General features: G+C 40.2%; 48 protein-coding genes and 1 riboswitch (1 of these 49 cut by a window edge). Of the genes, 39 read left to right on the top strand and 9 right to left on the bottom strand.

Annotated elements, in window-relative coordinates:
- Nucleotides 1-150: 150 nt before the first annotated feature.
- The 10 genes from OMU_RS05685 (at nt 151) to OMU_RS05730 (ending at nt 9399) form a co-directional block, all read left to right on the top strand.
- Nucleotides 151-1395, top strand: a complete 1245-nt coding sequence (locus OMU_RS05685; RefSeq protein WP_016179015.1) for an NAD(P)H-dependent oxidoreductase — start codon at nt 151-153, stop codon at nt 1393-1395.
- Nucleotides 1396-1465: 70 nt separating this feature from the next.
- A complete protein-coding gene (locus OMU_RS05690) occupies nt 1466-1855 on the top strand; it encodes a transcriptional regulator GutM (RefSeq protein ID WP_016179016.1) in 390 nt (129 codons plus the stop codon).
- Between the two features lie 18 nt (nt 1856-1873).
- Nucleotides 1874-2407, top strand: a complete 534-nt coding sequence (srlA, locus tag OMU_RS05695; protein ID WP_016179017.1) for a PTS glucitol/sorbitol transporter subunit IIC — start codon at nt 1874-1876, stop codon at nt 2405-2407.
- A gap of 33 nt (nt 2408-2440) precedes the next feature.
- The gene (gene srlE, locus OMU_RS05700; RefSeq protein WP_016179018.1) at nt 2441-3460 is read left to right on the top strand and encodes a PTS glucitol/sorbitol transporter subunit IIB; all 1020 of its coding nucleotides are present in this window, start codon (nt 2441-2443) and stop codon (nt 3458-3460) included.
- A gap of 24 nt (nt 3461-3484) precedes the next feature.
- Nucleotides 3485-3838 carry a PTS glucitol/sorbitol transporter subunit IIA gene (locus OMU_RS05705; protein ID WP_016179019.1) on the top strand — a complete coding sequence of 118 codons (354 nt, stop codon included), beginning with the start codon at nt 3485-3487 and terminating at the stop codon, nt 3836-3838.
- Nucleotides 3839-3891: 53 nt separating this feature from the next.
- Nucleotides 3892-4848 carry a sugar-binding transcriptional regulator gene (locus OMU_RS05710; RefSeq protein WP_016179020.1) on the top strand — a complete coding sequence of 319 codons (957 nt, stop codon included), beginning with the start codon at nt 3892-3894 and terminating at the stop codon, nt 4846-4848.
- A gap of 49 nt (nt 4849-4897) precedes the next feature.
- Nucleotides 4898-5845, top strand: a complete 948-nt coding sequence (locus tag OMU_RS05715) for a sugar-binding transcriptional regulator (protein ID WP_016179021.1) — start codon at nt 4898-4900, stop codon at nt 5843-5845.
- Nucleotides 5846-6060: 215 nt separating this feature from the next.
- Entirely contained in the window at nt 6061-7251 is a 1191-nt protein-coding gene (locus OMU_RS05720; RefSeq protein ID WP_016179022.1) for a phosphoenolpyruvate hydrolase family protein, read from the top strand.
- 100 nt (nt 7252-7351) lie between these two features.
- Nucleotides 7352-8572, top strand: a complete 1221-nt coding sequence (locus OMU_RS05725) for a Tm-1-like ATP-binding domain-containing protein (RefSeq protein ID WP_016179023.1) — start codon at nt 7352-7354, stop codon at nt 8570-8572.
- Nucleotides 8569-9399, top strand: a complete 831-nt coding sequence (locus OMU_RS05730) for a phosphoenolpyruvate hydrolase family protein (protein ID WP_016179024.1) — start codon at nt 8569-8571, stop codon at nt 9397-9399. Before OMU_RS05725 ends, OMU_RS05730 begins: the two co-directional genes overlap by 4 nt.
- 230 nt (nt 9400-9629) lie before the next feature.
- Here OMU_RS05730 and OMU_RS05735 read toward each other — a convergent pair whose 3' ends face one another.
- The 3 genes from OMU_RS05735 to OMU_RS05745 all read right to left on the bottom strand — a co-directional run bounded on the left by OMU_RS05735 (nt 9630) and on the right by OMU_RS05745 (nt 11550).
- Nucleotides 9630-10511 carry a PocR ligand-binding domain-containing protein gene (locus OMU_RS05735; protein ID WP_016179025.1) on the bottom strand — a complete coding sequence of 294 codons (882 nt, stop codon included), beginning with the start codon at nt 10509-10511 and terminating at the stop codon, nt 9630-9632.
- A gap of 84 nt (nt 10512-10595) precedes the next feature.
- Nucleotides 10596-11195, bottom strand: coding sequence for a hypothetical protein (locus tag OMU_RS05740; protein WP_016179026.1), 600 nt, complete (start codon nt 11193-11195; stop codon nt 10596-10598).
- The gene (locus OMU_RS05745) at nt 11143-11550 is read right to left on the bottom strand and encodes a DUF4430 domain-containing protein (RefSeq protein WP_016179027.1); all 408 of its coding nucleotides are present in this window, start codon (nt 11548-11550) and stop codon (nt 11143-11145) included. Before OMU_RS05745 ends, OMU_RS05740 begins: the two co-directional genes overlap by 53 nt.
- Nucleotides 11551-11858: 308 nt before the next feature.
- Between OMU_RS05745 and OMU_RS05750 the strand changes: the two genes are divergently transcribed.
- Nucleotides 11859-13100: an IS110 family RNA-guided transposase gene (locus tag OMU_RS05750; protein ID WP_016178709.1), complete on the top strand. Its 1242-nt coding sequence runs from the start codon at nt 11859-11861 to the stop codon at nt 13098-13100.
- A gap of 315 nt (nt 13101-13415) precedes the next feature.
- On the opposite strand, the gene OMU_RS05755 is transcribed toward OMU_RS05750, so the two are convergent.
- Nucleotides 13416-13985: a cob(I)yrinic acid a,c-diamide adenosyltransferase gene (locus tag OMU_RS05755; protein WP_016179028.1), complete on the bottom strand. Its 570-nt coding sequence runs from the start codon at nt 13983-13985 to the stop codon at nt 13416-13418.
- Nucleotides 13986-14232: 247 nt separating this feature from the next.
- On the opposite strand from OMU_RS05755, the gene orr reads away from it, so the two are divergent.
- From orr to OMU_RS05795, 8 genes are read left to right on the top strand one after another with little or no spacing between them, the layout of a single operon-like run.
- Entirely contained in the window at nt 14233-15309 is a 1077-nt protein-coding gene (orr, locus tag OMU_RS05760; RefSeq protein ID WP_016179029.1) for an ornithine racemase Orr, read from the top strand.
- 13 nt (nt 15310-15322) lie between these two features.
- The gene (locus OMU_RS05765; protein WP_016179030.1) at nt 15323-16747 is read left to right on the top strand and encodes an amino acid permease; all 1425 of its coding nucleotides are present in this window, start codon (nt 15323-15325) and stop codon (nt 16745-16747) included.
- A gap of 23 nt (nt 16748-16770) precedes the next feature.
- Nucleotides 16771-17826, top strand: a complete 1056-nt coding sequence (gene ord / locus OMU_RS05770; protein WP_016179031.1) for a 2,4-diaminopentanoate dehydrogenase — start codon at nt 16771-16773, stop codon at nt 17824-17826.
- A 22-nt stretch (nt 17827-17848) separates the two neighbouring features.
- Nucleotides 17849-18148: a 2-amino-4-oxopentanoate thiolase subunit OrtA gene (ortA, locus tag OMU_RS05775; protein WP_016179032.1), complete on the top strand. Its 300-nt coding sequence runs from the start codon at nt 17849-17851 to the stop codon at nt 18146-18148.
- A complete protein-coding gene (gene ortB / locus OMU_RS05780; RefSeq protein ID WP_016179033.1) occupies nt 18148-19548 on the top strand; it encodes a 2-amino-4-oxopentanoate thiolase subunit OrtB in 1401 nt (466 codons plus the stop codon). Before ortA ends, ortB begins: the two co-directional genes overlap by 1 nt.
- A gap of 3 nt (nt 19549-19551) precedes the next feature.
- Complete coding sequence (locus OMU_RS05785; protein ID WP_238054237.1) at nt 19552-19920, top strand: ornithine aminomutase subunit alpha; 369 nt, start codon at nt 19552-19554, stop codon at nt 19918-19920.
- Nucleotide 19921: 1 nt separating this feature from the next.
- Nucleotides 19922-22147, top strand: a complete 2226-nt coding sequence (oraE, locus tag OMU_RS05790) for a D-ornithine 4,5-aminomutase subunit OraE (protein WP_016179035.1) — start codon at nt 19922-19924, stop codon at nt 22145-22147.
- Entirely contained in the window at nt 22147-23544 is a 1398-nt protein-coding gene (locus OMU_RS05795) for a GlmL-related ornithine degradation protein (RefSeq protein ID WP_016179036.1), read from the top strand. The genes oraE and OMU_RS05795 overlap by 1 nt, the downstream gene beginning before the upstream one ends.
- Before the next feature lie 28 nt (nt 23545-23572).
- Nucleotides 23573-23699, top strand: a riboswitch (cobalamin riboswitch).
- A 115-nt stretch (nt 23700-23814) separates the two neighbouring features.
- On the opposite strand, the gene OMU_RS05800 is transcribed toward OMU_RS05795, so the two are convergent.
- Nucleotides 23815-24702, bottom strand: a complete 888-nt coding sequence (locus tag OMU_RS05800; protein ID WP_016179037.1) for a LysR family transcriptional regulator — start codon at nt 24700-24702, stop codon at nt 23815-23817.
- A gap of 797 nt (nt 24703-25499) precedes the next feature.
- Between OMU_RS05800 and OMU_RS05805 the strand changes: the two genes are divergently transcribed.
- The gene (locus tag OMU_RS05805; protein ID WP_016179038.1) at nt 25500-25685 is read left to right on the top strand and encodes a hypothetical protein; all 186 of its coding nucleotides are present in this window, start codon (nt 25500-25502) and stop codon (nt 25683-25685) included.
- Between the two features lie 127 nt (nt 25686-25812).
- On the opposite strand, the gene OMU_RS05810 is transcribed toward OMU_RS05805, so the two are convergent.
- The 3 genes from OMU_RS05810 to OMU_RS05820 all read right to left on the bottom strand — a co-directional run bounded on the left by OMU_RS05810 (nt 25813) and on the right by OMU_RS05820 (nt 31249).
- Entirely contained in the window at nt 25813-28362 is a 2550-nt protein-coding gene (locus OMU_RS05810) for a Cna B-type domain-containing protein (protein WP_016179039.1), read from the bottom strand.
- Between the two features lie 229 nt (nt 28363-28591).
- Entirely contained in the window at nt 28592-29146 is a 555-nt protein-coding gene (locus OMU_RS05815) for a hypothetical protein (RefSeq protein WP_016179040.1), read from the bottom strand.
- Nucleotides 29147-29998: 852 nt separating this feature from the next.
- Entirely contained in the window at nt 29999-31249 is a 1251-nt protein-coding gene (locus OMU_RS05820) for an IS110 family RNA-guided transposase (protein WP_016178330.1), read from the bottom strand.
- A gap of 390 nt (nt 31250-31639) precedes the next feature.
- On the opposite strand from OMU_RS05820, the gene OMU_RS05825 reads away from it, so the two are divergent.
- From OMU_RS05825 to OMU_RS05920, 19 genes are all read left to right on the top strand, one after another.
- Nucleotides 31640-33379 carry a SpaH/EbpB family LPXTG-anchored major pilin gene (locus OMU_RS05825; RefSeq protein ID WP_218064648.1) on the top strand — a complete coding sequence of 580 codons (1740 nt, stop codon included), beginning with the start codon at nt 31640-31642 and terminating at the stop codon, nt 33377-33379.
- Between the two features lie 37 nt (nt 33380-33416).
- Entirely contained in the window at nt 33417-37553 is a 4137-nt protein-coding gene (locus tag OMU_RS05830) for a SpaA isopeptide-forming pilin-related protein (protein WP_016179042.1), read from the top strand.
- Nucleotides 37554-37557: 4 nt separating this feature from the next.
- A complete protein-coding gene (locus OMU_RS05835) occupies nt 37558-38253 on the top strand; it encodes a pilin N-terminal domain-containing protein (protein WP_016179043.1) in 696 nt (231 codons plus the stop codon).
- Between the two features lie 151 nt (nt 38254-38404).
- The gene (locus tag OMU_RS05840; RefSeq protein WP_016179044.1) at nt 38405-40159 is read left to right on the top strand and encodes a sortase family protein; all 1755 of its coding nucleotides are present in this window, start codon (nt 38405-38407) and stop codon (nt 40157-40159) included.
- A gap of 89 nt (nt 40160-40248) precedes the next feature.
- Nucleotides 40249-42360, top strand: a complete 2112-nt coding sequence (locus OMU_RS05845) for a glucosaminidase domain-containing protein (protein ID WP_016179045.1) — start codon at nt 40249-40251, stop codon at nt 42358-42360.
- Nucleotides 42347-42922 carry a signal peptidase I gene (lepB, locus tag OMU_RS05850; protein WP_016179046.1) on the top strand — a complete coding sequence of 192 codons (576 nt, stop codon included), beginning with the start codon at nt 42347-42349 and terminating at the stop codon, nt 42920-42922. Before OMU_RS05845 ends, lepB begins: the two co-directional genes overlap by 14 nt.
- 23 nt (nt 42923-42945) lie before the next feature.
- On the top strand, nt 42946-43713 hold the full coding sequence (locus OMU_RS05855; RefSeq protein WP_016179047.1) for a hypothetical protein: 768 nt from the start codon (nt 42946-42948) through the stop codon (nt 43711-43713).
- 2 nt (nt 43714-43715) lie between these two features.
- Nucleotides 43716-45311 carry a coiled-coil domain-containing protein gene (locus tag OMU_RS05860; protein ID WP_016179048.1) on the top strand — a complete coding sequence of 532 codons (1596 nt, stop codon included), beginning with the start codon at nt 43716-43718 and terminating at the stop codon, nt 45309-45311.
- 162 nt (nt 45312-45473) lie between these two features.
- Nucleotides 45474-45857, top strand: a complete 384-nt coding sequence (locus tag OMU_RS05870; RefSeq protein WP_016179049.1) for a DUF7006 family protein — start codon at nt 45474-45476, stop codon at nt 45855-45857.
- Between the two features lie 238 nt (nt 45858-46095).
- Complete coding sequence (locus OMU_RS05875) at nt 46096-47637, top strand: helix-turn-helix domain-containing protein (RefSeq protein WP_016179050.1); 1542 nt, start codon at nt 46096-46098, stop codon at nt 47635-47637.
- Between the two features lie 283 nt (nt 47638-47920).
- The gene (locus OMU_RS05880; RefSeq protein ID WP_016179051.1) at nt 47921-48214 is read left to right on the top strand and encodes a hypothetical protein; all 294 of its coding nucleotides are present in this window, start codon (nt 47921-47923) and stop codon (nt 48212-48214) included.
- Between the two features lie 353 nt (nt 48215-48567).
- The gene (locus tag OMU_RS05885; protein WP_016179052.1) at nt 48568-50532 is read left to right on the top strand and encodes a BglG family transcription antiterminator; all 1965 of its coding nucleotides are present in this window, start codon (nt 48568-48570) and stop codon (nt 50530-50532) included.
- A 2-nt stretch (nt 50533-50534) separates the two neighbouring features.
- Nucleotides 50535-50999, top strand: coding sequence for a PTS sugar transporter subunit IIA (locus OMU_RS05890; protein ID WP_016179053.1), 465 nt, complete (start codon nt 50535-50537; stop codon nt 50997-50999).
- A gap of 23 nt (nt 51000-51022) precedes the next feature.
- Entirely contained in the window at nt 51023-51331 is a 309-nt protein-coding gene (locus OMU_RS05895) for a PTS fructose-like transporter subunit IIB (protein WP_016179054.1), read from the top strand.
- A 103-nt stretch (nt 51332-51434) separates the two neighbouring features.
- The gene (locus OMU_RS05900; RefSeq protein WP_016179055.1) at nt 51435-52535 is read left to right on the top strand and encodes a PTS fructose transporter subunit EIIC; all 1101 of its coding nucleotides are present in this window, start codon (nt 51435-51437) and stop codon (nt 52533-52535) included.
- Nucleotides 52536-52631: 96 nt separating this feature from the next.
- Nucleotides 52632-54962 (top strand): formate C-acetyltransferase, encoded by a 2331-nt coding sequence (locus OMU_RS05905; protein ID WP_016179056.1) that lies wholly within the window; start codon nt 52632-52634, stop codon nt 54960-54962.
- Between the two features lie 17 nt (nt 54963-54979).
- Nucleotides 54980-55762 (top strand): glycyl-radical enzyme activating protein, encoded by a 783-nt coding sequence (locus OMU_RS05910; protein ID WP_016179057.1) that lies wholly within the window; start codon nt 54980-54982, stop codon nt 55760-55762.
- A 65-nt stretch (nt 55763-55827) separates the two neighbouring features.
- Nucleotides 55828-56505, top strand: coding sequence for a D-allulose 6-phosphate 3-epimerase (gene alsE / locus OMU_RS05915; protein ID WP_016179058.1), 678 nt, complete (start codon nt 55828-55830; stop codon nt 56503-56505).
- Between the two features lie 265 nt (nt 56506-56770).
- On the top strand, nt 56771-57238 hold the full coding sequence (locus OMU_RS05920; protein ID WP_016179059.1) for a GyrI-like domain-containing protein: 468 nt from the start codon (nt 56771-56773) through the stop codon (nt 57236-57238).
- A gap of 22 nt (nt 57239-57260) precedes the next feature.
- Here the strand turns inward: OMU_RS05920 and OMU_RS05925 are convergent, their stop codons facing one another.
- Nucleotides 57261-57671, bottom strand: partial view of a MurR/RpiR family transcriptional regulator gene (locus OMU_RS05925; protein WP_016179060.1) — the 3' portion only. 387 nt of this gene lie beyond the right edge of the window; 411 of the gene's 798 nt are visible here — the last part of the coding sequence; the start codon falls outside the window, past its right edge — the gene reads right to left on this strand; it ends in the stop codon at nt 57261-57263.

Raw genomic sequence — 57671 nt, forward strand, 5'->3', positions numbered from 1 at the left:
GTGACATATGTTCCGTATGAGTGCATATGCCATAAAATTGAAAAAAAGTTCTAGGAAAGCGTTGACAAACACTTTTTCGATGTTATACTGGGAACTGTTAAACATTTGCCAAATACATTGGCATATGACAAAAGAGATGGAGGGTTCAAAATGACGTTATATGGTAAGTTATTAGAACGAGAAAAAAATGGTGCTCCAATCAAAGTTGGAGTAATTGGTGCAGGACAAATGGGGTTCGGAATGATTTCGCAAATTTCGACTATTCCAGGGATGATCGTCGCAGGTATTAGCGACATTAATTTAGACGCGGCGAATCGTGCAGCGGAGGCTTACAATGCAAGCGCTGATAAAAAAGTCGACATTCTGATTAGCGAGAATTTTAAAGACATTATTCATTCTGACAAAGTTGAAATCATTGTCGATGCGACAGGCGTACCAGAAGCTGGAGCGCAAATTTCATTAGAATCCTTGATGGCTAAAAAGCACTTAGTTTTACTGAATGTTGAAATTGACATCACAATTGGACCATTGATGAAGAAAATGTACGATGCGACAGACTTGATTTATACCGGTTCAGACGGAGACGAACCTGCTGCAACGATGCAAATGTATGAATTTGCTAAAAGCATGGGGATGGAAGTATTAGTTGCTGGTAAAGGGAAAAATAATAAGCTGATGGTTCATGCTAATCCTGATACGGCTGCTGAAAAAGCCAAAGCACAGGTGATGAGCCCTAAAATCCTAGCGTCATTCCAAGATGGCACGAAGACAATGGGTGAGATGAACCTTTTATCAAATGCGATGGGCTTTGTTCCTGATGTTGTTGGGATGCATGGTATTTCAGCAGATTTAGACGGCACCGTTAAAAATCTAGATTTAAAAGAAAACGGCGGAATTTTAAGCAAGTTTGGCGTTGTTGAATACGTTGACGGCATTGCGCCAGGGATCTTTTGTATCGTAAAAGGACAAAATGAAGGCGTTGCCCATGAAATGAACTACTTGATGAAGAAAGGCGATCGTGATCATCATATCTTATATCGCCCATTCCACTTATGTTCGTTAGAAACACCGATCACTATTGCTCGTGCTGTTTTGGAACAAGATACAGCGATCGTTCCAATGGGCGCACCGGTTTCTGAAACAGTCTGTGTGGCGAAGAAGGACATCAAAGCAGGTGAAAAAATTGACGGGATCGGCGGCTTCTGTGTTCGCGGTGTCTTAGAAACCCATGAAGACATGAAGAAAAATGCAAACATTCCAATCGGTTTGATTGCTGGTGCGGTTGCTAAGAAAGATATCAAAGATGGCGCGTTCTTAACGATGGACGATGTTGAGTTAGACGAATCAACCACCGTTTACAAATTACGCAAGCTGCAGGATGAGACATTCGCTTAAAAGTGAAAACGATTTAGGACGCAGATAGAGCCGCTGCTCTATCTGGTTCTTAAGAAATGAGGGTAATAGTATGCAGATTCTATTGATAATTCTTTTCCTATTAATGATCGCGCAAAGCTTTACGAGCATTATTCAAGTGAAATACTATCAGAAATTTATTGCTAGTATCACAGATGAGTACAAAGAGAACTCTTCCTATGAGTTTTACACGGATGTGTCAAAGGGCAAGCTATTAAAGACCATTGTTGCGGTAGTCGTTGATTCAGAGGGAAGGATTGTCAGTTGTCATGTATGCAGAGGCTTTACCGTATTTGCTCGCTTTAAGGAAGATACGAGTTACCGAGGCGTTTCATTGAAAGGGTTCTCTGAGGAAAAGGCTAAAAAGGCTCGCTTATCTCCAGTAGAGGCTACTCTTGCCAATGTTTATTCCAGAAAGATGGAAACGGTTACTGGTAATTAATAATTAGGAGGAACATTAATGAAGTATATTGAATGGTTTGGTAAAAATTTTATTGGCTTATTTGAAGCTGGTGGGGAACAATTTATGGGATTCATGACAGGGATTGTTCCTTTACTTATCGTATTGTTGACATTCACTTATTCAGTCATCGCCTTTATTGGTCAGGATCGAGTAGACCGTGCAATCCGCTATTGTTCAAAATATATGCTTCTTCGCTACTCGATTATGCCGATTTTATCCGTAATGATGTTAACAAATCCGATGGCCTATACATTTGGAAAGTTCGTTAATGAAGAAGAAAAACCCGCGTTTTATGATTCGGTTGTTTCGTTTTTACATCCAGTTACGGGACTTTTCCCTTATGCCAATGCCGGTGAGCTCTTTGTTTACCTAGGGATTGCCAACGGGGTCATGAAAGCAGGCTACAGTCAGTCAAGTTTAGCTGTACGCTATTTCTTGGTAGGGGTAGTAGTGATTTTATTTAGAGGAATTGTCACTGAACGGCTGACGAAGTTCTTGATCGCAAAAGAGTCAAAACGTGCGAATGCGTAAAAACGAAGCGTACTCTAAATGGGAGGGAAACAAATGTATAAATCAGTTTTTGTAGAACCAGGAAATAATGGCTGGGGTGTGGGCTTCACCCTTACACCATCAGATAAAAAGAATAAGGTTGTGTCAGTAACAGGCGGCGGGATTCATCCGGTGGCTCAGAGAATCGCGGATCTTACTGGTGCTGAGGCTTGGGACGGCTTCAAAAATCAAGTGCCGGAAGATGAAATGCTTTGTGCGGTTATTGACTGCGGCGGGACAGCAAGAATCGGTGTTTATCCAATGAAGCGCATTCCGACTGTCGATATTTTACCATCATCACCGTCAGGACCTTTAGCCAAGCATATTACCGAGGATATTTTTGTATCAGGGGTAAAGCCTGAAAGCATTAAGCTTACTGACGAGCAGGCTGCACCTCAAGCGGCTGCTGAAGCGACTGTAGCAGAAGAAAAGCCTGCGGAGTCAGAAGAAAAATTTGAAGAGAAATATGCCAAGGCCAAAGAAGAGCACGCCAAGGAGAATGCGAAGAAGGATGGCTTTTTAGTGAGATTCTCGCGGGGCATTGGCGGGGTTATGGGAGTATTCTATCAATCCGGTCGTGACGCGGTGGATATGCTCTTGAAAAATATCATTCCATTTATGGCCTTTATTAGTATGATGATCGGAATTATCAATTATACCGGGATTGGTGATTTGATTGCCAAAGTGCTGTCGCCTCTCGCAGGTTCACTTCCGGGGATGATTGTTTTAGCCTTAATCTGTAGTATTCCAATTTTGTCACCGATTTTAGGACCAGGTGCCGTGATTTCTCAAGTAATCGGGGTATTAATTGGGACACAAATCGCGAATGGCTCGATCCCTGTTCAATATGCGCTGCCGGCTCTTTTTGCTATCAACGCCCATGTTGGTTGTGACTTTATTCCTGTAGGCTTGTCCTTAGGTGAAGCAAAACCTGAGACCGTTCAAGTCGGTGTTCCAGCGATTCTATATAGTAGAATGCTGACAGGCTTTACGGCAGTGATTCTGGCTTATTTTGCCAGCTTCGGAATGTATTAATCGAGAAAATTGGAGGAATCTGACATGGTAAAAACAAAAATTGTAGAAATCGGCTCAATGGTGCCGGCGTTTGAAGAGGAACGCTTGATTATTCTTTTCGGACCAAAGGCGACGCCTGAATTACGTGACATCTCGGTGATCCATGAGGTACAAGAACAGCCAGAAAATTCAATTCAAGTCGGTGGCAAATTGAAAGTCGGAGAAAAAGTGTATACTATAGAAGAAGTTGGATCTCAGGCGAATCCGAATTTTGATGAATTGGGTCATGTTTCGATTTATTTCCGCAATGAAGTTGGGGAAATTCTGCCTGGGGCGATTATTGTTAGTCCGGGGGAATTTCCAACGATTGAAGTTGGGGATGAAATAGCGTTTATTTAACAAAAAACCTCCCTCATTTGATTGGGAGGTTTTTTTACACAGGAGGTTATCATATGGATATTCTGGCTGATCGTGACTTGGTTAGAGTGGCAACGATGTATTACAAAGAAGAGATGAAGCAATCAGATATCGCTAAACAATTAGGAATTTCGCGGCAATTGGTTTCAAAATACTTAGTTGACGCCAGAAGTAAGGGAATTGTCGAGATTAACATTAACAGCTCAAGTGCCTATTCAGTTCAGTTGGAGCTCAAATTACAGAAGGCTTTTGGGCTCAAACGGGTGGCGGTATTGGATACGAGCTACTTGGAAAAACAAGAAATTGAAAAATTGATTGTTCAAACAGCCATCGCGGCGTTTCGCAAGGACATTGCCAAGGCTCGTAGAATCGGTGTTTCTTGGGGGAAGGTCCTGCGCAGATTAGTTGATGAATATCCTTATGTGAATCAGCCTGAGTCCACGATTATTCCGCTGATTGGCGGGATGGGTTCAGATAAAGTGGAGGTTCACTCGAATCAGATCGCCCATGACCTATCCAGAAAAATGCGGGCAAAATGTAAATACCTATACGTTCCTGCTTTGGTAGATAGCAGGGACATTAAGAAAAACCTCGTTGAAAATGTGACGGTCAAGGATGTCCTTGAAGACGGGAAAAAGGTAGATTTTGCTTTAGTCGGGATTGCCTCGCCATTTTCTAAAAGCAATACGATGACCGAAATCGGCTACATTGATCAAAAGGATATTGCTGATTTAGCTGAGGCGAAGGTCATTGGCGATGTCAACTCGCGTTTTTTTGATCGTGACGGGAATGAAGTGCGCTGTCGCATCAATGAGAATGTCATTGGCATTAATTTACATGATATTCGCAAAATTGAAAAGGTTTGCGCCATTTGTTTTGAGGATGAGAAAAAAGATGTTTTGTTCACCGCGGTTGAATCAAAAATCATTAACTGTATCACACTTACCGATGGATTAGCCGAATATTTACTGGCTAGAAAAAATCAGATGTAAGCCGGTGAGATTATCTGGCACCATTTTACTGGAATGAAAGGGGAAGCAAATGAGTCTAGCTGACGACAAAAGGCTATTGGTAGAAATAGCCTCATTGTATTACGAACAAAACAAAACACAAGAAGAAATTGCCCAAAAAATGAACATCAGCCGATCATTGGTTTCAAAGTTTTTGGCTAAAGCCAGAAACGAAGGAATCATTGAATTTACGATCAATGATCAGTTTGCGGGACCCTATAGAGAGCTGGAAGAGCAGCTAAAAGAAATGTACGGACTAGAAGAAGTTGTCTGTGTGGAATCCACCGATCAGCACTTTCAAGGCAAAGTTTTAGGACTGGCTGCCGCGAAATACTTATCCAGGATTCTAAAATCTCATGATGTCGTGGCTGTTTCATCAGGTACCACCGTTCATGAGGCAGCAGAAAATTTTTCTAAACAGCATCAATTGCCAAATGTGAAGTTTATTCCATTAGTCGGAGGTCTGGGAACAGAACACCTTACGATCCAATCAAACCGTGTCTGTGAACTGCTGGCTACTAATTCTGGCGGGCGTTCAGTTGAATTGCACGCGCCAATCACCTTAGATGATATCGAAGCCAAACAGGTCTTAATGAAGCAATTCTTTATCAAAAAAGTCTTGGATGCAGCTGAAGCAGCGGATGTCGCGCTAGTAGGAATCGGTGGGACGCCTGAATTTTCTACCTTGACCAATGCCTATTTACCCGAACAAATCGACAATGACCCAGAATACTCACAGGAAAAAATCGCCGGCGATATTTGCTACAATTTCATTGATCATGCTGGAAAAGCAGCGAAATGCAGCTGGAACGATCGAGTCGTCTCGATTGAGCTAAACAAGCTAAAAAAAATCCCCTCCCGAATTGGCGTTTCAGGCGGTCATAAGAAGCTCAGTGGGATCAAAGCAGCTTTGAACGGGCAATTGATCAATGTGTTGATTACTGACGAGAAGACGGGGAGAGAATTGGTTAACGTTTGATGCTCGTTTATTCACCTAAAATAGGAAGAGGTCGACTCATAAGACGCTACTTATTAGTCGCTGTTTATTCGTGAATGTGAGCTGATCCGAAAGTCTATAAGACTTTTGGGTCAGCTCCTATTTTTGTTGAGAAATAGTGAGAAAATTTAACCTTTTTCGATTGTTAACGTATACTTGTGTTGCAGAGAAAATAATGAGTGAAAGTGTGACTGGCGATGAAAAGAGAAGCTGTTTTGAATAAGCTAAATCGACAAATTTATGATGGAAAGTTCCTCTTAGGTGTTGCAACGGCTACCGGGATGAGTGCTATTAACGCAAAGGAAGGTGGAGCAGATTTAATATTAGCCTTGAATTCTGGAAAATTTAGGCAAATGGGTCGAAGTTCATTAGGCGGGTATTTGCCATTTGCAAATAGTAATGATTTAGTAATGGAATTTTCCACAAAAGAATTATTGCCAATCTTAGGGAATTCTCCGGTCTTATTTGGTGTAAATGCAACAGATCCATTACTGGACTCAGATGAGCTAACCCATCAGATTAAAGAATGTAATTTTGCAGGAGTCGTTAACTATCCAACAATCAGTTTGATTGATGGAAAGTTTAGAGAAGCGCTAGAAGAGGAGCAGATAACTTTCTCTCAAGAGGTAGCGTTTATTGGTAAAGCCAAAAAAGCTGGTCTATTTACCATGGGATTTGTCACTAATATTCGTGAAGCTGAACAAATGGATCAAGTGAGTCCGGAAATAATTTGTATCCATCTTGGTTTAACTGAAGGCGGTAATTTAGGTGCGAAAAAAATGAAATCTTTTGAAAATATGCTTAGCACTATTCAAGATATTTGTCTGAAATTGAAAGAGCTTAAATCAACTAGCATTATTATGGTTTACGGTGGCCCCATTAATGATTTGATAGAAGTTCGTTACGTATACAATAAATTTCCAGAGATAAAAGGATATATCGGGGGATCAACCTTTGAAAGAATTAATTCCGAACAAATTTTATCCTCTCAGATTAAGTCTTTTAAAGATGCTACTCACACGCAACATGATAATCTGACCATTCAAATTTTGGAGGGAATTGAAAAGTATTATGATTATGTTGACTTCGTAAAAAAATATATCAGTGAGAATTATTCAACAACTATCTATATGAGTGATCTAGCTGATTTTACAAACCTGTCGCCTAGCTATTTAAGTGATCTATTTAAAAGAAAAGTAGGTATTAGTTTTACCGAGTATCTAATTAAATTTCGACTAAATAAAGCCATTGAGTTAATGAATTCAACGAATCTAAGATTAATTGAAATAGCGAATAGTGTGGGATATTCGGACTATGCACAGTTTAATAAGATTTTTAAAAAATATATGAAGCAGTCACCAAAACAATACAGAAAATCTAATATATAAACTATTTCTGCGAATGATAAAACGTTTTCAATGCAGGCTTTACTACCTATAATCAAGTTGTAAGCAGTTAACTATTGAAAGAATAGGGAGGTAGAAACAATTGAAAACTGTTGCTTTAGTAGGAACTTTTGATTCAAAAGGTACAGAGTATCAGTACATCAAAGAGCTTTTAGAAAAACTTGATTTGAAAGTGTTTACTATTCACACTGGTGTATTCGAGTCATCTTTTGTTCCAGATGTTGATGTAGCTGAGATTGCTGCGGAAGCCGATGAAGACATTGCGTCAATCCGTAAACGTAATGATCGAGCTTATGCAACGGAGGTTTTATCGAGAGGGTTAAAGAGTTTACTTCCAAAATTATTTGCACAAGGATTATTTGATGGTGTTCTTTCTTTTGGAGGGACAGGCGGGACCTCATTAGTTGCTCCTGGGATGAGACAATTGCCGATTGGGATTCCCAAGTTGATCGTTTCAACAGTGGCTTCAGGAGATACTAGTGTTTATGTTGGAACCAGTGACATCATGATGATGCCTTCAATTGTCGATGTTTCGGGACTAAATAAGATATCGAAGCGAATTTTTGGAAATGCCGTTTCTGCAATGGCTGGGTTGTTGAATTATCGATTTGAAACTGAAGAGGACGAGCATCCATTGGTTGCGGCTACTATGTTTGGCGTTACCACACCGGCTGTTAATTTTGCGCGAGAGTATCTTGAAAAAAACGGCTATGAAGTTCTAGTATTTCATGCAACTGGAATTGGTGGTCGAACGATGGAATCACTAGTTTCGGATGGATATTTTACAGGTGTGCTTGATTTGACAACGACAGAATGGGCAGATGAGTTGGTCGGAGGAATCCTAAATGCTGGAGAACATAGACTAGAGGCGGCTTCATTGGCAAAAATACCACAAGTTGTTTCACTTGGAGCGATGGATATGGTCAATTTTGGGCCCTTTGACACGGTTCCTGATCAATTCAAAAATAGAAATTTTTACAAACACAATCCGACTGTAACATTGATGAGAACGACTGTCGAAGAAAATGAAAAATTAGGTAAGATTATCGCAAGCAAGCTAAATTTAGCTAAGTCAGAGACCATTCTAGTTATTCCGAATGGCGGATTTTCAGCCATTGATGTAAAGGATGGACCGTTTCATTGTCCTGAAGCAGATAAAGCGTTGATTGATTCAATTAAGAAGCATTTAACTAATGAAAGTGTCAAATTAATTGAAAAGGAACAAGCAATCAATGATAAGGCGTTCGCGGAATTTTCAGCGCAGCAATTAATCAACTTAATGAAAAGGGGAAATGAATCATGAATAAGCAAACAAGAAAAGAGATCGTTGCAGATTTTAAAAGAAAAGTAAAACAAGGAGATATTTTAGTAGGAGTAGGCGCAGGCACAGGAATCACAGCTAAAAGCAGTGAAGCCGGCGGAGCTGATATGTTGATCATTTACAATTCTGGACGCTATCGAATGGCTGGAAGAGGTTCATTAGCCGGACTTCTTTCTTACGGCGATGCGAACCAAATTGTCGTGGAAATGGGACAAGAAGTTTTACCTGTAGTGAAAGAAACACCTGTCCTAGCCGGTGTCTGCGGAACAGATCCATTCCGTGTAATGGAAATTTATCTTAAACAACTAAAAGATCAGGGCTTCAATGGCGTACAAAATTTTCCAACTGTGGGCTTAATTGATGGTGTCTTTAGACAAAATCTAGAGGAAACAGGCATGGGTTATGATTTAGAAGTAGAGATGATCAAGAAAGCTCACGAGTTAGATATGCTAACAACACCTTATGTATTTGATCCAGAGCAAGCCAGAAAAATGGCAGAAGCAGGAGCCGATATCTTAGTTGCTCACATGGGATTAACAACAAAAGGAACGATCGGTGCCAAAACAGCCTTAACTTTGGATGATTGTGTAGAAAAAATTGAAGCGATTATTGAAGCAGGCAGAGAAGTTAATCCTGAAATAATGGTCATTTGTCACGGCGGACCAATCGCTGAACCTGAAGATGCAAAATATGTTATTGAGAAAACAAAAGGAATCGATGGATTCTTTGGTGCCTCAAGTATTGAACGTTTTGCAGCAGAAAAGGGGATTCGGGAACAAACAGCGGCATTTAAAGGAATAAAAAGTTAAATAAAACATGAGAATTTAGAAATATTAATAGATAAACTAATCTAATTTATTTTCTGAGAGCCCAATCATTTATGGTGATTGGGCTATTTTTACGACAACCTTGCTTTATCAATTACCAACCGCTGATTTTTTTTTAAAAATGAAGGAACAGGCTTCTATCAAGCTGATAGTTCCTGTTCCTTTAGTTTTTGTTGAAATTTGAGTTTTAGATTTAAATATTTACACTCGTTCTAACTGATTATTTTTTTTCGATACCTAGCAGGTGTTGTGCCGACGAAGGAACGGAAGATTTTGCAAAAATAGCTCGTTTGTGAAAAGCCAATTTCCTTTGAGATGGCGTTTACGCTTAGGTCTGAATGAGTTAAAAGAATTTTTGCTTGTTTCACTCTTCGTTGGTTTAAATAGGTATTGAAGGGAACCTGGATTTCCTTTTTGAATACGCGACTAAAATGGAACGGACTTAAATAGACATGATCCGCGACATCCTTAATCGTTAAGTCAGAGGTGAAATTTTTGTTTATGTAAGTGATCGCTTTAGAAATTTCTGCTTTTTTTGGATCATTCACAGCTTGTTTTTCTATTTCTAGTGTGGGAAGCGTAAATTTCATTTGATCACGCGGATCGATCGCTTTAAATTGATAATCGATGATTGTTTCGAGTAACGATGCAGCAGCTTCAAGCTGAGTTTTAGTCACTGTTTTTTGTTTTCTTGCCTGTCGTAAGTCGGGATAAAATTGCCAACGAGTACTCGTCGGCTGTAGTTGAGGAATTTGATTTTCCTCGTCCTCCTTTAGGTCTATCTGTCCAAAAGAAATAGCTCCCATCAAGTGATTATTTAGAATAATAGGTAACGAAACATTGACAAGCCCAGCATGACAACGATACATACAAACCTTCTTATCTTGATATGCTTCTAGTTCGCCAATAGCATGACATTGTTGACAGCGTGATTTGAATGCGGGCTTTGAACGCACTTTTTGGCAAAAAGTTGAGAAACTAGAAAAATCAGAAATGACCTGTCCTTGTCTGTTAACAACGACTAAGGAAAAATTGGTTGCAGCAGAAAATGCTTGCAGGGTGTTGAAAAAATCCAACGAGCTGTTTGTCTCCATTTCATTACCTCCATTCTTTATTGAAAAATAATTAGATCAATTGATTTTAAAAGTTATGCTTCGTCGATAGCTCAAACAGATATTCTATTTACTACTATCCTTCTGCCACTTTCTTAAGTGTTGCGTCAACAGTCTCCTTAAAATAGGCGCCAGCAAAAGATAAAAGACAATATTCCCAAATCCATGCATAAGGTCAGTCGGAAGCCCCGCCAAGTAATAGGGGAGGAAGGCCGAAATGCCGAAAAACGGCGCCTGTATTGCGGAAATAAAAAAGCCAAAGAGAATTCCTGAAATACCGGCATAAATGGCCTGCAATAACAGACTATTTTTAAAGGTAGGGCTCATTTTTAATACACCGGTTAGAAAAATAATCAAACTGTAGGTAATAATTTGCGCAATTGTCCAGACGCCCATTCCCATGTAGAAATTTGTGATCAAAATGGAAAAAATACTGACTAAAAGCCCTTGATAGCTTCCCCAATAAATGGTGATGATTAAAAGAATAGCAGTTACTGGCTGGACATTTACGATAAATTGGAAGAAGGTCCGGCTAACCACACATAAAGCGATCATCATTGACAGCAGGCTTAACTCTCTTACTCCAAGTGAAAAGAAGATAGCTGTTTTACTATTAGAATTGTTCAAGCTTGAACACCACACGATCACCTTCCTGCAGAACAACATCCTTTGCTCCAGAATTTACTTGCTCATCGTTTATTGTAAATACCCAATATTTATTGTTTTTATCGTCTTGAGCTTGCCCATCAATGGAAGTAATCATTCCATCCTTATCCTCAATCGCATAATTATCCTTAAGTACATCAAATAGTTTTTCTCCCTTATTGAAAGTTACGTCTTTTTTCGATAATTCCTTTTCTCCATCCAATAAGGTAATGGACGCCTTAATCTCTGTTTCTTGACTGCTGGAGATCGTTTCTTTCGGCGTTGAACTAGCTGTCGAATCAGCTTCTTTCGTTGTGCAGCCGCTAAATAGCACAAGGACTGCTGCTAATACAAAAAAACAAATTTTTTTCTTCATAATTATAAATCCGCCTTCCTACGAAAGGCACCAATGAGGTGATGAAAACCTTAGAGCGCCTTCTTTCTTTTTTTATTCCGTGTTACCCTTTCCTTGCAGGTCCCTGGTACACTACAGAACCCGAGGAGGTGAGTGGCGGGGCTGTATAGCGGCAACCCCGCATAATTATATGGTGTCGGTCATCCGTTAAGGCATCAATGAATGGCGCAAACCCGTAGCCCGTAAACTTATCTCTTCCGAAGTTGACTCGATTTCGCCGGATGACCAGTCCCTACCAAACCTGTACTATTTTTTTACAGGAGGTTGCTATGTTCAAAATCTTTCGTAAAAATTGTTGTGGCTTGGATGTCCACAAAACGTGGATCTATGCGTGTATCGGAATCACAGATGCGAATGGTCGTACAGTGTATAAGCAAGCTCGCTTCTCTTCCTTTACAAAAGGTCTCAATGAATTAGCTGAATGGCTTGCTAAATACAACTGTAAGGATGTGTGTTTGGAATCTTCCGGTAAATTTTGGATCCCTGTTTTTAATATTCTTGAAAAAACTTGTTTTGTCACACTGGCTCATCCGAAGTACACCAAACCCCAGAAAGGAAATAAAACAGATCGCAAAGATGCAAAATGGATTTGTGATCTCTTTATGTGCGACATGATCAAACCCAGTTTTATTCCTGGTCTTGAAATCCGCCAGCTTCGTGATCTAATGCGTTATCGGACGAAACTGACCAACATGAAAACAAGTGAAAAGAATCGTGCTTTAAACTGCTTAACCGTTTCTAATCTGAAACTAGATGATGTTTTTAGTGATGTGTTCGGAAAATCATCCACTTCTATCATCCAATACTTGTTAGAACATCCCGGTGAATCATTTGATGTTCGACCATTTATCCATGCCCGTTGTAAAACTCCCGTTGAAGAAATCCAAGCGGCAGTTGAGGGGGCGATTTCTGTACCTCAAGCGATTAAGCTTCGCCAATGCCTCAACCATATTAACGAGATTGAGAAGCATCGAGAAGAGATCAATCTAGAGATTCAAGCTCTTGCAGAACCCTTCTCCCCTGTTTTGGAACTACTTCGTACCATACCGGGCTTAGACACTCAGCCAATAACAGCGATTGCGATTCTTTCAGAAATAGGACCGGATATGTCCGTGTTTCCAACTTCGAAACACTTTATTTCTTGGGCTGGATGCTGTCCAAGAAACGATCGCAGTGCCCGACGAACAAAATCAACACGTATCTCTCGTGCAGGGCAGTCGTTGAAACCGCTACTTGTACAGATTGCCAATGCTCTTCTCAGATCCAAAGAACATCCAGAATTTAAAAATCGCTATCGTAGAATCAAAGCGAATCGTGGACACAAGAAAGCTATCATTGCTATTTGTAAGATGCTCCTGACCGCTATCTGGAATGTCTTATCAAAGGTGGAACCCTATTCTGCTAAAGGATATCTGGAGCCAAAACCTGCGAAAGAAGAGAAAGTTCTGACGCAATCCCAAGCTCTGGACCTTTTAAGAAAACGCGGATATACCATTATAGATAGTGCTTAAACCAAAGTTACGTTGATTCTTCCTAAATAGACTCGTTGTCTTCCATTTCAAAAATTTTGAAAACGGTAGGCTTATTTAGTGTACCGTTCTTCAGGTATCTTCAAATAGATTTATTTTCAAACTTATCTATCTCCTTTTGTAAAAAAATAAAGACACCCCAAAATATAAGGGTGTCTAAAATGATTGAAACAAACGACCCTGATATTGCTTGTTCTTATCAATCAGGATTAGTGTCTGACTTTGCCTAAAGCATTTACAGTAGAAAGGGGCTGTAAAGGAATTTCACCTTTTTCCTAATAGCTGATTGAAATCTATTTAGTTTTTAAAAACACGATCACTATTGCGATAAAATACTTCCTCTTTATTTTTCAAGGTGTTGACATAACGAGCTGTCACAAACAAATAATCCGATAGACGATTAACAAAAACATAAGCGTGAGTGTTGATTTCTTCTTGTTCCATCAGGGTGACAATGCGGCGTTCAACTTTACGACAAACCGCGCGAGCATAATGCAACCATGAAGCCAAGGCGTTTCCACCAGGCAAAATAAATTTTTCGATTGCTGGAGTCTTATCAGTGTACCAATCAATTTGCAGCTCCAGCCATTTTGTTGGCTTTTCTGTGATGCGCAGGGGAAGCTCCCCATCTATATTTGCTAAATCTGTTCCGACATCAAACAATAAGTGTTGAATTTCAGTCAGTTCCGTTGCCAGCTTACTGAAGGCTTCTTGCTTGATTTCATCTTGGCTAATGATTAAGCCAATGAGTGAGTTTAGTTCGTCGACTTCTCCATAGGCTTCAATACGGGGAGAGTCTTTCATAAGACGAGGCCGCCCGATTGCACTGGTTTTTCCTTTATCACCGCTACGAGTATAAACTTTCATTGCAACAAAACCTTTCTCTAAATTATTGGAAACGCATACAAATAAAGTAACAGATTAGTACAAGAAAAGAAATGCCAAATACGAATGTTTAGTATGCCAATTTTTATTTCTTTTTAAATATTTCAAAAAAAGATTCAAAATAATCAATTTTCGAATAGTAACTATGCAAGTTTGTGAATTTCCCGTAGAGAAGAAAAAGTATCATATTGTTGAAAGCGCTTCATAATAACATGGAAGGACGAATGCTATGAAAAATCCGAGAATCGTTGTTGATCGGACAAAGTTAAGAGAGAACATTTCATTTATTGTAGCGAAATTAAAAGAACATGACTTAACGATCACGGCCGTAACAAAAGTATTCAATGCGTATTCACAAATTATTGCTTTATATGAAGAATTTTCTGACATTATTTATTTTGGAGATTCCCGCATTGAAAATTTAATGAGCTATTCCCACTCAAAAAAGCAGAAGATTTTGATTCGGATACCGATGATCAGTGAAGTTCCTGAAGTGATCCAATACGCGGATATTAGTTTTAATTCGGAGTTAAAAACGATCCAGCTGCTTGATTGCGAGGCACAGAAGCAAAAGAAGCTGCACAAAATTGTCTTAATGGTAGACCTGGGTGATTTGCGGGAAGGCTTTTTTGAAAAGGAAGAGCTGTTTGACTGTATTCGTGAAGTCATGAAGCTGAAAAACATTCAAATTTATGGTCTAGCCGTGAATTTGACCTGTTACGGCGCCATCATACCTAGTTCGAAAAATCTTGGAAATTTGGTCGCTATCCAAGAAGAAATCAAGGAACGGTTTGATTTGTCTTTAGAGATGATTTCTGGCGGCAATTCTAGCTCACTGTATCTGCTGGATTCACCAGAGGATCAGCTTCCTAGCGGGATCAATAATTTGAGAATTGGTGAAAGCTTTGTATTAGGAAGAGAAACGGCTTATGGCGCCGATTATCAAGTAATGCATCAAGACGTCTTTACTTTGGTGACAGAAATTGTCGAAGTAAAGCAAAAGCCCTCCTATCCGATTGGCGAGATTGGCGTGGATGCCTTTGGTAAAAAGCCTCACTACGTTGATAAGGGAAAGATGCTACGGGGTATAGTGGCGATTGGCCAACAGGATATTGCATTGGATGATATTACGCCGAAAGATTCGCAAATCGAAATCTTAGGAGCCAGCTCCGATCATCTGCTGTTAGATCTAACACAGAGTGAGAGAGAGTATCAGGTGGGAGATGAGATTGAATTTTCAGTCTCCTATGGATCGGTATTAAGCACATTTACGAGCAAATACATCAAAAAAGAGTTCATAAATTAAAGGAGGAAAAAGAATGTCACTCAAAGAACAGCAGGAGAACCAATCAACAGATTCAGCTTCGTTAAAGCGAGGGATGAAGATTCATCACGTTGCGATGTTGAGCGTAGGCGGAACGATTGGAACAGGATTGTTTCTGGGAACTGGTTATGTTGTCCAGCAATCTGGGCCCGGTGGAACCTTTATAGCCTATGCCTTTGGGGCGCTGATCATGGTTCTCATGATGTTAAGTATGGGAGAAATGCTGGTACAAATGCCTGTTGCCGGTAATGTTCAGGCCTATGCGACCCAGTTTTTAGGCTATGGCGCAGGCTTTACTGTTGGATGGGTAAAATGGCTGCAGCTAGCGGTTACTGTTCCAACACAGATTGTGGCTTCAGCGATTATTATGAAAAATATTATTCCACAGGTACCATCAATTGTCTGGATCATCGGCTTTGGTCTGCTGCTATTTTTCTTAAATTCGCGCTCCAATGAAGAGTATGGTTCCTCTTCGTTCTTCTTCAGCAGTATCAAAGTGATCCTAATCGTTGTTTTCGTGCTGGTTGGTTTAGGGATGATTTTAGGTGTTGGTGGAAATGGTGTGGGCTTAGCGAATTACACCAATGACGGCGGACTATTTCCGACAGGCTTTCGTCCAATCATGATGTCGATGATGACTGCGGTTTTTGCTTATAGCGGCGCAGATATGTTTGCGACAGCTGCCGGTGAAAGTGAAAATCCTGAAAAGAATCTGCCTCGAGCAATCAAGATTAGCTCTTTAAGTATCATTATCAGCTACGCCTTGACATTGTTTGTTCTAGTTGCGGTTCTGCCTTGGCGTGAAGCGGACTTGATGGGCAGCCCGTTTGCCTACGTATTTGGAAAGCTTGGTATTTCTTCAGCAGAAATGATCGTGAATCTGGTTGTTGTTACCTCAGCACTGTCTTCAGCGAACGCCCATGTTTTTGCTGCCGTTCGTACTCTATGGTCAATGGGGCACTTTGAACAGGCTCCTGGTTTCGTAAAAACAGTGAATAAACGCAAAGTGCCGATCAATGCCTTGATCGTGACGATGATTTTCGCCGTATTTGCGGTGGCATCAAGCTTCATTTCGCCAGATGTTGTGTATTTATTTTTGACATCGTTTATCGGAGCAGCAGAATTGGTGGTTTATTCGATTACCGGAGTCTGCGCTTTGAAGCACCGAAAGGCCTTTTTAGCGAAAGGCAATACAGTGGCAGATTTAAAATTTAAGATTCCACTGTTTCCAGTCGTCCCAATTTTGTTAGTCATCTTATGTATTTTAGTGGCTACAGGGATGCTCCTTGATCCGACTCAGCGAGGCGCGCTGACAACAGGCGCACCGGTCTTTATTGCCTTGTTTGTTGGAAGCACCATATGGGCAGGAATGAAAAGAAAGAACAAAGAAGAAGCACCAGACAAATCATCAGTAGAATAAAAAATTACTTAGGAGGATTCAACTTGAAAAACGTAAAAGTCATTATTTGGGGAATGGGTGCCATGGGAAGCGGCATGGCAAAAATGCTAATGAAGAAAAAGGGTGTCGATGTTGTTGGCGCGATTGATATCGGCGATAAGATCGGAAAACCAATCTTTGAAGTGTTGGGAGAGGAATTTCCTAACAATGAAAATATAAAAATTAGTACGGCAGAGGATGCGATTACAGAAAAAGCAGCGGATATTGTTCTGCTATGTACAGATTCCTTTACAGTAAAGGCCTTCGATAAAATTAAAAAAATCGTCAAAAACAAGATCAATGTCATCACCAGCGCTGAGGAAATGGCCTTTCCAATGGCACAAAATCCAGCGTTAGCAGAGCAATTAGATAAACTAGCCAAAGAAAATGGCGTGTCAATTCTGGGAACAGGCATCAATCCGGGATTGATTATGGATGTATTGGTACTGGTAATGACGGGGGCTTGCGAGGATATCAAACATATCACTTCTCGTCGTGTAAATTCCCTCTCTCCATTTGGAAAAGCGGTAATGGAGGAGCAAGGGATCGGTATTTCTGTAGAAGAATTTGAACAAGGGAAGAAAGATGGTACCTTAGCGGGGCACGTCGGCTTCCCAGAATCGATGCTAATGATTGCGAAGGCTTTGGGTGTTGAGCTAGACACCGTTAAACAATCCATGGATGCGATCGTAACGGATGTTGATCGTGTGGCTCCATACGGCGAAGCAAAAGCAGGCGCGGTTGCTGGTGTTTCCATGAAGGCAAGCGGAATCAAGGACGGCAAAGAGCTGATCGCCATGGATCATCCGCAACAGATCGAACCAGAGCAGGTAGGTGTCCAAACGGGGGATTATGTCATTATTGATGGAAATCCTCAGGTTAATCTAGTGAATTCACCAGAAATTGAAGGCGGAGTTGGAACGATCGCCATGTGTGTCAATATGATTCCCCAAACAATCAATGCGCGTCCAGGCTTAGTCAGCATGATTGACTTGCCGATTCCTCATGCGATTTTAGGAGATTTTAGAGATCAAATCCATGAAGAGGCAAAAATCGTTTAAGAGACAGGAAAGGGTAGAAAAGATGATAAAAAGCGGAAGTTGGGTGCAGATTCATTCAGTTGTGTTAAAGACGAATGAACGGGCATCGCAAGTACCAGATAGCACCAAAAAAGTCCCGCTGGAAATGTGGGTCAAGGGTTTTTTACAAGAGGATGGCAATATCGGAGAAGAAGTAACGATCAAAACCGTCACCGGTCGGATGGAAATTGGGCGATTGGTACAGGTTGATCCGACATTTAATCATAGCTTCGGAAATTTTGTTCCAGAAATCGTCGAGATTGATCAGATGCTGAGAAAAGAATTATTTGGAGGTGCAGATTAGTGAGAGACGACAGTTATCAAGCCGTCATGGCACGTCGCGGAGAGCTGATGGAGGCCTCATTGCAAATCAATTATGAAGAATTTGAGCTAGAAGGTGTAGCCTTTGATTACGAAAAAATGATGTCAGAGGCTGCCTATTCGATGGAAGAAATGATTGAGATTCAACGCTCGTTAGGTGTGGGGAATACGCCAATTGTCGAGCTGAAGAATTTAACCAAGCTCGCCAGAAAATATGCGCCACAAGGAAACGGTGCGCGGATTTTTGTAAAGGATGAAGCGGCTAATGCTTCAGGAAGCTTCAAGGATCGACGCGCGGCCATCTCGGTGTATCATGCCAAGAAATTAGGCTACGAAGGTGTGGTGACCGCAACTAGCGGAAACTACGGTGCAGCAGTCGCTTGTCATGCCGCAAAACTCGGCTTGAAGTGTATTGTTGTTCAGGAATGCTTTGATTCAAAGGGTGTCGGACAGCCAGAAATCGTTGAAAAGGCTCGCAAATGTGAAGCATTAGGTGCGGAGGTTGTCCAGCTGACAGTTGGACCGGAATTATTTTATCAATTCCTAAAACTAATTGAAAAAACCGGCTTCTTCAATGCCTCCTTATATACACCCTTTGGAATCGCAGGTGTTGAGACATTAGGCTATGAAATCGTCCAGCAGTTTAGCCAGCTTGGTCAGCAGCCAGACATCGTTGTGGCTACAAATGCGGGCGGCGGAAACTTGACTGGTACTGCTCGGGGAATGCGCAAAGCGGGAAATACAGAGACGAAAATTGTTGGCGCCAGTGTCGATTTGCAGGGACTGCACATGGCATCAGATGTAGATTTTAATCGGAAATCATTTACGACTGGACATACCGGCTTTGGTGTACCTTTTACGACTTCACCAGATCGTTCAGATGTTCCGCGCTCGGCCGCCCGTCCACTGCGTTACATGGATCGTTACGTGAAAATTCGTCAGGGTGAAGTGTTCTTTATCACCGAAGCTTTAGCCAACTTGGAAGGATTAGAAAAGGGTCCAGCAGGAAATACTTCCTTAGCTGCCGCCTTTGTCTTGGCGCAAGAGATGCGGGAGGATCAAATTATTTTAGTTCAGGAAACGGAATATACCGGCGCTGGCAAGAGTGTTCAGCCGCAGCTATCCTTTGCACGAGAAAATGGGATCGATGTTCGCTTTGGCGATCCAGCAGAGGAGATCCCAGGAAAATCGATCATCTTACCTTCTTCACCGGAAAAAATCTCAGTGAACGACATTGATTTGGCTTATCTGAAGCAATCACTGGTGAAGAATGTACTGAAAACGACTGATCAGCCATTATCTGAAGTTGAACTGAAGTACTTGGCAGAAGAGATCAATGGAACTGTTGAGCAGGTCCAACAAATCATTAAAAATTTGAACTAAGAGGTGACGGAATTGGAAAATATAAAATTTGAGGATGCGAGAAAGCATTTAGCTGATTTAAGCGATGAGGAATTGAAGGCACGTTTTTGGCAACTAGCAGAAGAGGTCGTTGAACCGATGCTAGACATGGGGAAAAAATACACCTCGCCGTCAATTGAACGTTCCGTCTTATTACGAATGGGCTTCTCATCAATTGAAGCAACAGAAATTGTTAAACGTGTGCTGTCGCATGAGCTGATGGGCAAAGGAGCCGGACACATCGTTTATCGAATCGCCAAAGAAAATGGTCTGAGCGTCCGAGATGCCGGATTAAAACTAGCCGATGGCGAACTATGGGAACAAGTAGATCGTATCTTCAAGGAGGCAAACTAAGATGTCAAAAGAGATGAAGCTTGATGAAAATAAAAAGTTAGATATACACGAAATTTTGGATGATTTAGCCAATTATCGTCCAAGACGTCGCGGCTGGTCGTGGCGTACGCCAGTTCCACGCTACAAGATGCACAGCTTTGAATACCATGACATGGCGGAATCCTTAAAAAAATATGTTCCCTTACCGTCTGCAAAATATTTTGACAATATTGATCCTCAAGGAACCTCTTCAATTACAACGGAAATAGCTTCAGGTCGTTTTGAAGATGATATTCGCAGAATGCGGATGGCCGCATGGCATGGTGCCGATCATCTGATGGTGATTCGTACGGCAGGTCAGTCCCATTTTGAAGGGCTGATTGAGGGCACACCGCAAGGAATCGGCGGTATTCCAATTACGCGAAAACAAGTTCGAGCGCAAAGAAAAGCGTTGGATGCGATTGAAGACGAAGTAGGCCGTCCAATTAATTATCATAGCTACGTTTCAGGAATCGCTGGTCCAGAGGTTGCGGTAATGTTCGCCGAAGAAGGAGTCAACGGCGCTCACCAAGATCCGCAATACAATGTATTGTATCGCAATATTAATATGATTCGTTCGTTTGTCGATGCCTGTGAATCGAAAAAGGTGATGGCTTGGGCAGGAATAGCCCAAATTGACGGGGCGCATAACGCGAATGCTACGGCACGCGAAGCCTGGAAGGTTATGCCTGAGCTGATGGTCCAGCACGCGATTAATTCGATCTTCTCCCATAAAGTCGGAATGGAAAAATCAGACATCTGCTTGTCCACCGTTCCACCAACGGCACCACCAGCACCATCAATGTACCTAGACTTGCCGTATGCTGTTGCTTTGCGGGAATTTTTCAGCGACTATCGGATGCGTGCGCAGCAGAATACAAAATACATGGAGGCCTCAACCCGTGAAGCTACGGTGACTCATGTACTGAATCTATTGATCTCAAAATTAACCAGTGCCGATATTCAATCAACTATTACGCCAGATGAGGGTCGCAATGTTCCTTGGCATATTTACAATATCGAAGCTGTTGATACCGCGAAACAGGTTTTCCAAGGTTTAGATGGCTTTGGTGATATGGTGAAGCTGCTTGATGATGGCCCGTTACGAGAAACAGCTCGTGAAATCAAAGAAAGAGCGGTCCTGTTCTTTGAAGGAATCATTGAAGCAGGCGGCTACTTCCAAGCAGTTGAAGATGCTTTCTTCGTGGATTCTGGAAATTATCCAGAGCGAAATGAGGACGGAATTTCTCGCAAAATTAATGGCGGTGTTGGAGAAAATACAGTTTATGAACGAGATGAAGATTATTTAGCGCCCGTTACCGCTCATTACGGTTATAACAACGTCGCTCAATACGATGAGGGCGCGGTAGATGATCCTGCGAGTCTAATTGGCGGCTCTACTTTTGAAAAACCGGAGAAAATTATTTTTATCGACGAACTGGATGAAAATGACAACGTCAATGTTCGTTTAGAAGAAAACAAAGAGCTTCGAGAAAAGGAATTGATCAAACCAGAAGCAGAATGGCAGGGCGATGGGATTATCCTACTAACAATGATGCTTCCAGAATCAAAACGTGTGGCAGAATTTGCGGCGCTAGAAATTGGGAAGAAGATGGGTCTGGTCGATTGCGAAGTGATCAACAAGGAAGTGATGCAGGCCGCCGAAGGAACACGAATCGAGCTAAAAGGCCGGGTACCATTTACGATTGATAAAGCCACTTTAGTCATTCCTGAAGAACCAAAAACATTGTCGGACGATGAAATTCGCGAAGAAGTAAAACGCAAAAAAATGGTGATTGTTGCAGGAACAGTAGGCGAAGATGAACATTCTGTAGGATTGCGTGAAATCATCGACATCAAACACGGCGGAATTGAAAAATACGGAATGGAAGTTCATTACTTAGGGACGAGTGTACCAGTTGAAAAAATAGTGGATGCGGCAATCGAATTAAACGCCGACGCAATCCTAGCTTCAACGATTATCAGTCATGATGATATTCATTACCGTAACATGAAACGGATTCACGAATTAGCAATTGAAAAAGGCGTTCGTGAAAAAATCATGATCATGGCTGGAGGAACCCAAGTTATTCCAGAGATCGCTGTTGAAAATGGAATGGACGCTGGCTTTGGTCGAGGAAGTAATGGAGCAAATGTTGCAACAGCGTTAGTAGAGCTCAGGAAAGAAATGGAAAGAGAAGAAGTCTAATGAAAATTGATATCTTAGTAGCAGAGATCGGGTCCACGACAACCGTGGTTAATGCTTTTCAAGGTATCCACGGAGCGCAGCCTGTCTTTTTAGGACAAGGACAGGCTGCAACAACGGTGTTAGAGGGTGATGTTCGAATCGGTCTAGAGAACAGCATCAAGGATCTGCAGGAACAGCTGGAGGTGGATCATCTATCCTATGACGAGATGTTCGCCACATCCAGTGCGGCCGGCGGGCTAAAAATGACTGTTCATGGGTTGGTTTTTGATATGACTGCACGTGCGGCCAAAGAAGCGGCGCTGGGAGCAGGAGCAATTGTCCATATGGTGACCGCAGGAAAATTACGGCGAACAGACATGAAAAAAATCGCGGATGCTTCGCCAAATATTATTTTGATTGCAGGCGGAGTTGATTATGGCGAACGTGAAACGGCATTAGACAATGCAGAAAAAATCGTTGACTTAGGTCTTTCGATTCCCGTGATTTATGCGGGTAATGTTGAAAACAATGAAGAGATCAAACTGATTTTTGAAAATAGTCAACAGGAGCTGTACATTGTTGAAAATGTTTTTCCTAAGATTGACGAGTTGAATGTCGAGCCGACACGCAGGGTGATTCAAAATGCCTTTGAAAAGCATATCATCCACGCGCCCGGAATGGAGCATATTCACGATCTGGTAAATGAAACCATTACACCAACTCCAGCGGCGGTAATGAATTTAAGCCAGCTAATCTATGAAAAAATCGGAGATGTCTTAGTCGTCGATGTGGGTGGCGCAACAACAGATGTTTATTCTGTCACCGAGGGAACCGATGCTATTTCAAAAATTCAAGTTGCTCCTGAGCCAGTAGCTAAAAGAACGGTTGAAGGAGATTTGGGCATGTTTGTCAATATGGAGCATGTCATCGAGATTGTTGGTGAAGAGCAGCTTGTCAAAGAAGGACATAACCTGGAAAAGCTGCGTCGGGAGTATCACTCGATTCCTAAGAATAAAGAAGAAAGAGCATTTATCGAACGATTGACCGAAGTAGCCGTGAAGACGGCGGTAGATCGGCATGTTGGTGCTCTACGCTATGTTTATGGGCCTTCTGGAAGAGACACGTTAGCCCAAGGGAAGGATCTGTCGAATATTCGCTATGTCATTGGAACCGGAGGCGCATTGACACGATTGAAGAATGGTCCAGACATTTTGAAGAACATTCGCAAGGAAGATTCGGATACAAAATTGCTGCCAACAGGTATTCCGAAAGTTTTGATTGATCATGATTATATTATGTCCTCATTGGGAGTATTAGCATGTAAATATCCCGATGAAGCCTTGAAGCTACTAGAAGCTTCATTAGGCTATCCGCTGTTAAATGAAGAGTTAATTTCTAGTGCTACTGCTTCTCAATAAGAAGCTTCTATGCTAAAATGATGGTAGTTTAATACAATTGAGTGCGTAATAGTCGTTATGACTTGATGGAAGTTGGTGAAAGTCCAATGCTGTACCCGCAACTGTAAGGATCGTAGTATCCAAGTCAGGAACATCGTGAGTGCTCAATCACTTTTTCGGGAGTAAGAAAGTGGCTATAAAACCATGAAAGTAGCCGCTTTGTCTCAAAACAAAGCGGCTTTTTGTTGTTTAAAAAGATTCCCCAATCTTTTTAAATCATTTAATAAGAAATCAGATCCATTGGACTTTGGCGGTCTTTGAGTGGGCCTGACTTTGCTGACAGATAAGCGAATACAAATTTTGAATACTTTCATGGTTGCTGCTTGCTTTATTGATTACCACATTAACAGGTTCATTTGTCGAAAGCTCTTTGATGATCGAAATTTGTTTTGAATCAATCAAATGTCGAATTCTTCCTGCTCGAACGATGCCCAGCATGCTATTGTTCAAGACGGCTTCTTGCACCACTTCATCACTTGTTGAATCGATGATTTGCGGTGTGTTAAGTGATTGCTTAAAGGAGTTGTGGTAGTTATAATATTCAGATTGATCCACAACGATTGGATAACGTTCAAAATAATCCTCCAGCTGGAAATTAGAACGATAATATTTTGTATTGATACACAAGACAACGCTTTCATAATCGATCGTTTCATAATTCAAATCAGAAGATGCGATATTGCCTGAAATAATTCCTATATCGATCTCATTTTTTAACAACTGACTGATTGTTTCTTCGTTACTAGAACCATGCAGCTGAAAAGATAGAGTCGGATTTTTTTTGCTTATTTGACGAATGGCCGGTAAAAAATAGCGAAAGCAATAGTAATCGTGTCCCTGTAGCTGGATTAGATAATTCTTTCCATATTCGCTAGGAATTCCTTCGATCAGATTCACTTCTCTTAGTATGTTGATTGCACGTTTATATAACTGTTCTCCTGCGTAGGTCAATACATATTTTCCCCTGCGTTTCTCTAATAAAATGGTCCCTAGATGTTCTTCTAAGCTGCGTATATGCTTCGTGACTGTTGGCTGTGAATAATTCAATTTGATTGCGGCTTTAGTAAAATTCAATTCCTCAGCAACGACTTGAAACGTTTGCAATGTTCGAAACTCCATAATCTCCCTCCACTTATATTTATTCTAAAAATAATTTCCATAAAAAGCATTTTCGTTAAAATTATTTTTAACATTACTTCCATTATAATATAAATAGAGCCTATTGTATAGGGAACGAACGGTGGTCTAGCCTAAGAATGAATGAGGATAAAAAAACTTATTTTTACTTTGGAAGCGCATGACGTCAGGATCAAGAAAGGGTAAAATGATACATATTTTATACGAATCGTTCCTCATTAATAGCTCGCCGAAAATAAAAAGAATAACTAACTAAAAAATAGAAGACTCTTGATCCTGTTTTTATTTTTCTATTTTGGCTATAGTAGAGGAGTGAGGCACTCTCAGGATATATAAAATAACTTAAGTTGTTTGTCACGTTGTAAGATATTTTGAGCTTAGATGGCGCTGATTAAAATGAAAAACGGCATATTTTATTTGTAAACAGACGATTTGTTCACTTCTTTTAGCGGGTAATCTGTCATAGCGAAACAAACACCAGCAATATTTTCAACTATAAGAAATATTTGATAAAGGATAAACAACGAGAAAAAGCAGCGAAGAAAGAATCTCTTGTTATTAGGAAATATCAGCAGTTTTTCTGAAGCGGGTCAGAATACGATAAACATAAAACTAAAAATAACAACAGATGTTTTAAGGAATCAGAGAATTCCTTTTATTGAACGCGACACTACTGTTATTATTTGTAAATCATTCTGTCATTTTTTTGCCTTTATTTTAGTTAATAATCAGTGAGGAAACGTTGTTAACTGAAAGTATAAAAAGAAAAGGTTGAGAGTATGATGAAATTATGTATTGGAATGAAGTTAAAAGCAGTAAGTGTCCACGGCGACTATGTTGAAGGAGAAGTGTTGAGTATTTATCAACGAACCTTTGTAATCGTTTCGAAAAAGGACGCAAAACGATATTTAGTTCGGCTAGACACACTAAGTGAAGACTTATATACACAAGACGTTCCTGCCTGAGGGAGCAATACTACATAATAAAAAAAGGAGCTGCCCTAAAAGTCTTTTAACCTTTTTGGCAGCTCCTTTTGGCGAATAAACCGTGACTCATAGATGGCCTTTTTTTTCTTGGAGTTGGACTGTTAGATTATCGTTCGTCCTTGACGAAAAATCTTCTACGCAGGTGAACTAAAAGGACGCCTAATAGAAAAGTCATTCCCAAAATCGTTATTGCGGTCGAACTTTTCTCTCCAGTATTCGGATAAGCTTTAGCTGCTTTGCTTGTATTATTTATGTGCGTGTTCACGATAACAAAATCAAAGGGTGCCTGTTCAACAACTGTTGAATGGTAATTTTTTGGGACGTCGATGGCTTTAACGGTATAGTTCGTCTTGTTTACATTGGCGTCCTGTTTTGGAAGATTTTTCCAAGAATGGCTCCAATGATTACCATCATTTAAAATTACCGGGTCTCCATGTTTTTTATCGCGATCGTAAAGCTGTACCTTAACAGAAGAGGGGCGATCCTTTTCTCGATCGTTGTTATCATTCCATTGTTGAGTGACATTTACTGATGGAATAGTCGGGACTTCTTTATATGTGTTCGTTATATTAAAGCCCTCCACCTGACTTGAATATCCAGAGACGGGCTCTTCATTGACTGTGTAAACGATTGGTTGACCATTTAGATTTTTTGGCAAGTCAGTGAATTCATAGTCCCAATTATCATTAGCGGTAACTTGTTTAGTCGCCACCTGCTCGCCATTTGCTAACAGTAGGACGGTGATGCTGTTGGGTCTTTTTTTATCACGATCGTTATTGTCTTGCCAGTTTTTGTGCCCCTTAACGGAGGTTTGTTCTGGTGAATGGGTATTGGTAACGATAAAGCTATCGTCATTTTGTTTAGACACAGTAGAGGTATAACCAGGTACTGCCGTTTCTTCCTCTATTGTATAGTTAATTGCTTGTCCCTTGTCATTTTTCGGAAGCCCTTCCCATGTGTGGGCCCATTGATCGGCGCCAGAAACAGAAGCTTCGTCGATTTTTTCTCCGTTAGCTAGAAGTGCTAACGTAACAGCTTCCGGTCTTAATTTATCCTGATCATTTTGATCGTCCCAGACCTTTTGAACATTAATGGCTCGAACTTCAGGTGTGTGGGTGTTGGTAATTGTACTCCCTTCAATAGTAGTGACATAATCAGGCACGGCGTTTTCGGAGACGCTATACTCGATTTCCCGTCCATTTAAAAATTTAGGCAGGTTGGTGAATTGGTAGTGCCAATCGTCTTGACTCGTGACCGTTTGACTTTCCTGAAAGGCGCCGTTGGCCAGCAGATTGACGGTAATTTGATCCGGACGTTTGCCATCTTGGTTGTTTTGATCCCGCCAGTTTTTTTGTCCAGAGAATTCGGTCGTTTTTGCCGGATAGTGATTGATGATGTCAAATCCTTTTACCTCGCTGCTATATCCTTCTGGGACAGTCGTTTCTTGCACAGAATAGCCATATTCTCTTCCAGTATTGTCGTATTTTGGTACTGAAGGAAAGGCGTAGCTCCACGTTCCGTCCTGGCTTTCTGAGATAGTTGTTTGGCGATAGTTTACGCCATCTCGCAGCAACGAGACGGAGATAGTTTCCGGTCGTGTTTGGGAATCATTCTCTTCGACCTCCCAAATTTTCGTTCCCGAAATGGTAATCAGCTGATCACCTTCACCGCCGCCGCCTTGGCCATGATAAGTAGCGGTGGAAACAGCGGTATCGATAAAACTTCCGTTATCATAAGTAGATGCGGTGTTGTGATATCGATTATTGGCTGCATTATATAATAGCCGCGTTTGATAATGGATGACTAAAGAAGTCGTAGCTGTATTATTTTGTTCCTGCACACTGGTCAATTTCCCAAAGCTAAGACTGAAGGTCTGCGTCCCGTCTGCCTGTTGCGTAATAACTGGCTCAGTATGTTCAGTAGCTAAAGGAGTTCGGCGCCAATTTCGATGAATGACTGTCATCGATCCAGGAATATAGTCCTGATTGTTCTCCATAATATCCTGAAGTGTTGCATTTTCGACTGGGTAGCCGCCATTATTGACCGTTAGTGTCCAATTGATAATTGTGGGGTCTGTATCCTCGTAGGATAAGCTCTTGGCGATTGCACTTGTGCCAGAGCCGCCGCCTGAGCTGCTTTTTGAAAAATTTAAGTGAACCGTGTTGTTTGGATTGGTCTGTGTCGGAAAGGCCAGATCATTTCCAGTTTCATAATTTAACTGACTGCGATTGAAGGTAGCCCAAAAATTAAAATTAATTCTTAAATTGTCATAGGATTGAGCATCAGAAGTAAACTGGATTGAAATGATGCCATTGCTGATGGTAACATCCGCCAAATGCACGCCAGTTGGTGTATTGATGCTGATTGGTGTTGTCGTTGTGTAATTCAGTTCTTTAGGTAAAGACATGGTGTAAGGCTGGTCTGTAGTGATGGCGCTGCCATTTCCCAAATTTAAATTATAGGTCACTTGAACAGAAGAAGTATCGCGAATTCTATTGGTTCCGATGGGGCTGTTTGCATCAGCAAGAGCCACGCTTGTAACAAATTGTGAAGCATCCAGGTTTTCTGCTGCATAAACGTTGGTTGAACCTAGCTGAATAAATAGATTGCTTAATAAAAAAATGATACTAAAAAGGGATTTTAACCTTTTTTGCATGGAAATCTCTCCTTTAGGATTCTTGTTATCAAAAGTATAAAGGGGAAATTACTGAATCCAAAGAATTCTGCCTATCCAAGAAAAGGACTTGTACTAGAAGTGGTCAGCTTCAAGAAATTTCGGCTCATTTTTCGAACAAGCTGCTTCTGTAATACCGCTTGTTCGAGAAAGGGAGATATGACAAGACTTTTGTCATATCTCCCTTCTGATGGATTATCGGTTCATTGAACTAAATAAAACTTTCTAAAAATTCTGTTGCGACTCGTTGAAACGATTCATCGTAGTCGATTAGTAATTGCTTTAAGGGCTCTGTTTGACTGAATTTTTGCCCTTTACTTTGAACCTCCAGCAGTAATTCCTCACCATTTAAACGAAAATCCACAAACACTTCATCGTCCATCGATGTTTCTAAATAATCAATCATGGATTCGAAATAACCTTCTGCTAACGGCTCCGCAACCTCCAACAAGACATGCTCCATCAAGGCCTCAACCTCTGGATTTTTATATAAAAGAAAATGCTTGCTGACAAATGCAGAATCATAGATGTTCTCGATCTTAAAATCTAGAAATTGCAGATACTCTTCGACTTCTCCAATTTTTTCTAAACTATCTAAGACAGTGCGTAGGATTTGCAGGAGGGCATCATCTAAAATCGCATCAAACTGCTCATTGGGATAATAGGTCTCGATCACTTTTTCTATTTCAAAAAAGCTTGCTTCGATTTTCTCAAAGTAGCAGCCCTCTGGTTGGTCTTTTACAAAGAAGCTCACTTGCATACTCATTTTGATCACCTCATTGAGAAAAATGATTGAACAGTTAATCCATCCGCTAAACTCGCACAAGGATTACTTTTTTTAGTTTAGCATATTCGAAAATAGTTTTTGCATTTGCTGCACGGATGTTGAAATAGGGAAGGGAAAGTAAAACCATCTATGTATGATCAACACGCCATGGATGGTTTTTTTGAGTGCTTCCCCTTGGACTAAGAAGTTTATTTTATAAAAAAGTAAACATATCGTCTCGAAATAAAGTTTATTTATGTGAAATACGCCAAAAAAATAAAAATCGTCCTGATTTGTGACTCTTGATTAAATAACCATTGAAATAATAATAAAAATTATCAGCAGAGAATCGCTGTCTAATAATAACCCCTATCTTGTGAATCTAAAAAACGACCCTTCTATCACTGACTTTTTTGATGAGAGAAAATGACAGTTTTTGAAGAAAAACCTTATTTAATCCAATGTTTATTTATAAAACTAGCCGAAATGTTAAGAAAAAATAATAGAAAAATAAACGTGGCGTTTTTACTAAATAAGCCTCAAAGCGTAACAATCATAGACGATTATGACGTTTTTTAGGCCTCAAAATAATCAATAATGACTTGGAAGAAAGATTATATATTTTTGAGGAGGAAGGCCATGCATCAATAAAAAGGAGTGCAGTTGGTTTGTTGGATAGTCAAAAGCAAAGTTACTTACGGTTTGTAAAAAGAAAGTCTAGTGGTAATAAGTCAAGATAATTTTTCAAAAGATTTTTAAAGGTAGTTAATTTTTGAAGCGCACTGAACTAAACCCGACCAAAATTAAAAATTTTTTCGGGTACTTCCAAGGATTAGCGTCAATAACATACTGTTATTTATCTATCACGCTCCTTGGTGGCATATAGAGTTGATGGTTACGTAGTAGCGTATCCACCAGACGCGTAAATTTTCTTGCGGTTAGTACGATGGCTCGTTTGTGTTTATGCTTGGGTGTTTCAGCGTATTTTTTCTTATAATACGCATGGTACTCAGGCTCGTATCTCCTTACGGAGTTGGTGGCTTCAACTAGATAATAACGGAGATAACGATTGCCTCGTTTGGCCATAGGAGTATTTTCATACTCAGAGTTACCTGATTGGTTCTGTCGCCAATATAAACCGGCATATTTAGCCAATTTGCTTTCATCTGAAAAGCGATTGATAGGGCCAATTTCAGCGAGTATACCCGCAGCATAAACAGGACCGATTCCTGGAATACTGGTTAAACATTGATATTCAGGTAGCACAACGACTAAATCGTCAATGGCTTTGTCTAAGTCTTTAATTAACTTTTCAAGACTACGAATTTCTTTGGCTAGAACACCCAAAACAATATCTACAGAGTCCTGATGGACTTTTCCTAACCGGTAGGAACTACGTATGGCTTTAGAAATTGCCTTTGCAATTCCTTCGGGATTTTTAAAACGATACTTCCCTAGTTTTTGAATTAGGTTCGCAAACTCTTCTAATGACAGTTCGGCAAGTTGGTCCATTGTGTAATCTTCCGTCATTAGAGTTACTAATGTGGCACTTAAAACGGATCCACCTTCTGCTTTTAGTTCTTTAGAAAGCGTGTTGCATTTATAATAAATGTTTTCGATAAAGTGTTGCTTTGTACGAACCAGCTGTTTAATTAGCTGATAACGCGTTCTAGTTAAGTGTTGGAGGGCAAGGTATTCTTCCTCTTTAATGATGGAGTTGACTTGCCTTTGGATGCGAAAATAGTCAGCGATATAAAAAGCATCAATTTGATCGTTTTTGTTTTCTTCAAAAATATCACGATACTTTTTAATTTTATTTGGTTGTTCAACTGAAACCATAAGGTTCAATTGATTTAACTCAAGATCTTCTTTAAAAAACATAGCTGGATGAAAGCTATATAAAGATGTGGCCTCCATTCCAATCACTAAGCTCTCTATCTCAAATTTTTGAGAAAATTCGAGAATGTATTCTTTGATCTGGCTTGCGCCAAGTTGACTATTTCCATAAGATGCTTCTTTTAAAACAGAGCAAATTGAATCGTCTGTCATAAAGCAAGCATCTAATTTTTCAGAACTAACGTCTAAACCGACAAATAGTTTCATGTGGAAGGACCTCCTTTCGTTGATTATTCGGAAATTGCTTGGGTACTGTGGGATATCCCAGAATCACGTTGTCTAACGACAGCCTCGCATAATAGAGTTTCATTCATTAAACCTCTAAGCCACCCAATCTCTACTAGGATTGGTAGAGGTCAATGGACTCAGCTAGTGTGTTGGAGGTTATACCAACGGTTCGGGTCACAGACTTTCTGTCGCAGTAAAACTGCAGAAGGTGATAGCGTCTTCCCGTAAGTCCTTTCCAAGACTTATTATTCAGGAATATCCTACAGTATCCAAGTAGTAATCGTTATTTTATTTAAACATATTAGGAATAGCCCCTAAGGGCGATTGAAGGAATGAAAGTTTCTTCAAAATATATATTACGAGTAGGTTATGAATGTGAAAGGCAATAAAAAAATAATTACAAAATTTGTCGTGGCGACTACATTATTTACTACTGCAGGAGTTGTGGCTCCTGTAGTTGGTTCTTTTTCTGTTTACGCTGCTACGACGAATCCTGTTGCGGATAATACCTCAAAGCGTTCTATTACACTTTGGAAATATCAGGTGAAGGATTTATCTGAGCTGGGAGAACGCGGAGACGGTGAAAAAGACGATACAGTAACGAAAACACCATTAGCAGGGATCAAGTTCCGTATTCAACGAGTAACACCAATTGGAGATGCTGCGTTGACAAATCCTTTAGTTCAAAAGGAAGGAACAGATTATACAATCGATTCTTCATTTACTGCTCAAACAGTTACCACTGGAGCTGACGGCTCGATCAAAGCAGAATTAGGCACGGGGAATGCGGCAGATGGGATTTATCTGGTTACTGAATTAGAAGATGATCGTGGCGTGTCTCCAACAGTCGCAAAACCTGCGGATCCGTTCTTTGTTCAAGTTCCGCAAACAGATCGTGATGATCTCGGCTCATTGATTTATGACGTTCAGGTACAGCCTAAGAACATCATGGAATCATTACTTGAGCCTGATAAAACAGTCGAAGAAGGAAAAGGCTTCTCGAATAAAGCTGGAAATCACTTCACCTGGGAAGCAAATGCTAGTTTGCCAAGTGGCTTGTATCAAGTAGCTTCTCAAGACATGGTTATTACACCAGTCTACGACAAGGATGGCAATCAAATCGCAGATAAGCCTGTTTCAGCAGGAGAAGAAATCTATGCCGATTACTATACGATTCGCGATACGTTGAACGAAGCAATCATGCTTGACGGCCTTACGGTAAATGTTAAGACGGAAACAGGTAATTGGACAGCTCTTACTTTAGGAACAGATTACACGGTTACTTTAAACGGTGCTTCTAAAACCGCTCACCCGATCACTGATTCTTCTACGAATGAAAAAGCAGTTGTGGTTAACTTGACCACTGCGGGGATGAAGAAAGTAGCTACTGGAAACAATACAAAGATTCAAGTTGTCTTTGAAACACATACGGACAAAGATTTCAATGGTACGATTCTCAATCATATGGATGTTGACTACTTGAGTCCAGGATTAGAGCCAGTCGAAGTTCCTTCACCGCCAGAAGAAGATCCTGAATACTACACAGGTGGTTTTGATATTAAAAAGACAGCAGAAGATGAAGCAAAATTATTAGCAGGGGCAGAATTCCACCTTGCAATCAGTGAAGACGATGCGAAAGCTAATAAGTTCTTAGCTTCAGATGGAAAAACATATACGCTAAATAATGACGGTACGACTACACCAGCATTGCCAGCAGGAACGACGCTGTTGAAAGCAACTTCGGATGCACAGGGGCTAACGGAATTTAACGGATTAGAGTTGAACTGGTTTACAGACACAGATGGCGATGGTCAACAGGATATTGGAACTGAACCAACATTTACTGAAGATCAAATCAAACGTGATTACTGGGTAGTTGAAACAAAAGCACCTGATGGCTACGAATTATTAAAAGCGCCTCAAAAAGTTACTGTTAATTTGGCGAGTGAAAATGATTCAACAATTGAAGCAACCATCGTCAATGAAACAAAAACAGATCTACCATTTACAGGGGGCGTCGGAACGACCTTATTGATTGTCATTGCAATCGGCGCAATCACAATCGGTACTGCGGCAGTAGTGATTGATAAAAAACGCCAAGCCAACTAAGAGAGGTTCTGATGGAAAGAATGAGGTGACTTAAGACATGAACAAACTTAAATTGAATAAACTTGTCGCCGTTCTGTTTCCGGTTGTGCTTGTCTTGTTGGTTATTTGGGCAATTCCACACACTTCTACATTAAAAGCTGATGATGGCAACGCTACTAAAGAAACAGCAAATGCAGAAGTGATCAGCGTTCCAACCGAAGTGACAAAGAAAAGCTTGAAGGAGTTGACCGCTGCTAATTATGCGCCAGAAGATTCGTTAAATAAACCTGTCTATTTTAGTTCTGATACATCAGAGGCGACAGTATTAGCTGCCGATGATCCCATTCAAATGGGAGAAGGAAGAATTAGCTTAAAGACAGGAACAGCGACTTTTGATGGTGATGATGCTCCTGGACACGATTCAAACGATACGAATACAATTGTTCGTTCATATGATCAAGTTATTTATCTTGTTTCCTTTACTATTCAAAATAGCACGCAGGATCAGGATTATACAAATATTCGTTATCGTTTGAAGGCAACATTGTCCAACGCAGTGACAAAGGATGGGAATGGGGTTCCGCAAGTCAATGGGGAGATTGCCAACGGAACGTATTATGATCATGCGATAAATGATGGCACACAGTATTCCGAGGGGATCATGGAATCTACTATCAGTGATACGGGACAAGTCTTTGTTCCCGTTGTTGTAAATGTTTTTGACGCTAAGCATGGGACTGAATTAAAGCCAACGTTTGAATTAGAAGTTTTGGACGCCGAAAATGCAGAAACAGGAAACATTGAAGCAATCAATACTACGTACGATTCAGAGTTCACAGTACCTGAGACAACGGTGTCTGCAAAACCATCGGTAGCGATTCAATTGGTTCAAGGAGATAGAAAAAAAGGAACAGTGGTATTTGGAGGCAGCAATGCCAATCTGGATGCTTATGATGTTGCAGCGATCACTGTATTACGACCATTAGATGGCAGAGCAGCAGGAGATTATCGTGGAACAACTTTTCCTAGTGGTCCGATCACTTACACTATCAAACAAAAAGGGACGTATCAAGTGAACGGAAGTGCAACGACGAATAATTTAACCTCGTCTCAATATGCTAATTATTCAGTTAATGCATATGCGCCGGCAACTTATTCTCGAACGGCGTCCTTTACCAAAAATACTGAAACGGTAAATACTAATGTATTCACGAATCCTCTGGCAGCGCCTAACGCGAGTACCGGAAAAATCTATTCCTCTCAACCTGAAGGAAATCTTGCTGAGATCGGGGTATATGAATCTGGCGACTTTGAAGTTACCAGCAACGGGAATGTGACGAACAAGAATTATGCTGGGGTTGTAAATCCGTATACCTATAACATGACTGGTACTAGAATCTCAAGCAGTGCAGCGAAAACCTTTTCTAGTCTGGAATTAATTATGGGCTGGGATCGTACCCAAACAGAATCACTGGCTCGTTCGAATAACTGGAATCGTTATGATATGACTTTCTATGTAGATTCGGTCTCATATGATGGTCTAACGACTACAAATAATGCCAGTATCAGTTATCCGAACATCGTGACACCATCAGGAGCCTATACGGGAGGTCCGGTATTCGGAAAAACGAGTGACCCAGAGGATATAACCAGTAATCTGACTAACCTAGATTTAAATGAACCTTCACCTGCAGTCAATACCGGCAATGCGAGACTGTCTTCTGGCGATTCTATCGTTGGATTCAATTTTGTAGGAACTACCAACGAGGCGGTCTATGAAATAGATTCTATGCTGATGTGGGACCCTAGTGCACTTGAATATGACAAATCTAGAAAGACTTATTCACACGCTGAATCAGATACTGTGAAATTCATGTATGGGGTAGCGAAGAATTTTTCGAACTCGCCACCGGCAACCATGCAGGTTCAGTCGTTCACTAATACAGAAACATTGTACAACTGGTATTCAACACCAGAAGCAGCTGAAGCAAGCGGCGGAAAAATTTCCGCTGTTGCCTGTTACGCAAAAACCTCAATACCAACAGGCTGGAAGGGCATGCAAAGAGTCCCGCTGAAAGTTATTCAAATGCAGCCGGGAAATAAAACACCAGCAGGAAATCCTTTGGTATTGTTGAGTACCATGCAGTTTAAAGATAATAATGGTGGGATTATATATGATCCAGTTAGAGATTCACCAGGATGGCTCAATAATGGAAAATATTTGCCAACGATCTTTGATGCCAATGGGAAGGCAACCTCTTATCCAATGTCCTATGTCTGCACGATCGGAGAGTCTGCCTATGTAAATCCCTTTAGTATTTTAACAAAAACAGAAGTCGAGAAAGAGCTTTACGATACATCAGAGACGATTCCAATAAAGGTAACAGGAACGCTGACTGGAACTAGTTCCGTAAAGTATGATGGCGCTTTGACCACCACGTTACCAAAAGGAATCCATTACAAAGCTAATTCCAGTAAGGATGCTAAAGGAGATGACTTACCAGAACCCACGATTACCAACAATGCAAATGGGTCGACCACCCTTCGATGGAATTTCTCGGATATGCCATTAGCAACAGGCGTAGAAGTGAATTTCAAGGCAACATCGGATTTTTCAGAGCTAAGCTTTGATTCTAGCGGATTTACAGGAAATTTAACGGTTTCCACAGTGGGTGAAATGTGGCGATCGGGCAATACTGCAGTGAAGGATGAAGCAGTTGCAGCGATTCGCTCATCCTCAGATACGTTCAAAGAAAATCTGATTCAGCAAATTATCGTCAGTAAAACGGGAAATAAGAAGACGATTGAAGTAGGTGATGACAAGCCAGTTGGAACGAAGGATGCAATCACGTATGAAATGACCACTAAAAATGAATCCGCACAACCTGTTACGGATGTAAGAATCGTTGATGTACTTCCATATAATGGCGATTCAAGAGGCACCATCTTCCATGGAAGCTATACCGTCACAGATGTCGACGTTGATGATGAAGATGCAGAAATCTATTTCACAACAGAAGCGGCCGATGAAGAGGCGGATCCTAATGATATTGATAATTGGACACTTTATACAGCAGGAACTTCGGATATTTCTAAAGCGAAAGCCTTTTTAGTCAAATCGGATTCATTACCTGTCGGAAAAACGATCACTTTGTCTGTCACTTTGGACCCGTCTGATCAGAAACCTGGAGATATCTTGGTGAATAATGTGAGATTTAATTCTCATTTAGATATGATGGTTCGTTCACAAAACTTCGAAACGAAGGTTTACGGAAGAGACCTTTCTGGAGTGGCGTGGTATGACGATGATTCGGATGGTTTGATCGATACTGCAGAACCATTTGTAAAAGATATTCCTGTCAAGCTTTATCGGACCAGTTTAGATGATGAAAACTACAAGAATGAATTGGTAAAAGAAAGCTTAACTGGCGAGAAATTTGTTGATGATTCAGGAAATTCTTTGATTAAGACAGATGCCAATGGGAAATACCTATTCTCAAACTTGGCTGAAGGAGAATACATTGCTGAATTTGTTGTAGGTGATCAGGTAGTTCAGAAGAAATTTTCTGTAACAGAGCCTCTAGTGGGAGATGATCCGACATTAAATTCTAAGGCAGATCAAGATACCTTCAAGACCGACGAGTACACACAGCCCAAACTATCGGACTTAGCTACAGATAAGAATTTAACTAATGCTACTCACCATGTAACAGATGTCAATATTGGTTTGATCCGTCTTTCTAGTATCCGTCTGTTCAAATATGAAGCCGGCAGTGCCGTAGATGCGGATTCAGACGGCTCACTCAGTGATACAGAAAAAAGTACCGGAACGCCTTTAGCAAGTGCGACCTTCGATCTTTATAAGGGCAACGATCAAACTGAAAAGATTGGAACAGCAACCACTGATGCAAATGGTTACTTGAATTTTACCGGCTTGGCACTGGGAGATTACAACTTGGTGGAAACCAAAGCACCTAAAGGCTATGAGCTGATAAAAACACCGATAAAGGTCACGCTCGCTGAAGCCAATCAGACGGTCATGGTTTATCAGGACAATGAAAAAACGACAGAGCTGCCACATGCTGGCGGCAATGGACCGATGGTTTGGCTCTTAGGTATTGCTAGTGCTTTAGGTTTAGCAGGACTTGGCGCTTTGTATCACTACTATCGTCAGCCTAGAAAGAAAGGAGCGTAAGAAAATGAAAAAACGTATACTCATCTTTTTCACGCTCCTGTTCTTGCTGGGAGTAGGAGCAGGTCCGTTACACTCGCAAGCTGTGGAGAACGCATCGACTCCTACCAATGGTTACGCGATCTCTATTTTGAAATACAAATTGAGTGAGGCAGCAGCTCTTTCGACAGAGCTGCCCTTAGATGGAACCAAGGCAGAAAAGGTCACCGATAAAAACGGAAATGCCTTAGAGCCTTTAGCCGGTATTTCCTATGAAATTACTCGGGTATCACCCGTTCAAGGAGAATCAGCGTTTGCTCCGGTGGAAGGGACGGATGCCTTTAGCGTAACCGTGACCACTGATCAAAACGGATTAGCGCGAGTTGATGGGTTAGCGAGCGGTACGTATCAGGTGGTTGAAAAAGAAAATAGTTTACTAAATTCTGTGATGGAACCGGTCATTCTAGAATTGCCTTTACCGCAACGAGAAGGTGAGGCATTAAGTGAAGTTTACCTGTATCCGAAATCAAGTGTGGTGGGTCCTTCAGAAGAGACTGTAAATGAAGACAGTGTCAATACGGGTACCCAGACGGCTTCAGACAAACTCCCGCAAACAAGTGGAAGTATTGGAAACGCCCAGCCGCTTTATCTTATCTTGGCGTTTATCGTTGTGATGGGAGCGATCGGGGTAAAGGTTCTCAAGACAAAACATCATAAATTTTAAAAGGATTGTTGCACGGGGTAGTCCTAAAAAAACTACCCCCTGCTTTTTTAGAAAAGGTTATTGAAACAAACGTTTTTAAGCAATCATACATAAGAGCTGAGGGGAAAAACAGGAACCACTCAGTGAGTAAAGCGATGGGAGAGGAGCTGCCATGAAGAAAAAAAACAAGAAAAAGAAGCATTCCTTCTTGATGGTGTTTGCAGTAACAATGATTACCGCGGGCTTTTTGGTCCTCCTTTATCCAATCGTTGGGAATTATTTAGCTAATCGGGAACGAAGTCAAGCAGAAACAGCTTACGATCGAACCCTAGAGGAAATGACTGAGACAGAGAAAAACACGCAATACGAATTAGCAAAGAAGTACAATCACTACATTTTTGAAAAGCAGCAAGGAAAAAATCCTGAGCCTGCAGTATATAAAAGTATTTTGAAAAATCGTTCGGGTGTTATGGGGACGATCGACATTCCAGCAATTGATATCAAAGAGATGCCGTTTTATCACGGTACCTCCTACAAAACATTAGATAAAGGATTAGGACATTTTGAACCAACATCCATTCCGATTGGCGGGAAAAATACCCGCTCAGTCATCACTGGTCATAGCGGTGTTAAAAATCAAGTCCTTTTTACAGATGTGCGCAACCTCACGGAGGGTGATCTGTTCTTTATCAATATATTAGGCAAACGCTTAGCGTATCAAATCGATTCATTTGAAGAAATCTTACCCAATGAGGTTGAAAAAGTAAAAATCACACCGGGGAAAGATCAAGTGACGCTGCTTACCTGTACGCCGCCTGGGATCAATACCTATCGACTATTGGTTACAGGACATCGGATTCCTTATAAGGATGCCATAGCGAAAAAGGTCATAAAGCGGAATTTATGGAGTTATCAGAATATCGTTTTAGGGACTCTAGGAATCAATATTGTGCTTTTCTTGATTCTTATAGTGATTTATCGCTTCTGGCTAAAACGATTTCGTTCAGCTGATCCTAAAATCTCCGAACGAGGGCGAAAAAATCTGAAGCGGTTGTTCCTTGTGACCAAGACGTATTTTGCATTGATATTTGTCAGTATGCTGACAATCTTAGCCATCGCTTTTTATGGCTATCTCCAAATGCAGCACGATACCGTGGTCGAAGCGGCAGATGTAGGGGTAGAGGAGACACTTAGTGATTACAATTTGAGCAAAATTCAACGCGCCAATTATGAGGAACGACAAATAGCTAGTGTGAACGTTGCAGATTATGCGTCTGCGAAGAGTGCGCTTCAGCAATCAACCAATAATTGGGGCATCGGTAAACTGGTAATTCCTGATCAATCGATTGACCTGCCAATTTTAGCAGGACTGGCCAATCAGAACTTGTTGACAGGAGCTGCGACCTTTCGCCAGGAGCAGCAATTAGGCAGAGACAATTATGTTTTACTCGCCCACAACATTTACGAACAGGATGTCTTGCTTCACCGAATTAAATTTTTGAAAACAGGAGACAAAATCTATACCACAGATTTTAAGGACGTTTATGTCTATACGGTCTCATTAAATAAAGTTGTCAAGGAATCGGAAGTCTCTTTCATCGAGAAAAACAAACCAGGTACACAGCCTAAGCTGACGCTGTTGCGCTGTGAGGGGAATATTGGAACGATCTATCGTCGTGTCGTTCAGGCGAATCTGCAAACGATAGAGCCTGTTCAAGAAATGAACGCAGGAGAGCTGTCTTCCATAGGATTAAAGCAAACAACAAAGAAATCAGATGGAAAAATGGTGAAGAAAAATCCAGTCTCAGCCTTTCAAAGCTTCGCGATGGCTGTAGCTGCGAGATTTGTGAAGGAACCATTACAGACGATTTTACCGATGTTTCTATTCTTCATGCTGCCGATTCTGTTTTTCAATCTTCTGCGTTGAGGCTGGTTACTCAAAAGAGAAAATTGAATTGTCACTGAAAAAAACCAATAAACAACTAACTATAGAAAAAAACAAAGAAGGTGGATTACATGAAAAAAAGCATTTGGAAAATTTGCGCAGCATGTTTGAGTGTCTTGCTTTTACATAGTACCTTTGGGCAACCATTACAGGCTGCGGATGAATTAACCTCTGAAACAACAATCACTTCGACTGAATCCTCAGCAAATGAAAAAATATCCGCAGAAAATTCTGTTACGAGTTCTGAACAGCTTCAGGAGTCGGCGACTGTACCAAGCGAGTCAGCCGCTGAATCATCAAGTGTTTCTAGTTCGTCGTCAATGACTTCGGAGAATACGGCAACATCTTCTGAGCAACCAGCAAGTTCTAGTACAGAGTCTAGCGGCGGGCAATCAGAATCCAGCACGGTACCTTCTAGTACAAAACCGACAGCTTCTTCAACAACCTCGAAGCCGTCTACCAGTACCACACCTAGTAAGGAACAAAGTGCGCCGTCAACTTCTAAAGAGACATCTGCCGGAAGTACGCAAGCAAGTCAAGAAAACAATAGAAATAACGAAAATCAGATAACAGCTGAAAAACAACCAGCTCCTGCGACGACTGCACAATCTGCGCCAACGGCAGGAACCGGAGATACCGCTGCGGCGGCTACACAAACTGCGGCTGTCCTTTCACAATTAGATGAGGTTACCTTGGATGAATCCCTACGTGTAAGTGATGTTTCAGAATCTGATTTAAAGGGCTTTGAATTACCACTTTTAAAAGCCTTTGAAGACAAAAGCAAAGCAGTTCTGGTTTATGAAGGGATAAGACAGGTTGGCAGGTACCAAGTAACGACTGCAGAAGCAGATAAGACAGGTCAGACCTTTAAGACAACAGAAGAGTTACTTCATCTGATCACAAAAAATCTCTTTGGCGAATCGGCAAAGACAGCTCAAAAAGTAAGTATTGCCAATGAAAAAAAACAGCCGGGAGATTTGCTTTATAAGGATGATCAATTGTTTGGTTTGTATTTAGGCGGCGACCATTACTTAGTTGCAGGTGATCCGAGTGACAAAGAAAAAACGGAAAATCCAGAACAGGCCGATCATAAAATCGGAAAAATTGCTCTTTTTTCTGACCAGAAAGACTTGGAGCAAACACTGCAGGTACAGCGTTTAAGCAACAGCACCTTAACCACCTATGGCAAGGAAGTAGAAAAAGCTTATCCAGCATCCATGGACTTTACAGAAAACGAGCAAACCCAAGCCTTCATTGAAACAATTGCAAAATCGGCTCAAAAGCTGGGACTCGATTATGATGTGTTTGCCTCAGTGATGATCGCTCAGGCAATCTTGGAAAGCGGATCAGGTACGAGTACCTTAGCGGCAGCTCCTAACTATAATTTATTTGGTGTTAAAGGGAGCTACGAAGGCGCTTCGGTGAATTTTTCGACTCAGGAAGATCGAGGAAATGGCGATATGTATACTATTCAGGCGGCTTTCAGACGTTATCCTAGCTACGCAGAATCGTTGGGGGATTATGTGACTCTTATTCGAGGCGGCATTCAAGGAAACGAAGAGTATTATCAAGATGTTTGGCGCTCACAGGCGAAAAACTATCTACGATCTGCAAGTGCATTAACAGGAAAATACGCGACCGATACAAGCTACAATCGCAAAATCAGTTCATTGATTGCCGTTTATCACCTTACCCAATACGACCTGCCGATTCCGGAAAATAAAGTGACTGGAACCCAAACAAGTGCAGTCATGCAAGGAAAAGAAACCATCCCGGCGGCTTATCGTGAGAAAATGACTTACCCAGATTACGACGGGAAAAATTATAATCTTTCGGGTTCTTATCCCGTCGGACAATGTACCTGGTATGCGTATAATCGTGTCGCTCAATTGGGCAAACGAGTAGATGATTATATGGGAAATGGCGGGGAGTGGGGCGCCTCGGCCAAACGCTTAGGGTATCAAACGAGTCAAACACCAAAAGCAGGATGGTTAATCTCCTTTAGTCCTGGGACAGCCGGATCTGATCCTCGCTATGGGCATGTTGCCTTTGTAGAGGCTGTTACCGATGAAGGAATCTTGATTTCTGAAGGAAATGTGGTAGGAGGAACGATCATTTCTTATCGCATCATTCCAAATAGCTTGGCTCGTTCACAGCTGGTGACCTATATTGAAGCAAAATAACTTGAATCAGCAGACCGCAGATCTTGGGAAGGAACAGGCGGTAGATTCAAAGTTTGCTAGTACACCAGAGAGTAAAAAGAAGAAAGTCAAAAAAAGACTAATACTGATCCTTGCTTTCCTTGGTCTAGCTACTCTGGGATTTTTCCATACGAGGTATATTATCCATCCTGTTTCTGGCAGCTCTATGGAGCCGACAATCCACGATGGTGCCCAAGTGGTGATTGAAAAAACGCAGAAGGTTCAACGGTATTCCGTTGTGGCCTTCTCCGTTTCAAAGGAACCGGGAATGTTTGTCAAACGAATCGTAGGTATTCCCGGTGATTCAATTCTTGTACAGAAGCAGACGCTGATCCTTGATTTAGGCGGAAAGGGCACCTTTCAGTCGACTCTTCGCCTTGAGTTGAGTGAGTCAATTGCAGCTGAACTGGCTGGAAAAACAAGAATTCCGCCTAACTGCTATTTTATGCTAGGCGATAACACCGACGTTTCACAGGATAGCCGTAGATTTGGTTATGTTAAAAAGACACAAATCGAGGGAGTGCTGAAAAGTATTTTTCCTTGATGCTAGAAAAAGGAGGACGCCTCGTGTTTGTTATAAATGTCATTGGTGTCGTAATGATTGTGATGGTATTTGGGGTTTTGGTGCCACGTTTGTTTGTGCATTTTCAATTAACAAAAGTTGAAAAAGACCCGCAGCATTCTCAAGAATTCCGTCGAAAATTACGAATTGTACAGCAGCTGGCAAGTCAAAAGAACACTGTATTTCTGCTGGTAATCAGCTGGTTGCTTGCCACAGCGTTGTTGCTGTTAATGATCTCTTATTTTCGAATGGAAGATCAATTAGCAAAAACGCAGCAACGCGTTGTTCAAGTAGAAGAAGTTGTACAAAGGGTGAAAAACGAACAAAAGATGCTAATTTCAAAAGTACCGCTGCGTTCCTATCCGGAAGAAGGGTTGGGACTAGAGAGCATGGCTTGGGAGAAGGTCTTCGACGAGAACCAGCAGGAGTCACTGCAGCCAAAAATTGAAACGGAGCTGTCACAAAAGCTGGCGCCGTATTTTGGATTGGCACAAGCGATTGTTTCCATCGACGTACCCTCTCAAACGTTGAGTCTTTCACTGACTGGAAATACAGAAAATGAAGACAATCAAAAAATGATTGAAGCCAACGTGAACACCTTTATAAATGAAGCTAAGACGATTCCTAAGCTGACACAAATTCATATAGAAGTCTTAGTTACCGCGGAGGAAAAAGACAAAACAGTTTATAATGAAACGTTTTTACGCAAAAAGGATGACCAGAAATTTTCAAAAATAGAGAACACATCAAGTGATCAGAAAGGAAAAGGATAATCGTGGCAAAAAAGAATGACGGTTGGTTTTTTACCAAAAATATTATTGATGAAATCAATAATGTATCAGAGGATTTGTTTCCTGAAGAAGACGCAAGAGGAACAGATCAAGTAACAGAACAACAAGAATCTCTTGCAGAGCTGCAGCAAACCATTCAACAGTTGCAAACAGAAAAGCAACACCTGCAAACGGAACTAACGATGAAAGAAAAACAAATGAGGACTTCAAATGAAGGAGGCCAAGAGCAGGAAGCGCAAACAGCAAAGCTTCAAGCAGAAAAGACACAGTTAGTCGAAGAGAATCAACAGTATCAAGCTCAATTGACTGAGCTGCATCAGAAAATCGAAGTTTTGAAGGCTTCAGTAAAAAAAGAAGAAGCAACAGAAGGACAGGACAAAAACGAGCTGTCGCTTCAACGTGCGAATGAAGCTCTGAACGAACAGGTAGAAAAAATCACAGTGACAGTTAATCAATTAAAGGAAGAAAAACAAATCTGGTTGGCTGAAAAAGACGAATTATTGAATGAGCAAACCGCTGTTTTAACCAAATTGGATGAAATTCAAAGTCAACGAGAACGCGTGCTGTCAGAACTGGTAAAACAAACCACGCAGATGGAGCGTTTGCAAAAAGAATACGAGAATGCTAATGCTGTCAATCAAAATTTGACGGTGAAGCAAGAAATGCTGCAACAAAGAATAGCAGAAATAACGCGACGAAATACGAAGATACAAGAATCAAATGACGAACTGACAGCAGCCTGCGAAATGAAAGAGCATGAACTAATTGAGCTAAAAAAAAGAGTGGAGGAACTTCAACAAACCTTCGAGAACACCCAGCAGACATTTACACAGCTAAAAGAAGAAAAAAATACTTTGAATGAAGCTTTGGTAAACGCACACGCTGAAATTCAGCAGCTCCATGAACAATTGAAGCAAAATGATGATCAAGTCAAAGAACTAATGGAAACAAAGTGTTTGTTGCAGGATCGGACGGATGAGGCTGAGCAATTGAGCGGTAAAATCGAGCAGCTTAATGATGAAAAAGACGCTTTGACTACCCAATTAGTGAAGGCGACTAGAGAAACAGTTCAGCTACAGGAAAAATATGAGGGAAAAGAACAAGCCTTTCAAGAGCAGCAGGAACAATTAGCGCAGCAATCCCACGAATTGTATGAGCTGAGACAACAAATCGAAACAGAGAATTCCGCTCAAACAGGTGAGAACGATTTGTATGTTGAACTGCAGGAAAAAATCGCTGACCTAACTTCGCAAAATGAACGCTTGAAGCAAGAAGTCACTCAGGCTCAGCAGGAAATCGGCGAGGTCCTGCTTTCTGCCAGAAAACAGGCAAGTCAAACGATCGAAGAAGCACAGCTAAAGGCAGAACAAATCATTGCCTCCGCAAAAGTAGAGCTGAAGGGTATGAGTCGTCATGCGAACAAAATGTTAAGTGAAATGGATGATTCCAAAGAAGCAGTGCTAACAATGTATGAAGAGCTGCAGGAAAAAATGGAACAATTAGTCAAAGAAACGATGCCTCTAGAGCTTGAAGAACTGCATGTGCCTAGACAAAGGGATGAAATTTCAGAAGAACAATAGGAGTCTCAAGGGTAAGTGCAAGAAAAAATATAGCGTTTGGTTCAGTAACAATTATGAGGAGAAGGCATTCGTTGGAAAACAGTTTAAGTGTGACGCATTTGGTCAAGGAAGGCTGCTAAACACACGTCTTCCTTGGCTAAATCAGAAAAAGGAGGGAAGAAGATGTTAAAGCAAACACTTCAAATTAACAATATAGACGACTATTTGTACTATTTTATTGAAAAAGCAAATGAACAGTCATTTGAAATAAGGTTTCCTCAGGTCAAGGAGCGTATTCTGCAGAATTGTGCAGAGTTAAAAAATAGAATTGCTTCAATTGATGGAAGAAACTTTTTTCAACATTTAGCACAAATCAATGGACTGGAATCGGAAATATGGATCTTAATTGAAATGTGCAGCATCGCAGATTCAGAAGGAGCATCTATTTTTTCAGAGGAAGAAATATTAACAATTGCTCAAAATGATTTCAAAACCTATTTGAAGGAAAAATGCGGAATAAACATATTAAACACGCCGCCGCATTCCTTGCACTTTTTAACAAAATAATAGACATCAAGAAGCGAATCGTCTTTTTTCTCACTAAAATCAGAGAATATTTCGTCAATGAGACTCATTCAAGGGTATTTATTCGTACAAAAAAGATAGACAGCCAACGAGTTTTTAAAGTTTCTTTTAAACCTCAAAGTGTTTTGTCTATTTTTTTACACAGTGAAGCAGATAGATTGAGTCGGGTGAAAAAAGGTGATATATTCTAAAATTTATCAGGGGAAAAGGAGGAATATCAGTGCTAGATTCTTTTATCAAAGGACAAGATCAACTAGTACAGCAGCTTTTTTTATACTATTATCGATCCTATCAAAATTCATTTAGCTACAAGGAATTGATCGATGAATTGGATATTACATATCCAATGTTAAAACATGCGTTAGATCAGGTAGAAGCCATTCAAGCCGGCTATCCTGAGTTTTCTATAGATCGAGGAAGTCGTACAGTAACGATTACTTTCTCAGAAAAATTTTTATTGAACAAGATTCGTGTGAATCTGACCAAAGAAACGGTGCCATTCATTATCTGGAATGCGGTTTTCTATCAAAAGTTTACGTCGTTAGATGCCTTCAGCCAGAAAAATTATTTGAGCCGCCGCACAGTCCAACGTCAAATAGCCGCTTTTGGCCCGATTCTGGATCGTTATAAGATCGGATTAAATCTGAAGAAAAACGATCATTTAGAAGGGGAAGAATATCGTATTCGTTACTTTTTTCATAGTTTTTACTGGCACGTGTTCGATGAAATTGAAAGCAACCGGCCACCGATCACGGAAAAGAGTGCTTCAGAGATTTATCAAAAAATAACCGCTTATTTTCCATTTATCCGACATGCGGCAAAGGAACGTTTCATTAATCTTTTAGCAGTATCGGTCACGCGGATAAAGCAAGGGCACGTGATTTCTGAAGTACCGGATTCGGTGAGAAAATTCTACAATCCGTTCATGGCGAAGGGGGCCTTTGAAGAGAAGCTTTTATTACCGTTTTTTGAGGCGAATTTTCTTTTTTCTAAGGATTTAACCAAGGATGAATTACTGTATCTTTATTACATGTTTACGATAGGTCAAAGCTATCCAATTGATTCGATGCAGAAAATCCAATTGCAATCACCGATGTTTTTGAGTGATTATCGTCGCCTAATTGACGATTGGATCTCGTTGGTAGAAAGTCAGCTGAAGTTTCAATTTGGAGAAAATGAAAAGAAATACTTGTTCGTAAATGCCACCTATGTATTTTCATTTCTGCTTTCTTTTGGACTTAGTAATCAAATTGATTCCTTTGGGGATTACCTATCCGTGTCAGAGATGGAGGAAGAATACCATTATTTGTTCGCCGTTTTAGACGATATTGCACCTAAAGTAAAAACTGACAATCCAGAATGGACCGAAGCTTTGAAATCGAACTCGTTCAAATACTACACTTCTCAGTTGTTGTATTACATTCTAATGGATTACGATATACCGATTCGTGTGGCGATAGAATCAAAAGGACGGGGAATTGAAGAAGCCTTGCAGAAGCAAAAGCTTGTGCGCTTGAGTCCGCGGCCAATAATCATGGTGCGAATCAATGAGGAACCTGATGTGATTATTTCCGATTATGCGATTGATCTGTCAAAATATTTTTCATCAGATGTCCCTTACCTGTTCCAATGGAGTGAAAAACAGTACCTGCCTGATTGGGTGCGAGTGATCACCTTTATAAATGAGGTTCGGGAGCGAAAATACGCCCGATTACTGCCAAAGAATGTTGAAGAGGAACAAACCAGCGAACATAGACGTTAAAAATGAAATATTAGGAGAAAATTTTCAGAGAATTACTTTATAGGATTAGAAAATTTTTTGACTTACACACCCTAGGTAGAGGGAAACTTTACTTGGGGTTTTTGGATTGTCGAGAATCCTAAGCGTTCTATTGAAGCCATAGGCTTTTTAATATCAGTATAAAAGAAGATGATGGCTTCCATTTTTTACTGTTTTTACAATGAGAACAAAGAAGCTAAGCAAACCGCTTCCTATGAAACGGGTATCATAGCGTATACTCAAGAAAAAAATAGGAGGAAGGGTTATGAATACTTATGTTAAGGTTATTGACCGGAACGGAGAAGATTATTATTTTGCTGAGGTGGAGTACGAGAAAGGGATCATTGGAATAAGCAGGCATCGGGGCTTATATAAAGTGAGAGAAAGAGAAATTTATCCTTGTGATGTTCGAGAGATTATAATTGAAAAAACAAGTGAAGAAAGAACCATAAGCTTTTATCATGATAAAGAGCATTATACTTTTTTTGATTCTGGTAATGGCATTGTGTCATTTTTGAATCTAAAGGTAAATCCACTATTCTTTTCAAAAGTGATCTAAGGGTGTAGGAAAACATGATAAATAAGAGAAGAATCTGGATAGGTGCGTATCGGGATTCTTTTCTTTTTCAAAATTGAGGTAAAGAATGAGTCTTGTAGATATAAATGTTTTTAGTTAGATAAGATTAGGATATGAAAATATCGTCGGACTAAAATTATTTTATAAAACAACGATAACTTGGTTTTATAAAACGTAAAACTAATATGCTTTAACTGTGAGATTGTATTATACGAGTGTTCGCTATGAATAATAATTGCGACATTAATACGGAAGCAGGATGTGTTATACATAGAAAAAGCCATGTGATATATTTAACTAAAGTTGATAAGCGCTTACAATTTGGAGGAATAATTATGGAGGGAATGAATACAAGACAGAAGAAATTGATTCGATTACTTGTTCAAAATGATGAGTATTTAGCAATATCTTTTTATGCGACGAGACTTTCTAAGTCAAATCGTACAATCTATTCGGACCTAGAAAAAATACAAGAGGAGCTAACAAAGCTTCCTATTAAAGTCAGCATCGATAGAAGGCCAAGGAGTGGAATCAAGTTACTTGGAAGTGTCACAGAGAAAATGTCTTTGTTGGAAATTCTGGACGAGGATGTTCATGAATCTATTTATCTTGAGCCCGTTGAACGGCAATTTGAGATTAGCAGGATGTTGCTTGTCGATGGGAAAACCGTGACACATCAAAAATTAGCAGATAAATTTCACGTGAGTAGTAGTTCAATTTCTAATGATTTAGAAAAAGTGGATGAAAGCTACCCAGTAACAGTCGTTTCTTCGAAAAGGGGTACTTATATCGAAGGGAGTGAGGAGGAAATTCAACGAAGCCTTTTCCGATTTTGTGAAAATTACTTAAACATTAAAGGCTTTGGCAGTGAACAATTATTGGATACAAACGGGCAAGAATTTTTATCAGGTCTTTTTTCAGTACAGATTGTGGAGGCTGTTTTCCATGAAATTGATCGGATTGAGAGATTCTCTGATTACACGATTCCGGGACAATATAGAAAATCAATTATTATAAGTTTAATTGTCTTCTTCTTCAGATTAGGCTTAGGAAAGCATATTCTTTCAAAAAAGGAATTCCTGTTTGACCAGATCCAGTCTCTTGATACCTATTTTTTAGCGAATGAAATAATGGAAGCAATCTCGAAGAAAATACAGGTAGATTTTGACGATCAGGATCTATCTTATATTAATCGTCAGTTAGTAGGTTATGGCATTAAGCTGGAAACATCTACAGAACAAACCTACAAGAAATATGAACCTATAATTAATAAAATCATTCGAAATATGAGCGAGATCATGCATGTAGATTTTTCCAAAGATACGGCCTTGAAAGAACATTTCTCGCAGCATTTTATTCCAATGATTTACCGACTAAAGATGGGAATCGAAACAACCAATCCACTGTTAGCTGAAATAAAAAGTCAATATGCTATCATCTTCAGTTCAACCTGGTATGCGATGGGAAATGTGGAAAGCGAGTTGGGAGTCCACTTTAATGATGATGAGGTCGCATTTTTGGCGATGTATTTTCAAGTGTCACTTGAAAAAAGTCAGCATGGGAAGAAAATACTGATTGTTTGTCCAACTGGTGTAGGTACTTCTGAATTGATTTATAGCCGAATTAAGCGTGTGTTGCCAGCTCAAGATACAGCAGAAGTTACCACGATTCAAAATCTTTATCAAAGTGATTTAGACAGCGTCGATTTAATTATTTCATCTGTCAATTTAGATAAAATTGAAAAACCAATCATCAAAGTTTCTCCACTGATTACGCAAGAAGACATCAAGAACATTTCCATCCTTTATTCGGATTTCTTTTTTAATGAAGAAAGTAAAGCGACTAAACCAAAGGCGGAAACATTTCCATTTCTTAAAAAGGTCATCGATAGAGAATATATATTTACAAATCAATTTTTTGAAAATAAGGATTCTTGTTTAGATTATATGATTGATATTCTTAAAAAAAATAATATAGTTAGCACAGAATTTCGAAACGAGGTTTTTGAAAGGGAAAAACTGGGGGAAACGGCTCTAGATACAGGTGTGGCAATTCCCCATGCAGCGCCGCAGAATGTTTTGAAGTCTAAGGTTTTCATTTTGACTTTGAATCGTGGCATTGTTTGGGACAATAAGAGAGTTAATTATATTTTGCTTATTTGCATCTCGAAGGACGAAAAAAAGTTGGTTAAAGGGGTTATCACGGATATTCATAAATTAGTGAAATCCGAAGAAAACGTAAAATTTTTCTTTAATAAAACGCGTCCAGAAGAAATTTACCGCAAAATTTTAGGAGGATAACTATGACAAAGGTCATTACGGAAAATTTGATTGATTTGAATATTGAGGCAGAGGATAAACTTGGCGCAATCAGAGTTTTATCTAATAGAATTGAAGCTGCTGGCAGATTATATGATGGTGATGGTTATTTAAAAAGTGTTATTGAACGAGAAGAATTAACAACAACTGGTATAGGTTTTGGAATCGCGATTCCACATGGTAAATGTCCACATGTGAAAGAAACAACGGTTGCTTTTGGGCGATTGACGAATTATCTTGATTGGCAAAGCCTAGACGGGCAAGAGGTTGGGTTAGTATTTCTTTTGGCTGTCCCAGAGGAATGCAAAGGAGATCAGCATTTAAAAATTATTGCTAGTTTATCGCGAAAACTGATTCATCAAGATTTTAGAGAAACGCTTCAAAATGCAAAGACGAAAGAAGAAATTGTGAATTTACTAAACGGGACCTTAGCGGCGGTTGTCGCTTAATAATAAAAAAGGAGAGGAAAATGATGAAATTAGTTGCAGTAACAGCATGTCCTTCGGGCGTAGCACACACGTATTTGGCAGCAGAAAGCTTGGAAGTGGCTGCTAAGGAAAATGGTGTGGAGATTCACGTTGAAACACAGGGCTCCATCGGTATCGAGAATGAATTGTCTTCAGAGCAGATTGGCGCAGCAGATGCCGTTATTTTAACCAATAATATCGGAATCAAAAATGAAGAAAGATTTATTGGTAAACCAGTAGTCAGGGTCAGTGCAGGAGATTGTATCAACAAAGCAGGCGCAATTGTGAAAAAGTTGCAAGCAAAACTTGGATAAAAGAAATAAGCCTTCTCCACAAAGGCTCATCTCTTTTAACAAAAAACATTTGACATAAGTATACAACTTTTCACTCCCAAAAAAAAAGTAAAGGGGTATTAAGATGAACGATTTAGTGAAGATTTTAAAGGATACAAAAAAGCACCTAATGACAGGTGTTTCATACATGATTCCTTTTGTTGTAACTGGTGGTGTAATTCTTGCTGTTTCAGTATTGCTGAGCGGTGAAACGGCTGTACCAGATGCTGGGGCACTAGGTAAGATTGCTCAAATCGGTGTTGCTGGATTAGGACTTATGGTACCTATTTTGTCCGGATTTATTGCTTTTTCAATTAGTGATCGTGCTGCTTTGGCGCCGGGAATTATTGGAGGGTATCTTGCGAACAGTATCGGTGCTGGTTTTATTGGCGGATTAATCTCGGGGCTGCTTGCCGGGATTGTTGTTTTCTATTTGAAGAAAATCAAGGTACCATCCGTTCTCAGATCCGTCATGCCAATATTTATCATTCCGTTAATTGGTAGCTTAATTGTTTCAGGAATTGTTCTGTTTATTATTGGTGAACCAATAGCCGCGCTTATGAAGAGCTTAACTGGTTTTTTAGAAGGTATGGGTACAGGAAATATCGTTGTATTAGCATTTGTATTAGGAGCAATGAATAATATCGATATGGGAGGACCGATTGGCAAAGTTTCCTATGGCTTTGGTACAGCGATGTTATCCAACATTGATCCAGCTACTGGGTTGCCGACGGAATCATCATTAATGATTATGGCAGCTGTTGGCGTATCTTGCGCGATTCCAGCGATAGCTTGCGGATTATCAACATTAATTTTCAAAAAGAAATTTACACCTGAAGAACGTGAAGCCGGGAAAGCTTCATTGATTATGGGTTTTGTAAGTATTTCGGAAGGAGCCATTCCTTTCGCGGCGACAGATCCATTCCGAGTAATTCCTTCATTGGTTGTTGGTGGCGGAACAGGTGCAGTTATCGCGGCACTTTTGGGGGCAGGAAATCCGGCTCCATGGGGTGGCTTAATTGTAGCGCCAGTAGTGAATAATCCTTTTGCTTATGTATTAGCTATTGTAGTAGGAAGCATGATCGGCGCAGTACTCATGGGCGTGCTTAAAAAGGTGCCAAGTGCAGAAGAACAAGCAATCCAAACAGCCGATGAGGATATTGATTTAGATATCGAAATTATGTAACGAAAATAGCCAGTATGTCTAAAAAAGGTGTACTGGCTATCATTCTAAAACTTATCAATAAATATCCGATTTAGCAGGAAAGGGAGTTAGAGATGAATGATAAACACCTTACAGTGCAACTTTAATAGTATTGATTTGGACAGAATTAAAACTCTAAAAAACGACATGTTGAATCCAACAAGAGAAATTTCTTTAGAAAGAGCGCTGCTGTATACAGAAAGCTATAAGCAGACAGCTGGCATGAGTGTGATTTTAAAACGAGCAAAAGCGGTAGCACATATTTTAGACAACGTAGCAATTTCGATTCGTGAAGGAGAACTGTTAGCTGGCAATCGGACAGTGAAACCAAGAAGCGGTATCGTTTCACCTGAAATGGACCCGTATTGGATTTTGAAGGAGATAGATACAATCGATACACGTCCTCAGGATCAATTTCATTTTTCTGAAGAGAACAAGAAAATTTATCGTGAAGAGCTGTACTCCTATTGGCAAGGGAAATCCATGAAGGATTTTATCATGAAAAAAATTGATCGTGATATCCAAAAGTCGATTGATGAGGAAGTCGTCAGCTTGAACCAAACGGACAAAGGGCAAGGTCACATTATTTTGGATTTTCCAACTATTTTAAGGTATGGAATTGGTGAATATTGCAAAATTTTAAAGGAGAAAATCGCAGATAATCCTGAAAATGAGTTTTTAATCGCCGCCTTGATCGTCTTTGAAGCTTTTTCACGACATTGTGTAAGATATGCAGAGTTGGCAAAAAAAATATCGGAACAAGAAACTTCGGGAAAAAGAAGAGAAGAGCTTTTGGTTATTTCATCCATGTGTACCAAATTAAGCAAAGAAAAACCAGCGAATCTCCAAGAAGGGTTGCAGCTTGTTTGGTTAACCAGCATTGCCGCCCAATATGAATCCAATGCTTCTTCGATGTCGTTAGGTCGGATGGATCAGTATTTGTTTACTCTTTATCAGCATTCGATTGAAGAAGGCTACACAAAAGAAACTATCCTCAGCTATTTGATCGATTTCTTCATTAAGACAAATGATGTTGTTATTTTACGAAGTCAGCAAAGTGCCAAGTCATTTGCTGGTTTTCCGGTAGGCTACAATATTGCATTGGGCGGACTTGATTCATTTGGTCGTTCAGCAGTGAATGAGCTTTCCTATCTTTTTTTAGAGGCTTACGAATATGTGAAAATGCCGCAGCCAAATCTTTCAGTAAGAATGAACGAGTTGATTCCGCAAAAATTTTTGAATAAAACCTGCGAAACGATTCGTATGGGAACAGGAATTCCACAATTATTCAACGATGAAGTGTGTGTACCAGCGTTTCTAAGTAAAGGTGTTTCATTAGAGGATGCACGAGATTATGCGATTGTCGGCTGTGTCGAAGTGACGATACCTGGTCGTACCTACGGGCTTCATGATATCGCGATGTTCAATTTCTTACGAGTGATGGAATTGACAATGTATAGCTTCAAGGGTGATGAGACGATTACTTACGATAAGCTTTATCGCCGAATGAAGGAAAGGATTTCTTATTATGTAGAGCTGGTCACTCGAGGATCAGATATCGTTGATTTAGGTCATAGAGAATTTGCGCCAACACCATTTTTATCTTCGTTAGTGATGGATTGTTTAGAAAAAGGACTAGATTTAACAGAGGGCGGAGCACGCTACAACTTCTCAGGTATCCAAGGAATTGGACAAGCAAATTTAAGTGATTCGATGTATGTGTTGAAAAAAATGGTTTTTGAAAACAAAGAAATTACGTTTGAGGAAATGCTTGAAGCTATGGAGAATAATTATGAAGGAAAATATGCTGATCTGCAGGAGCATGTCATTAATGATTTTGATAAATACGGCAATGACAATGACGAGATTGATTTTGTAGCAGCTGATATGTTTAAGCATTACGCAGTGGAATTGGACAAATACACCAATATTCGAGGCGGTAAATTTAATCCCGGTGCCTATACAGTTTCTGCTCATATTCCACTTGGTGAGGCAGTTGGCGCAACTCCAGATGGACGGAAAAAACAAGAGCAATTAGCTGATGGCGGTTTATCGGCAATGGTTGGTCGAGATCGCTTAGGACCAACCGCAGTGTTAAAAACTGTCAGCAAGCTAGACAATATGTTGATGGTTAATGGAAGCTTGTTAAATTTGAAGTTTCAGCCTAACACATTGAAAGGAAAAGAAGGGATCGAAAAATTCGCCAATTTTCTGCGTGCTTATACGAAATTAAAAATTCAGCATATTCAGTTCAATGTTCAAACAAGAGAAACGCTACTTGAGGCACAAAAAAATCCAGAGAATTACCGTGGTTTAGTAGTCAGGGTAGCGGGCTACTCCGCATTTTTTGTTGATTTAAACGAAAAAATCCAAAACGACATCATCGCTCGGGCGGAACATGTTCTCTAAGAAAGGAAGCTGTTTTAGTGACTAAAGGATTGATATTCAACATTCAGCGATATTCGGTTCATGATGGAAGCGGAATAAGGACAATTGTTTTTTTGAAAGGCTGTCCATTGTTTTGTCCGTGGTGTAGTAATCCAGAGTCACAAGGTCCTGTTCAACCAATTGAATGGCTAAAGAATGGTAAAAAAGAAATTATCGGTAACTGGATGAGTGTTGATGAAGTTACAGAGGAAGTATTAAAGGATGAAATGTTCTATCGGACTTCGACTGGTGGCGTAACATTATCTGGTGGAGAAGCACTGGTTCAGCATGATTTCATCTTTGAGCTATTGAGAGAGCTGAAGGATCATGGGATTCACACTGCGCTAGAAACTACTGGCTGTACGAAACCCAAAGTTTTAGAAAAATTATTTCCTTACTTAGATCAAGTCCTTTTCGATCTAAAAATTATGGACAACGAGCAACTTAAGAAAACGATCGGTGCAAACCTCAATTACGTCAAAGAAAACTTTCGAATGGCTTCTACTAATTCTAACGTTGAGTTGATTGCACGCGTCCCTCTCATTCCGGATCACACAACAAGTGTGGAGAACCTGAATCAAATTATGGATTTTTTATATGAATGTAGGATTGAAACGGTCCATTTGCTGCCATTTCATCAATACGGTAGTAACAAATACAACTATTTAGGCTGGAAGTATTCGATGGAAGATGCCCAAATACTCTCAGCCCAAGAGTTAGACGAAATAAAAGAGCTGTTCATTTTGAGAGGGATTCATCCAATCGTTGAAGGGCTTGCGTAAGAATCTTCGTCTACTCTTTAGCTGAAGATGTAGCTCAAAAGAATAAAAGAACAAGGAGAAAACGCATGAAGGTAAAATTTTCGCCATCATTAATGTGTATGGATCTATTGAATATTGAGAAAGAAATCAAAATTTTAGATCCAGAATCAGACTATTACCATGTAGATATTTTAGATTGGCACTACGTAAAAAATATGTCACTGGCACCTTGCTTTATGGCTGAGATAAACAAAATTTCAAAAGTTCCTCAAGATGTCCATTTATATGTAGATAATTTAGATGTAGATCTGGTTGATTTGTGTATTGATAGTGGTGCTGAAATCGTGACTATGCCGCCAGAGATCATTGAAAAGATGGCCTTTAGACTATTTAATCATATTCATCAAAGAGGTAAAAAAACCGGCATTTTCATTAATCCAGCTACACCTCTATCGGTGATCTTGCCCTATGCCAAGCATATTGATCGGCTTTTGATCATGACTGTCGATCCCGGTTTTGCTGGGCAAGCGTTCATTGATGAAACTTTAGAAAAAATAAAAGAAGCAAAAGAATGGAAAGAAAAATACGGCTATCACTATGAAATAGCGGTCGACGGCTGTTGCAATGAAAAATACTATAAACAGCTATACGATGTAGGAACTGAAGTATTCATCCTTGGCGGCAGCGGCTTGTTCAGTAAGAGTAAAGACACCAAAGAAGCCATTGCGATAGCGAAGAACTATATTGAGGAAGCGACAAAATAAGCTCACAGTTATATCATTAAGTCTTTAAAATTTAAGTTTAAGAGCAATAAAACAATTATGAAAACGAGTTAAACGAATCATTTTCCTATAATTATTAATAAAGCTTAGAAACTGAAAATATTCTTTGGTCCAATCATTAGTAAAGATGATTGGATCTTTTTTCTATTCGATTGATGATAAAATGGATTGAGGAAAAAAAGTTATAGCGGAAAAGCCATTCGGTTAATCAGGATTATTAGGATATAAAGGAAAGGGTGATAACAAGGTGGAAATTCAAATCGAAAAAATGGAAGCGTTCCGATTACTTGGGAAAGTCGAAAAACAATTTGTCAAAAATGTTCGGGCAGATGAATTTTGGAAGTGCTGCAACCAGGATGGGACTTTGGAGGAATTGATAGATTATTCCACATCGCAGAATAAGGAACTTATAGGTTTGGCGGATGGCTCTTCGTATGATGGAGCGAGCTATCAGTATTATATCGCGACTCCTTTTGATGGCGAGGAAATTCCAGAAGGCTATGTAATGAAGACGATTCCGAGAAGTACATGGTTAAAAGTTCAAAGTCCCGATGCGGATGGATTCATTGATCAGGAGATATGGTCAAAAATATATTCAGAGTTTTTCCCAACAACGACCTACGAGCCGGCTGAATATCAATTAGAGGTCTATCCAAATGGGGATATGAAAAAAGAATCTGAGGTTTGGATTGCTGTTCAAAAACGCGGGAAATAATCGTTAAAAAAGCCTCTCTGGATTATTTTTGTCCAAAGAGACTAACATATCGACGGATCACGTAATCGAAAAAGAAAGTTAAGGGGTAGGTTCCGATTTGCACATAATTTTGGCTAGTGACCTGAATGGTTTGGGTAAATAAATTTGTAAGTGTATTTTTTGTATTTTGTGTAATAAAGATCGACTGAGCGGAACTATTATTAATTAAGCGCGTCAGTTCAGGGTCCTTCGTCAGCAATGTTCCATAAGAAGAAATGAGAAGGATCAAGGCGTCCTGATTCAAGCCTTGAATTAGTTCCTTTTGCAAGGGTTCGGTTTCACCAAGATAGAGAATTTTTCCGCTGGAAAGTAAGGACATCTGGACTTCTTTAGCGATCTCCAAAGTAGCACCATAGCCCATCAAGACAACTTCGGGAGCCTCATGGATTTTTTT

This window comes from Enterococcus avium ATCC 14025, from assembly GCF_000406965.1.
GTDB lineage: Bacteria > Bacillota > Bacilli > Lactobacillales > Enterococcaceae > Enterococcus_A > Enterococcus_A avium.

Coding starts and splice junctions, on each gene's coding strand:
- OMU_RS05685 (WP_016179015.1), top strand. CDS start 151: ATGACGTTATATGGTAAGTTATTAGAACGAGAAAAAAATGGTGCTCCA.
- OMU_RS05690 (WP_016179016.1), top strand. CDS start 1,466: ATGCAGATTCTATTGATAATTCTTTTCCTATTAATGATCGCGCAAAGC.
- srlA (WP_016179017.1), top strand. CDS start 1,874: ATGAAGTATATTGAATGGTTTGGTAAAAATTTTATTGGCTTATTTGAA.
- srlE (WP_016179018.1), top strand. CDS start 2,441: ATGTATAAATCAGTTTTTGTAGAACCAGGAAATAATGGCTGGGGTGTG.
- OMU_RS05705 (WP_016179019.1), top strand. CDS start 3,485: ATGGTAAAAACAAAAATTGTAGAAATCGGCTCAATGGTGCCGGCGTTT.
- OMU_RS05710 (WP_016179020.1), top strand. CDS start 3,892: ATGGATATTCTGGCTGATCGTGACTTGGTTAGAGTGGCAACGATGTAT.
- OMU_RS05715 (WP_016179021.1), top strand. CDS start 4,898: ATGAGTCTAGCTGACGACAAAAGGCTATTGGTAGAAATAGCCTCATTG.
- OMU_RS05720 (WP_016179022.1), top strand. CDS start 6,061: ATGAAAAGAGAAGCTGTTTTGAATAAGCTAAATCGACAAATTTATGAT.
- OMU_RS05730 (WP_016179024.1), top strand. CDS start 8,569: ATGAATAAGCAAACAAGAAAAGAGATCGTTGCAGATTTTAAAAGAAAA.
- OMU_RS05735 (WP_016179025.1), bottom strand. CDS start 10,511: ATGGAGACAAACAGCTCGTTGGATTTTTTCAACACCCTGCAAGCATTT.
- OMU_RS05740 (WP_016179026.1), bottom strand. CDS start 11,195: ATGTTGTTCTGCAGGAAGGTGATCGTGTGGTGTTCAAGCTTGAACAAT.
- OMU_RS05745 (WP_016179027.1), bottom strand. CDS start 11,550: ATGAAGAAAAAAATTTGTTTTTTTGTATTAGCAGCAGTCCTTGTGCTA.
- OMU_RS05750 (WP_016178709.1), top strand. CDS start 11,859: ATGTTCAAAATCTTTCGTAAAAATTGTTGTGGCTTGGATGTCCACAAA.
- OMU_RS05755 (WP_016179028.1), bottom strand. CDS start 13,985: ATGAAAGTTTATACTCGTAGCGGTGATAAAGGAAAAACCAGTGCAATC.
- orr (WP_016179029.1), top strand. CDS start 14,233: ATGAAAAATCCGAGAATCGTTGTTGATCGGACAAAGTTAAGAGAGAAC.
- OMU_RS05765 (WP_016179030.1), top strand. CDS start 15,323: ATGTCACTCAAAGAACAGCAGGAGAACCAATCAACAGATTCAGCTTCG.
- ortA (WP_016179032.1), top strand. CDS start 17,849: ATGATAAAAAGCGGAAGTTGGGTGCAGATTCATTCAGTTGTGTTAAAG.
- oraE (WP_016179035.1), top strand. CDS start 19,922: ATGTCAAAAGAGATGAAGCTTGATGAAAATAAAAAGTTAGATATACAC.
- OMU_RS05795 (WP_016179036.1), top strand. CDS start 22,147: ATGAAAATTGATATCTTAGTAGCAGAGATCGGGTCCACGACAACCGTG.
- OMU_RS05800 (WP_016179037.1), bottom strand. CDS start 24,702: ATGGAGTTTCGAACATTGCAAACGTTTCAAGTCGTTGCTGAGGAATTG.
- OMU_RS05805 (WP_016179038.1), top strand. CDS start 25,500: ATGATGAAATTATGTATTGGAATGAAGTTAAAAGCAGTAAGTGTCCAC.
- OMU_RS05810 (WP_016179039.1), bottom strand. CDS start 28,362: ATGCAAAAAAGGTTAAAATCCCTTTTTAGTATCATTTTTTTATTAAGC.
- OMU_RS05815 (WP_016179040.1), bottom strand. CDS start 29,146: ATGAGTATGCAAGTGAGCTTCTTTGTAAAAGACCAACCAGAGGGCTGC.
- OMU_RS05820 (WP_016178330.1), bottom strand. CDS start 31,249: ATGAAACTATTTGTCGGTTTAGACGTTAGTTCTGAAAAATTAGATGCT.
- OMU_RS05825 (WP_218064648.1), top strand. CDS start 31,640: ATGAATGTGAAAGGCAATAAAAAAATAATTACAAAATTTGTCGTGGCG.
- OMU_RS05830 (WP_016179042.1), top strand. CDS start 33,417: ATGAACAAACTTAAATTGAATAAACTTGTCGCCGTTCTGTTTCCGGTT.
- OMU_RS05835 (WP_016179043.1), top strand. CDS start 37,558: ATGAAAAAACGTATACTCATCTTTTTCACGCTCCTGTTCTTGCTGGGA.
- OMU_RS05840 (WP_016179044.1), top strand. CDS start 38,405: ATGAAGAAAAAAAACAAGAAAAAGAAGCATTCCTTCTTGATGGTGTTT.
- OMU_RS05845 (WP_016179045.1), top strand. CDS start 40,249: ATGAAAAAAAGCATTTGGAAAATTTGCGCAGCATGTTTGAGTGTCTTG.
- OMU_RS05870 (WP_016179049.1), top strand. CDS start 45,474: ATGTTAAAGCAAACACTTCAAATTAACAATATAGACGACTATTTGTAC.
- OMU_RS05880 (WP_016179051.1), top strand. CDS start 47,921: ATGAATACTTATGTTAAGGTTATTGACCGGAACGGAGAAGATTATTAT.
- OMU_RS05885 (WP_016179052.1), top strand. CDS start 48,568: ATGGAGGGAATGAATACAAGACAGAAGAAATTGATTCGATTACTTGTT.
- OMU_RS05890 (WP_016179053.1), top strand. CDS start 50,535: ATGACAAAGGTCATTACGGAAAATTTGATTGATTTGAATATTGAGGCA.
- OMU_RS05895 (WP_016179054.1), top strand. CDS start 51,023: ATGAAATTAGTTGCAGTAACAGCATGTCCTTCGGGCGTAGCACACACG.
- OMU_RS05900 (WP_016179055.1), top strand. CDS start 51,435: ATGAACGATTTAGTGAAGATTTTAAAGGATACAAAAAAGCACCTAATG.
- OMU_RS05905 (WP_016179056.1), top strand. CDS start 52,632: ATGATAAACACCTTACAGTGCAACTTTAATAGTATTGATTTGGACAGA.
- alsE (WP_016179058.1), top strand. CDS start 55,828: ATGAAGGTAAAATTTTCGCCATCATTAATGTGTATGGATCTATTGAAT.